A 57671-nucleotide genomic window follows, 5' to 3' on the forward strand; every position below is an offset into this window, starting at 1 on the left:
GAAAGTGTTACCTATGTTCCCGGTCTGAAGTGTTACCTATGTATCCGGTCGTACATGCGTTCGCCCGGGCTACAGACGGTGATAATGAAACCGTAGCCCGGACGAGGCGTTTACGCCGACTCCGGGGCCATGCACACCGCCAGATGTATACCCACTCCTTTCGTTTCTCCCTTCAAACGAACCTCACCACTGAAGTTACTCCTAAATCGTGATCTTGCTAATGAAAAACGTGACAGTGGTCACTAATTTACATATAACAATTATATAACATTTCATTTACTAAAATATCTGCCTGCGTGACGTGTTACGCCCGGTTAAGGCAGGAGATCGCTTTTGGCAGGAGTTAACAAATGGCTGTAACCAGTGTGACCCCAGAAGGGACGCTTACCGGCAGCGATACTCGCCGTCGTATCATGGCAATTGTCGGGGCATCATCGGGGAATCTCGTTGAATGGTTTGACTTTTATGTCTACTCGTTCTGTTCTCTGTATTTTGCCCATATTTTCTTTCCATCCGGAAATACCACCACCCAGCTCCTGCAAACCGCAGGCGTCTTTGCCGCCGGTTTTCTGATGCGCCCTATCGGCGGATGGCTGTTTGGCCGCATCGCCGACCGCCGCGGACGCAAAGTTTCAATGCTTATCTCCGTCTGTATGATGTGCTTTGGCTCGCTGGTGATCGCCTGCCTGCCGGGCTACAGCGTGATTGGTACCTGGGCTCCGGCGTTGCTGCTGCTGGCGCGTCTGTTCCAGGGACTCTCCGTCGGTGGAGAGTACGGCACAAGTGCAACCTATATGAGTGAAGTCGCGGTTGAAGGGCGCAAAGGCTTCTATGCGTCATTCCAGTACGTCACCTTAATCGGTGGCCAGCTGCTGGCGGTACTGGTCGTTGTTATTCTGCAAAACGTGATGGACAGCGAAAGCCTCCACGCCTGGGGCTGGCGTATACCGTTCGCGATGGGGGCAGTGCTGGCGATTGTTGCGCTGTGGCTGCGTCGTCAACTGGATGAAACATCACAGAAAGAGACACGTACGCTAAAAGAGGCGGGCTCCTTCAAAGGGTTATGGCGTAATCGCCGAGCCTTCGTGATGGTGTTAGGCTTTACCGCGGCAGGGTCGCTAAGCTTCTATACCTTCACCACCTATATGCAAAAGTATCTGGTGAACACCGCAGGCATGAGCGCAAACCTCGCCAGCGTGATTATGACGGCAGCGCTGTTTGTTTACATGCTGGTACAGCCGTTCTTTGGCCTGCTTTCGGACAGAGTCGGTCGCCGAACCTCGATGCTCTGCTTTGGCGCGCTGGCGACGTTGTTTACCGTGCCCATTCTCTCGGCATTGCAAAACGTCACTTCGCCTTATGCTGCATTTGGTTTGGTGATGTGCGCACTGTTGATTACCAGCTTCTATACCTCAATCAGCGGGATTCTGAAGGCTGAAATGTTCCCGGCACAGGTTCGTGCTCTGGGTGTCGGGCTCTCTTATGCGGTAGCGAATGCGCTGTTTGGTGGTTCGGCTGAGTACGTTGCGCTGTCGCTGAAGTCGTCCGGGATTGAGACGGCCTTCTTCTGGTATGTCACGGTGATGGCGGCGCTGGCATTCCTGGTATCGCTGAAGCTGCACCGCAAAGGGAAGGGGTTACGCCTGTAGCACGCTAATGCTGCGCCAGCTGCCACACCGCATAGCCGGTTGTGGCACCGGCGACATCCCACGCAAAGTCTTTCCAGCTCCAGCCGCTCCCCGCCGGGCGGCTATCCCACAGCTCTTTTGATGCCCCCAGACTGACGGAAAACATAAAGCCAATGGCGGCGCTGCGGTCGCGGCTGATGCCCTGGTGCTGCGCATATTCGTTACCGGCGGCAGAGAGCATGGCGGAGGCAATAAAGTGCTGGGCTTTATCCTGCCCGCTCCAGCTGTCGTTTGCCATATGGCTACAGCCGCTTAATACGAGCGCGCTACAAAGAACGAGGATGCGGGTCATTATAGCTCCTTGAAAAAAAGCCCCGTCGAAACGGGGCTACAATTTAAAGGATACGACTGATCAGTCGGTCGATACGAATACGTCGCAGACGACGAATCAGCTTACGCACCTTAACGGGGTATTCTGCGATGCTTTGTAGATCGCGGAAATCATTCACCACCGTTGTGTTTTTGCGGATCAGATCCAGCTCTTTCTGGCGCATAGAAGCCAGCTGCTTTTTCGGGTCGTGGATCAGCACGGCGTTTTCCAGATCCAGGCGCCAGGCGCGGGGGTTAAGGTTGTTGCCGGTCAGCAGGATCCACTCGTTATCCACCCACATCCCTTTCAGGTGATAGGTATTATCCTCGTCTTTCCACAGACGCACGGTCAGCTGATCGGTATTGATGTAATACTGCAAGCGGCTAAGGAAGCGGCGCAGGTTAATCTCATACAGATAAGGCAGCGCACCGATAATTTTAAACGGCTCGTTTTCAGGAATATAAAAGTCGTTTGCCGTCTTATCACCGACGATGATCTCGACTTTTTTCCCATCCCGCAGCAAGCGAATAATATTCCGCACCAGCAGCGCAGGCAGGTTGAAGTATGGCGTGCAGATGGTGAGCTTTTCTTCAGTGCACGGCATCAGGTGGAAAATCGTTTTATTCAGTACGCTGGTTTTGCCCAGACCAACCAGCGGCGTGACGGTGAGCTCGTCATCGCTGGCGTTACCCTCAAAATGGTAGCTGGTATCGCGCAGCTCCTGACGATAAAGACGAATATCGTTTTTAATTTCCGGGCTTTTCGGACGCTCGGTATTATCGAGACGGTTAACGCCGCGACCTTCAACCAGATTCTCCGATACCCAATTAAACATGATGTCAGCCATCTGCGGGTTACGGATGCACTGATAGCGGTCATAGCGGTATTTATCGTGCTGATGCAGATAAACATCGTTGATACTCGCGCCGCTGTACAGCACGCAGTCATCAATAATGAAGCCCTTAAAGTGCAGCACGCCGAGCGCTTCACGGGTGTTGATAGGCACGCCGTAAACGGGAACCTCTACGCCCGGATTCTCTTTCGCAGTACGGCAGTACCAGTCCGCATTGGTATTAGAAGCGGCAGCGCCAATACGCCCACGTTGTGCGCGATGCCAGTCAACCAGCACGCGGATTTCAAGCTCCGGACGTTGACGCTTGGCTTCATACAAGGCTTGCAGAATCGTCTTTCCGGCGTCGTCCTGTTCGAGGTACAACGCGACGATGCAAATTCGGCGCGTGGCGCTAGCGATTTTTGCGAGCAGAGCTTCACGAAAATCTGCTGGAGCATAGAAAAACTCAATATCATCAACAGACTGTGAAAGCTTGGGTAGTTGGGCAAGGTGTTGTTGATGTTTATTACGCTTAAATTTTGACAACATCACAGTGCGTTTCTTCTCTGGTTTAGTGAAGGGTCCTCTGTACCTGGCAGACGACGTAAGCGGTCAATGATACCATCTCTGTCGGGTAAGGGCAGCATTTCCAGCAACTTAGTCATCACTCAGCCTTAGGGATAGCCCGACGATGCCATCTTCCAGCTGAATATCAACGCCAAAACCGAGCTTCCTCGCGAGCGCTATCATTCCGCGATTATTGGGCATGGTAATGCCGTTCAGGCGCAGTAAACCGTGAGCGCGAGTGTAGCCGATAAGCTTATCCAGCAACTTCCCGCCGAGCCCAAGGCCTTTTAGATCGGAACGTACCAGTACGGCAAATTCCGCGTCGATATTATCCGGATCGGAAATCGCGCGGGTCACGCCGAGGATCTCGGTATCATCGCCAGAACCGTGAACCGCCACAAAGGCCATTTCTCGATCGTAGTCGATCTGCGTCATGTTGGCTAAATCGTCATGGGTAAATTCGTTAATCTCGCTAAAGTAGCGGTAGTAGAGATCCTCTTTTGTGACCCGGGCGATAAACTGCTGCAATAGCGGCTCATCTTCCGGCAGGATAGGGCGAAACAGGCAGCGTTCGCCGTTTTTCATGGTGACCCACTCTTCCAGATGCTGAGGATACGGACGAATGGCGAGCCGACTCTCGCTCGAACCACTAAACGGGGCGATATCCAGCGTCACATCCAGCGCGGTAAATTCGTTACCGGAGACCAGCAGCGGGTGAATATCCAGACGCTGGATCTCCGGGCAGTCAACAATCAGGTTAGAAACCTGCACCAACAGCTGGCTTAAACCCGGGATATCTAACGGGCGGAGCGCGCTGCGGCCGCGGATTTTCTTACCCTTAATGGCCTGAATCACCAGATAGCGCGCCAGCGTCATATTCAGCGGTGGCAGCGCTACGGCGGCCTGATCTTCCGCACGCCACTCTACGCCGCCTTCGCCTAGCATAATCAGCGGGCCGAAAACTGGGTCGTGCTCAACCACTACGCGTAGCTCCTGTGCGCCAGCACGGTTGGCCATACTCTGCACCAGTAGGCCGTGAATGCGCGCCTGTGGCCAGGCCATTTTGACGCGGTCAAGAATGGCGTCGGCAGCCTGCTGTACCTCGGTGGCGGTACGTAAGTAGAGCATGACGCCCTGAACTTCCGATTTGTGCGGAATGTCCGGCGAGCGCAGTTTCAACGCCACCGGATAACCAATTTGCTCGGCGATATGCACCGCCTCGGCGCTGTCTGAGGCAATCCAGGTTGGCAGCGTATTCAACCCATAGGCTTCCAGGATCGGACGCACTTCGTGGGTGTCCAGCGCGCGGATGCCGCTGTCTATTGCCTGCTGTAATAGCTCGTGCGCCTGGCTGGTATTGGCCGTCAGGCTATGCGGCAGCGCCGGTGTTTCCCGCAGCTGCTTCTGGTTACGCCGGTATTCCACCATATGCATAAAGGCGGTAATCGTCCCTTCCGGCGTACGGTAGGTTGGGATGCCCGCATCGCTGAACATGCGGCGCGCTTCCCGTGAGGAATATTCGCCGCACCAGTTGGTCAGCACGCTAATGTAGTTCCCACGCGGGTGCTTCTTGATAAGGTCAATCAGCGCGGTGGCGCTTTCGCTGCCCGGCGCCGTAGCGCTAGGAGAGTGGATTACCATCAGGGCATCCAGGTCTGGGCTATTGAGCAGCACATTCACCGCTGCTAAATAGTGTTCGATGCTGGCGTCGTCGCGTAGATCCAGCGGGTTATTGGCCTCAACGGTGTCCGGCAACCGTTGTTGTAACTGTTGGCGCGTTTCGTCGCTGAGGGTGGCAAGCTTCCCGTTGCGCGCCCAGTGCTCGTCCAACGCCAGCGCGGCGGGTGCCGCGCCGTTGCTGATAATCATCAGCCGCTCGCCGCGAAGCGGGCGCATATGGCTGAGGGTTTCAACGGCGGAGAAAAGCTCGTGGGTATCCTGCACGCGCAGCAGACCCGCACGTTGAATGGCCGCATCCCAGGCCGGATCCATCCCGGAGTTCACGTGCAGCAGACGCTGAGCGGCTGGGCTGCGCCCGCTTTTAATCACCAGAATCGGCTTATTGCGTGAGGCGCTACGGGCGGCGGAGACGAAGCGCCGTGCATCGCTGAGTTGCTCCAGATAGAGCAGAATAGCGCTGGTTTTGCTGTCACGCGCCAGATAGTCGAGCAGGTCGTCGACATCAATATCCAGGCTGTCACCCAGCGCGATAAAGTAAGAAAACCCCATCTCCCGCTGCTGAGCCCAGTCGAGGATGGTATTGGAAACGGCAGCCGACTGAGAAATAAAAGCCAGCTTGCCTTTGCGAATGGGTACCGGGGAAAAGCTGGCGTTCAGGCCCTGCCATGGCGCCAGTAGCCCGAGGCTGTTTGGCCCCAGCAGACGCATCTGATAGCGGGCGGCGCAGGCTTTTAGCGCGCTGAACTGATCGGGAGTAGAAGAGAGAATAATGCAGGTTTTGCAACCCTTTTCCCCTAGCGCTTCCAGTAGCTCAAGGTTGCGCCGAGCGTGGGTGCAAAGCACCGCGAGATCTGGCGAAAAGGGGAGGCTGTCAATCGTCGGCCAGGCGAGAACGCCAAGCACCGCTTTCCAGGCTGGAGTTACGGGCAGAACGGGGCCGGCAAAGCCGCCGGCCAGTAGATTCTGCATCATCAAAAAACCGGCCCGTTGTGGTTTCATTGAGGCACCAATCACCGCAATGGATTTTGGCCTCAGAAGTGCTTCCAGCCCACGTTGACTCATAGCCGTCTTCCTTACGCGACAGTAATTTAATGAGTTTAACCGTTTTCCGCTTCGGCTGTTGTGATGTTCCCCTGATGATGAGCTTTTCCTGCAAGGTAGTGCTCACGAAAGCGGGTGAAGTGCCCGCTGAGCGCAGAGGCGGCACCGGTGTCGTTGGCTAAATCCAATAGCGCAATGGCGACTTCGGCGGTGCAGTACTGACCTTCGACATGGGCTTCGCGTAGGCTGTATGCCGACACCCGCGACAGGTCGACGGAGATAAGCGGCAGATTGTCCAGCCACGGGCTTTTACGGAACATTTTCCGCGCTTCTGGCCAGGTTCCGTCTAACATAATAAACAGCGGCGGTTTTCCGGCGGGTGGCGTAGTGAGCACCTGACGGTCTGGGTCTGCGTAGGACGAGGGGAAAACCACCATCGGCTGATAGTCCGGGTTTTTAACCAGCTCGAGCAGCGCCTGCGGCGGCTCGGTACGTGACCATTGAAAAGCCTCGGTTTGCGGCAAAATGTCGGCAATCAGGCGGCCTGTGTTGCTGGGCTTCATTGGTTCGGTATCGAACATCACCAGGCAAAAACGGCTCTTTGCTGGATGCGGGGCGATGGTGTCGCACAGACAGTAGCGTTGCACCAGCAGACAGCGCTGGCAGCGGCGAACCCGATTACCACGGGCAAGAAAAGGGCGAGTCGCGCGGGCAAGTCGCTCGGCGCGCAACCGAAGAACGGCGTTATCAATCATGGGAATCGTACGGCAAAAACGCTATTGTCGCAGAGGTGAATACGGGGCACAAGATGTGCCCCGATGGGATTATGCCTGCAGGGCTTCGTTCAGCCAGCTTTCAAACGGCGCTTTCGGTACCGCGCCGTTAAGCATATCGACAACTTCACCATTTTTAAAAATCATAATGGTCGGGATGCTACGGATGCGAAAACGGGCGCTGAGCTCGCGTTCCGCTTCGGTGTTCACTTTCACAAAACGAATTTTGCCGCTTTGCTCTTCGGCGACATCTTCGAAGATGGGGGCGAAGTTACGGCATGGGCCGCACCACGGCGCCCAGAAATCAACAACAACGGGGAGATCGTCCTTCAGCAGTTTATCCAGCGTGCTGTCCGTAGCGTTAATCACTTCGCCATAGAACAGGTCTTCACCACAGCGTCCACATTTTGCCGCTTCGTTAATACGCGCTTCTGGAATGCGATTAAGCGCCTGGCAGTGGGCACAAACGGTATTCATAACTCACCTCTGGGTCATCGTGTTGCAGAACGGCAATGTTGCCGGGTGTTTCTATAATGTTACACATTATCAACAAGACTGTATTAATCAACAAGGCGTTTTATCCGATGGATATAATAGTCGTGGTCTTTTTTATGAAGTAATGGCTAAGCGCTAACACATCAGGTAATCTGCGCGCTTCGCGCAGCGCAGGTGGAGAAAAACATGAGCGACGAACTGAAAAACAAAAACGGCAAGGTCAAAGTGATGTACGTCCGCAGTGACGATGACTCGGACAAACGCACCCAAAATCCTCGTACTGGTAAAGGCGGAGGCCGTCCTGGCACATCCCGTGCTGGTGCTTCCCGTGCCGAAGGCGGTCGTCGCCCTGCCCGTGATGAGAGAAAGGGTCCTAACAGCGAACGCGGCCGTGAACGTGGCCGTGACCGCGATGTAGAACGCGATCGCGAGCGTGGTGAAGGCTCCCCATGGCGTACGGTTTCCCGTGCTCCTGGTGATGACGCTCCGGCGAAAGCCGATCACGGCGGGATCAGCGGTAAAAGCTTTATCGATCCAGAAGTCCTGCGTCGTCAGCGCGCAGAAGAGACCCGTGTTTACGGTGAAAACGCCTGTCAGGCGCTGTTCCAGAGCCGCCCGGACGCTATCGTTCGTGCATGGTTCGTACAGAGTGTGACCCCACGCTTTAAAGAAGCGCTGCGCTGGATGGCGGCGAACCGTAAAGCCTATCACGTGGTTGACGAAGAAGAGCTGGCGAAAGCGTCCGGCACTGAGCACCACGGCGGCGTGTGCTTCCTGATCAAAAAGCGTAACGGAACGTCCGTACAGCAGTGGGTTGCGAAAAGCGGTGAAGAAGATTGCGTACTGGCGCTGGAAGATGCGGGTAACCCGCACAACCTTGGCGCGATGATCCGTAGCTGCGCGCACTTCGGTGTGAAAGGCGTGGTACTGCAGGATGCCGCGTTGCTGGAATCCGGTGCCGCTATCCGTACCGCAGAAGGTGGTGCTGAACACGTTGAGCCAATTACCGGCGACGGCTTCATCGAGGCGCTGGAGCAGTTCCGCGACGCGGGCTACACCATTGTAACGACCAGCGGCAACGGCCGTGGCATGCCACTGTTCCAATCCGAGCTGCCTAAGAAGATGGTTCTGGCGCTGGGCCAGGATCGCGATGGCGTTTCCGAAGCAGCTGCCGCTATCGCTGACATGAGCGTTTCTATCGACGGGACGCGTGCCGTTGAAGGCCTGAACGTCTCCGTGGCGACGGGTGTGCTGTTAGCCGAATGGTGGCGTCAGCATAAAGCGTAAGCAAACGCGATGTTGAAAAAAAACCGGAAGAGGTGACTCGACCGGTTTTTTTGTATCTGTACTGCTCCCCGGCGTCACTGCGTTCGGCCGGGCTACATTTGAATCGTAGCCCGGCCGAGCAACGCGACGCCGGGAAAACCTCCGAACTATTCCGGCAGCACCGGCATCCAGTCAATCGGCGCTTCCCCGCGCTGCTGCAACCACTCATTCGCCTTCACAAAATGGTTGCTGCCAAAGAACCCACGATGCGCGGAGAGCGGCGAGGGGTGCGGTGCTTTCAGCACGCAGTGGCGGTGAGTATCGATAATGGCGCCTTTTTTCTGCGCGTGCGATCCCCATAATAAGAACACCACGCCTTCGCGATGCTCGTTAATCAGCGCGATCACTTTATCAGTAAAGGTTTCCCAGCCAAGGCTGGCATGCGAGTGCGCCTGTCCTGCGCGAACGGTCAGCACGGTGTTGAGCAGCAGCACGCCCTGGCGCGCCCAGCTCTCAAGATAGCCGTGGTTCGGGCGGGTAAAACCGGGGATGGTTCCCTCAAGCTCTTTGTACATATTCAATAGTGAAGGCGGCGTTGCGATACCTGGCTGCACGGAGAAGGCCAGACCGTGTGCCTGATTAGGGCCGTGATACGGATCCTGCCCGAGGATCACCACCTTCACATCGTTTAACTCGGTAAAGCGAAAGGCGTTAAAGACATCTTTTTGCGGCGGATAGATAGTCTGGCCGGACTGACGCTCGCTGGCGACGGTGGCAAGGGTGTTCACAAAATAAGGCTGCGCTTTTTCAGCGGCCAGCACGTCGTGCCAGATTAAAGGGGTGGTCATCTCGCTCTCCTGCGAATTGCTATCGGTATAGCTTAACTGCTTCTTTCGACATCACAAAATCGGAAGGCAGCGCTCGCTGCTGGTGGGCTAAAAAAAGTTGAAGATTTACAAAAATTTTTACGTAAGCGGTAGGGCGTAACTTGATGCAAAACAAGTATTTTCCTATATGACCTTTTTTGTGGTGTGGTTTTTGTTGATTTAAATCAAAGAATCAGGGGTGTTTGAGGGGTATATATACACTCAAGCAACAATGGTTTTACCAATTGGCCGCGGTCAGGCCGGTTAAAAACGAATATAACGAGCCTTAGGGAGGCATCAAATGATTACAGGTATCCAAATCACTAAAGCTGCAAACAACGATCTGCTGAACTCATTCTGGCTGCTCGACAGCGAGAAAGGCGAAGCACGCTGCCTGTGTGCAAAAGGCGGTTACGCAGAAGATGACGTTGTTGCCGTTAGTGCGCTGGGCGACATCGAATATCGTGAAATCCCGGTTGAAGCAAAACCAGAAGTCCGCGTTGAAGGCGGTCAGCACCTGAACGTGAACGTGCTGCGTCGTGAAACCCTGATGGACGCGGTTGAGCATCCGGAAAAATACCCACAGCTGACCATTCGTGTGTCTGGTTATGCGGTGCGCTTTAACTCTCTGACCCCAGAACAGCAGCGCGACGTTATTGCGCGTACTTTTACTGAGAGCCTGTAATTTCTCAGGGGTGGGAAAGTGGCGTGTCGGGCTAGCCCGACATCAGTAGATGAATCCCCCCGCAGGGTGCCTGCGGGGGGATTTTTTTATTTTGCTTCTTCGCGACCTACCAGAACGGTGGTGAGCGTAAAGGAGAGGATCAGTGCGATGGCCATGCCGGAAAGCGCAAAGACAAAGTAGGGGCCGATATAGGCGGGCAGGCTAAAGATGCTCGACAAAATATAGCCATATAGCCGCACGCCAAAGAAGGCGATAAACGCGGAGGCCAGGGAGCTGGCTATCGTCGCTGCGATAAATGCTTTTTTGTAGCGGGTAAGCACGCCAAACAGCGCGGGTTCGGTAATGCCCAGCAGCGCGGAAATTGCGGCAGAAAGCGTAACGGTCCGGTTCTCTTTGCTGACCCGCCAGATGGCAAACGTGGATCCTGCGATGGCCATGTTAGCCATAAACATCATCGGCATTAGCATGTCATAGCCACGATCGCTAAAGTTCTGTAGCGCAATCGGCGTCATGGCGTGGTGCATACCGGTCAGGATCGCGACCGGGCGAATGGCCCCAACAACCAGCCCGGCAAAGCTTGCCGATACGCCAAATAGCCCTTCGATAAACCACGCCAGCATTTTACCCAGCCAGATACCAATCGGGCCAATCACCACCAGGGCCGCTAGCGCGCCGAGGAACAGCGTCAGCGTCGGGGTAAAGACCGTTTTCAGCACCTCTGGCATTATTCTGTCGACCGCCTGATGAATATATTTCAGCGCCAGAATCGAGAAGATAACGGGTATCACGCTGGAGGCGTAGTTAAAGACCGATACCGGAATAGCGTTGAGTAGCCAGAGCGCAGAGACGGCATCGGCCTGATGGGTTGCCAGCGCTTTGGCGGCGTCAATCAGCGTTGGATACATCAGACAAGCCGCCACCGCCGCTGCCAGATATTCATTAGTTTTAAAGATTTTCGCCGCCGAAACGGCGAGGAAGAACGGCAGAAAGTAGAAAACGCCGCTCGCTATCAGGTCGATAATCATCACGGTATCGCTTTTCGGCGATACCAGCTTCAGCGCGATAAGACCCGCCAGCAGACCTTTAATCATCCCGGCGCCCGCAATGGCGGGGACGATAGGGCCAAAGACGCCAGACACCGTATCCATAAACAACGAGACCAGGCTTTTCCGCGCTTTGGGCGTGCTGTGAGACACGTGCTGTTCACCGTTGCCTAAGCTCTCCTGCAGTAGTTCATACCAGCTGTTGACCTTTGGCCCGATGATTATCTGAAACTGATCGCTTTGCAGTTGCGCACCCAGCACGCCGGGCAGTTTTTTAATTTCTTCCTGCGCGACTTTATTGTCATCAATTAAATCAAAGCGTAGCCGGGTCATACAGTGCCAGACTTTATTGATATTTTCCTGACCACCCACCAGACCAATAATTCGGCTGATAGCCTCTTGCGTCCCCATAGCGGCTCCTGCGGTATGTTTGTTGTTTTATTTGTCTGCGGAAATGGTAAATAAGCTATTCAATAAAAACAAACCAATAAAAGATGATGACAATCACATTTTGCGCTGTATTTGGCTATTAATGGTAGCGATTGGATTAATTGGTACGTTTTTTAAATATAAATCCATGGGTTTTTGAACCAAAATATTTATTCAATAAAAAGGTTTACCCCATGCTAAAAATAGGGTGAAGATAATAGGAATCCATTATTAATTCTCCCTGGGAGCTTTCGGTGAAACCTACGCTGATTACTGCGATTGAGTGCTTTATCACCCGTCCAGACCGCCATAATCTGGTGACGGTTCGGGTGACAACGGATAACGGAACGGTGGGGCTGGGCTGTGCGACGTTCCAGCAGCGCCCGCTGGCGGTGAAAACGCTGGTGGATGAATATCTACAGCCGCTGCTGCTGGGCCGTGATGCCAATAATATCGAAGACCTCTGGCAGATGATGAACGTTAACGCTTACTGGCGTAACGGCCCGGTGATGAATAACGCCATTTCCGGCGTTGATATGGCACTGTGGGATATCAAAGCGCAGCTTGCCTGCATGCCGCTGTATCAACTGCTCGGCGGAAAATCGCGTGACGCGATTTCTGCTTATACGCATGCCAGCGGTGAAACGCCGGATGAGCTATTCGTGTCCGTGGATAATCTGCTGGAGCAGGGGTACCGCTACATTCGCTGCCAGCTCGGATTTTACGGCGGAACGTCGCGAGAAATGCAGACTCCAGAGAACCCAACGCCGGGCGCATGGTTCGATCAGGACGAATACGTGCGCAATACGGTCGAGATGTTCCGGCTACTCCGCGCACGCTACGGCTACCGTTTCCATATCCTACATGATGTTCACGAACGCCTCTTCCCGCAGCAGGCATTGCAGCTGGCAAAGCAGCTTGAACCTTACCAGCCGTGGTTTATTGAAGATATTTTACCGCCACAGCAGAGCCCGTGGTTGGCACAGATTCGCCAGCAGAGCAGCGTGCCGTTAGCGATGGGAGAGTTGTTTAATAACCCTGCAGAGTGGCATGACCTTATCGTCAACCGACAGATCGATTTTATCCGCTGTCATATTTCGCAGATTGGCGGTATCACTCCGGCGTTGAAGCTGGCGGTGCTGTGCCAGGCCTTTGGCGTGCGGCTGGCGTGGCATGGGCCTGGCGACATGACGCCGATTGGCGTCGCGGTGAATACCCACCTGAATATCCATCTGCACAATGCCGCCATTCAGGAATTTATTCCGCGCTCCGCGATGACGGATGCGGTATTCCCCGGCGCACCTGAAGTGAAAAACGGCTTTATCTATCCGCCGACGGCGCCAGGTATTGGCGTTGGTTTTGATGAGACGCTGGCGCTGAAGTACCCGGTGATGTACCGCCCGCATGAGTGGACGCAGAGCCGCCTTCCTGACGGCACTATTCACACGCCGTAAATCAACTCTGCGGCTGCTGGCGGAAGGTGAGGTTGTCGCGGTTATGGGGGATCACGTAGGTGCAGCTGTAGTTGATATCGATAATGTCGCTTATCTCGTACACGCGTCCGCCGTCGAGGATCCCACGGTTGTTGATGTGCATGGCCGGGCTGCCTTTTTTGCAGCCCAACAGCACCGACTGCTCGCGGCTGACGCTGACGGCCCGATAGCTGGTCAGCAGATGGGAAATCTGCAGCCCTTTGCTCAGCACGTACTGCTGTAACGAGCGTTCAATCACTTCCTGATTGAGGTCGCTGAACAGGGCGGCGGGCATGCGGGATATTTCAATTTGGGTCGCGACGTCATCGACAAAGCGTAACCGGCAGAACTGCCAGATAAAGTCATCGTCGGTGAGGCCGAAAATTTGCTGGTCTTCCCGCTCGGGTCGCTTCTTGTGCAGGCTTACCATACGATAGCGCATCTGATCGAAACGCTTTTCGGTGATTGAGTTATAGACCAGCGGATTGCTGCGCGTTTGCTCGTTAATCCAGATACCGGAACCCTGAACGATGCGAACCACCCCGATGCTGGCAAGCTTCTCCAGCGCCTGACGAATGGTAAAGCGTGATACGCCGTACTCCTCTGCCAGCTGGCGTTCCGGCGGGAGCTTGCGCGGCCCTTCGCTGTGCTGCTGGTAGATTTTGCTGAGGAGATCCTGAGTCACAAACTCTTTTTTCTTCATGGTCAGCTTCCGTTACCTTCCAATATGAAAACGCCGGGAGGTTATCCCGGCGTTTGCTTTACTCTTCGTTAGTCTGCTCTGGCGCAGCGCTGCCGCTTGGTTTACGGCGTTTGCCAACGTTCTTGGCATCGCGGTGACGAACCTTCACACGCGGTTTTTCTTTGTCTTTCTCTTTCTTCTTCTCGGCGCGTTTGGCGAGCACTTTCTTCGACGGTTTGCCGGTCATTTTTTCGCTCGGCGCGCGCGTTGTCGGACGCAGCTCGTCAATGACGCGAGATTTCAGCGGCTCTTCGACATAGCGGCCGATTTTCAGCAGCAGCAGGTGATCGTGCGTTTCCACCAGAGAAATCGCCGTCCCTTTACGACCGGCACGGCCGGTACGGCCGATACGGTGCAGGTAGGTATCTGCGCCGCGCGGCATATCGAAGTTGATGACGTGGCTGACGTCGGGGATATCGATCCCGCGCGCGGCAACGTCGGTCGCAACCAGCACGTTGACGCGGCCGTCGGTCAGACGCTTAATGCCTTCGGTACGCTTAATCTGCGGCATCTCGCCTTCGAGATAGCAGTTGTTGATACCGGCCTGACGCAGGATTTCCGCCAGCTCGTGCACACGCTCGCGCTTACGCACAAACACGATGGTACGGGTGGCATCTTCCTGCTTCAGCAGGTGTTTCAGCAGCTCAACCTTGTGCTCGAAGTTATCAGCGCGATAGTACCACTGATGAATTTTTTTACGCTCGCGGGTCGACGGCGTCGCAGACACTTCTACCGGATCTTCCAGCAGACGCTCGGCAAAGTCTTTAATCGCTTCACCTTCGAGGGTCGCGGAGAACAGCAGCGTCTGTTTACGCCAGCGGGTCTCACCGGCGATATGCTCGATATCCTGGGCAAAGCCCATGTCCAGCATACGGTCTGCTTCGTCGAGGATCAGTGTCTCAACGGCGCGGCAGTCGAAGTTTTCTTCTTTAATGTACTGCAGCAGACGACCGGTCGTCGCCACCACGATATCCTGGTTTTCGCTGAACACTTCGGCGTGGTTCATATACGCAACGCCACCGGTGATGGTCGCAATATCCAGGTGCGTGTTTTTTGCCAGCTCGCGAGCATGATCGGCGACCTGCATCGCCAGTTCACGCGTAGGCGTGAGGATCAGGATGCGCGGCGGGCCAGATTTTTTGCGCGGAAAGTCGAGCAGGTGCTGCAACGCAGGCAGCAAATACGCCGCTGTTTTACCGGTGCCGGTTGGCGCAGAACCGAGAACATCACGTCCATCGAGCGCAGGCGGAATGGCGGCAGCCTGAATGGCAGTCGGGCGTGTAAAGCCTTTATCCTGGAGGGCTTCCAGAAGGCTTTCGTCAAGTTCAAGTTCGGAAAAAGTCGTTACAGTCATGATTACCTCTGTGTGAGGCGCTGATTATAGACGTTACGGCTCTAATCTTCATCTGTTTGTATGGCTATCTGTTCTCGGGTATTGTGCATAGCTATAAAAGCTTATGCAGTTCCCCTGGCAAGGTTGACCATGATCTCTGATTCTAAATCCGCGCTTCGCCGCAACGGATTTACCTTTAAGCAGTTTTTTGTCGCTCACGATCGTTGTGCCATGAAAGTCGGTACGGACGGTATTTTGCTTGGCGCCTGGTCGCCTATCGCACGGGTAACCCGGATCCTCGATATTGGCGCTGGCAGCGGTTTACTCGCGCTGATGCTGGCGCAGCGTACGGATGATAGCGTGGCGATCGATGCCGTTGAGCTTGATGAAGACGCCGCGGAGCAGGCGCGTGAAAACGTGGCTGAATCCCCATGGGCGGAACGTATTCAGGTACATACGGCAGATATTCAGCAGTGGGTTGCGGGGCTGACTACGCGCTATAACCTGATTGTCAGCAACCCGCCTTATTATGAGCAGGGGGTGGAGTGCGCAACGCCGCAGCGTGAGCAGGCTCGTTACACCACCTCGCTCGACCATGAAGCGCTGCTGGCCTGCGCGGCGAACGCCATTACCGAAGATGGTTTCTTCTGCGTGGTGCTGCCGGAAAATATCGGCCAGACGTTTACCCAGCAGGCGTTATCCATGGGCTGGCATTTACGCCTGCGCACCGACGTGGCGGAAACGGAGATGCGCCTGCCGCATCGAGTATTACTCGCGTTTTCACCGAAGGGCGGCGAGTGCTTTAGCGACAGGCTGGTGATCCGTGGGCCAGAGCAGCAGTATTCGGAAGGCTACACTGCGCTGACCCAGGCGTTCTATCTATTTATGTGAACCAGCGGAGAGAGTACCGACGGGCCCGATTCGGCTAACAGCTCCGGGTAGTCCAGCGTGTAATGCAGGCCACGGCTCTCTTTGCGCATCATCGCGCAGCGCACGATAAGCTCGGCTACCTGCACCAGGTTACGCAGCTCCAGCAGGTTATTCGACACGCGGAAGCGGGAATAGTACTCGTCCAATTCCTGCTGCAGCATGGTAATACGGCGCAGCGCGCGCTCCAGCCGTTTGGTGGTGCGCACAATGCCGACGTAGTCCCACATAAAGAGGCGCAGCTCGTGCCAGTTATGTTGAATAACCACCAGTTCGTCAGAGTTTTCCACGCGGCTCTCATCCCACGCAGGCAGTTTTTCTGCCTGACGCGCATACGGCATGCGTTTATGAATATCTTCCGCCGCCGACCAGCCGTATACCAGACACTCCAGCAGCGAGTTGGATGCCATGCGGTTGGCGCCGTGCAGCCCGGTATAGCTCACTTCGCCAATGGCATAGAGCCCATCCACGTCGGTACGACCGTAATCGTCAACCATTACGCCGCCGCAGGTATAGTGCGCCGCTGGCACAATCGGCACTGGCTCTTTGGTCAGGTCGATTCCCAGGCCCAGTAACTTGTCATAAATCATCGGGAAGTGCTGGCGTACAAAATCTTCCGGTTTATGGCTGATGTCGAGGTACATGCAGTCAACGCCGAGGCGCTTCATCTCATGGTCGATGGCGCGTGCGACGATATCACGCGGCGCCAGCTCGGCGCGTTCGTCAAAGTCCAGCATAAAGCGGCTGCCGTCCGGGCGCTTCAGGTGTGCGCCTTCGCCGCGTAACGCTTCGGTCAGCAGGAAGTTACGCGCCTGAGGATGGTACAGCGCGGTAGGGTGAAACTGATTGAATTCGAGGTTTGCCACGCGGCAGCCCGCCCGCCAGGCCATGGCGATACCGTCACCGGAGGAGATATCTGGATTGGTGGTGTACTGATAGACCTTTGAAGCACCGCCGGTCGCCAGCACGACGGATTTCGCCGCGCAGGTTTCAACCTTCTCTTTATTACGATCCCAAATCCAGGCGCCAACCACACGGCGGGTGCCGGGCAGGCCGACTTTATCAGAGATGATTAAGTCAACGGCGTTGCTGCGTTCCAGAATGCGGATGTTGGGGTGGTTAATGGCTTTGCTGACCAGGGTGTTTTCGACTTCGCGCCCGGTGGCATCGGCGGCATGCAGAATACGGCGATGGCTGTGTCCGCCTTCGCGCGTCAGATGATAACTTTCTTCCCCGTTTGCCTGCACCTGGGTGTCAAACAGCACGCCCTGATCGATAAGCCACTGCACGCAGTGTTTGGCGTTGCTGGCAACAAACGACACGGCCTGGCGATCGCAAATGCCGGCACCGGCAATCAACGTATCATCGATATGCGATTCAATGCTGTCCGTCTCATCGAAGACGGCGGCAATACCGCCCTGGGCATAGAAGGTGGAACCTTCGCTGATCGGCCCTTTGCTCAGCACGATAACCGAACTGTGCTCTGCCAGACGGAGTGCCAACGACAAGCCTGCTGCGCCGCTACCGATAATCAGTACATCACAAGAAAGTTCTGGAAGTGAGTTCATCATCTTTGTTTAATTTACTAAACACGGTAAGCGGAGAGTAGCACTATAAAAGCGACATGGGCAGGGTTTTTTTGAGCTATGGTTGTAATGACTAAACATTTGATGGGGAAATGGAGGGGATGGGAGAATGAAAAATAAGAGGAACGCTATGAGTTTTAAGACGTATTTATGATGAAATAAAAGCCGGGTTACGTTACTCTTCTCGGGATTTGCGTTTTTATTTCGCAACTTACGTATTGGTAGGCATCAGCAGACTTATAATGATAGACAATGAACGGTCTGAGCTAAACAAAAAACAAAGCGTAACGGAACTTTACGAAATTCGAACACTCTAAGTCTCTGCTTGCTCATAATGCAGTGGTGGAGTGGCATTCTGATTACGCATGGGAATAAGGTTTGGGGAGACATTACCTCGGATGAGCGAGCAGTTAACGGACCAGGTCCTGGTTGAACGGGTCCAGAAAGGAGATCAGAAAGCTTTTAACCTACTGGTAGTGCGCTATCAGCATAAGGTTGCGAGCCTGGTTTCCCGCTATGTACCCTCTGGCGACGTGCCGGATGTGGTCCAAGAGTCTTTTATTAAGGCCTATCGCGCGCTGGATTCTTTCCGGGGAGATAGTGCTTTCTATACGTGGCTGTACCGCATTGCGGTCAACACGGCTAAAAATTATCTGGTTGCTCAGGGTCGTCGCCCGCCGTCCAGTGATGTTGACGCGAACGATGCCGAAAACTTTGAAAGCGGTGGCGCTTTGAAAGAAATTTCGAACCCTGAGAACTTAATGTTGTCAGAAGAACTGAGACAGATAGTTTTTCGTACCATTGATGCGCTTCCGGAAGATTTACGCATGGCAATTACCTTGCGGGAGCTCGATGGCCTAAGCTATGAAGAGATAGCGGCCATCATGGATTGCCCGGTTGGTACGGTACGTTCACGTATCTTCCGTGCGCGAGAAGCTATCGATAATAAAGTTCAACCGCTTATCAGGCGTTGATGGAAGCGGGATACTGGAAAAGGTATTAGGCATGCAGAAAGAAAAACTTTCCGCCTTAATGGATGGTGAAACGCTGGATAACGAGCTGCTGACAGAGTTGACGCGCTCGGCAGAGTTACAGGAAACCTGGTCAAGCTATCACCTTATCCGCGATTCGCTTCGCGGCGACACGGGTGACGTGCTTCACTTCGATATTTCCTCTCGCGTAATGGCCGCCATCGAAAATGAGCCGGTTCGTCTTAAGACAGCACCGCTTATTCCTGAAGCCCAGCCAGCACCGCACCAATGGCAGAAGATGCCGTTCTGGAGCAAAGTTCGTCCGTGGGCCAGTTCGCTTACCCAGATGGGCGTGGCAGCTTGCGTATCGCTTGCTGTTATTGTCGGCGTTCAGCACTATAATGGGCAACCGGAATCCTCCCAACCTGAATCACCGGTATTCAATACGTTGCCGATGATGGGTAAAGCCAGTCCGGTTAGCCTGGGGGTTCCTTCGGACGCGTCGGCAGGCAGCACTGGGCCGCAACAGGTTCAGGAACAGCGCCGTCGCATTAACGCTATGCTGCAGGACTACGAATTGCAGCGTCGCTTGCATTCAGAACAGCTTCAGTTTGAGCAGGCACAAACCCAGCAAGCGGCTGTTCAAGTGCCAGGCTATCAAACTCTAGGAACGCAATCGCAGTAATGAAGCAACTTTGGTGTGCCATGTCCCTTGTGGCTGGTAGCCTGTTCTTCACCGCCAACGCCTCGGCTGATGTATCGTCCGGGGCGTTGTTGCAGGAGATGAATCTGGCCAGTCAGTCACTCAACTACGAGCTGTCGTTCGTCAGCATTAATAAATCAGGCGTCGAATCACTGCGCTATCGTCACGTGCGCCTTAACGGCCAACCGCTGGCGGAGCTGCTGCAGATGGACGGCCCGCGCCGCGAAGTTGTCCAGCGCGGCAGTGAAATCAGCTACTTTGAGCCGGGGCTCGATCCCTTCACGCTGAACGGCGACTACATCGTCGACTCGCTGCCTTCCCTGGTTTATACCGATTTCAAACGCCTTGCGCCTTACTACGACTTTATCTCCGTAGGCCGTACGCGTATTGCCGACCGCATGTGCGATGTGATTCGCGTCGTGGCGCGTGACGGTACGCGCTATAGCTATATCGTGTGGATGGATTCTGAAAGCAAGCTGCCAATGCGCGTTGACCTCCTTGACCGCGACGGTGAAACCCTTGAGCAGTTCCGGGTGGTTTCCTTCTCGACGGGCGATCAGGTCAGCACCAGCATGCAGGGGCTGGCGAAAGCCACTTTGCCGCCGCAGCTCTCTTTGCCAACGGGCACCAGCGCTACCTTTAACTGGTCAGCAAGCTGGTTGCCGCAGGGCTTTAAAGAGATCTCCAGCAGCCGTCGTACGCTGCCGAGCGTCGATAGCCCGGTTGAATCACGTCTCTATTCCGACGGCCTGTTTAGCTTCTCCGTGAACATCAGTCGCGCGACGGCTAACAGCAGCGAGCAGATGCTGCGTACCGGTCGCCGTACGGTCACCACGACCATCCGTAACCAAGTCGAGATCACGATTGTTGGTGAACTGCCGCCGCCAACGGCGAAGCGGGTTGCTGACGGTATTCAATTCAAGGGTGCGCAATGATTAAAGAGTGGGCCACCGTTATTGCCTGGCATAACGGTGTTGCGCAGGTTAGCTGCGACGTAAAAGCCTCCTGTAATAGCTGTGCATCACGCGCGGGCTGCGGTAGCCGCGTGCTGAACAAGCTGGGGCCGCAGACGACCCACACGATTTCCGTTCCCAGCGCCGAACCACTGGTGGCCGGGCAAAAGGTTGAACTGGGGATCACCGAAGGCAGCCTGCTCGGTTCCGCGATGCTGGTCTACATGTCACCGCTGCTGGGGCTGTTTGTGGTCGCGGCGCTGTTTCAGGTGCTGTTCGGCACTGACATTGCGGCGCTATGCGGCGCGGTGCTCGGTGGCGTTGGCGGGTTCCTGATTGCCAAAGGCCTCTCGCCTCGGCTTGCCGCCAGGGAAACCTGGCAGCCCATCATCATCAGCGTGGGGCTTCCGCCTGACCTGATTCGCACCGCATCTTCAACCGAAATGAGCCAGTGATTACGCTGGCTTTATTATTTTTGGAACGCTTCTCGCAGGAAGCGCTATGCTTGCGGGAAGAGCATTTCCTGGTTACGCGGTTGTAGTGTAGAATGCGGCGTTTTCGAACGACAACAATGTCAGGCTCCGTACCGCGGCCTCAAAGTATCCGTAAGGCATAAATATTTTAATATATGAAGAATATACGTAACTTCTCCATCATTGCACATATCGACCACGGTAAATCGACGCTGTCTGACCGCATTATTCAGATTTGTGGTGGCCTTTCCGACCGCGAAATGGAAGCCCAGGTTCTGGATTCGATGGATCTGGAACGCGAACGTGGTATTACCATCAAAGCGCAGAGCGTGACGCTGGACTTTAAATCAGCCGACGGGGAAACCTATCAGCTGAACTTTATCGACACCCCAGGCCACGTCGACTTTTCTTATGAAGTTTCCCGTTCTCTCGCCGCTTGCGAAGGCGCTCTGCTGGTGGTTGACGCCGGGCAGGGCGTAGAAGCGCAGACGCTGGCGAACTGCTACACCGCCATGGAAATGGATCTGGAAGTGGTGCCGGTTCTGAATAAAATCGACCTGCCAGCGGCTGACCCAGAGCGCGTAGCGGAAGAGATTGAAGATATCGTCGGCATCGACGCCACCGACGCGGTACGCTGCTCGGCGAAAACCGGCGTGGGCGTGACCGACGTGCTGGAACGTCTGGTGCGCGACATTCCGCCGCCGGAAGGCGATCCGGAAGGCCCGCTGCAGGCGCTGATTATCGACTCCTGGTTCGATAACTACCTGGGCGTGGTATCGCTGGTGCGTATTAAAAACGGCACCATGCGTAAAGGCGACAAAATTAAGGTGATGAGTACCGGCCAGGTCTACAACGCAGACCGTCTGGGCATCTTCACGCCGAAACAGGTTGACCGTACCGAGCTGAAATGCGGCGAGGTAGGCTGGCTGGTTTGCGCCATTAAAGACATCCTCGGCGCACCGGTGGGCGATACCCTGACCCAGTCCCGTAACCCGGCTGACAAACCGCTGCCAGGCTTTAAAAAGGTAAAACCTCAGGTTTATGCGGGCCTGTTCCCGGTAAGCTCTGATGACTACGAAAACTTCCGTGATGCGCTCGGCAAGCTGAGCCTGAACGATGCTTCCCTGTTCTATGAGCCAGAAAGCTCCACGGCGCTGGGCTTCGGCTTCCGCTGCGGCTTCCTTGGCTTGTTGCACATGGAGATCATCCAGGAACGTCTGGAACGTGAATACGATCTGGATCTGATCACCACCGCGCCAACCGTAGTGTATGAAGTGGAAACCACGGCGAAAGAGACTATCTACGTTGATAGTCCGTCCAAGCTGCCGCCGCTGAACAACATCTACGAACTGCGTGAGCCAATCGCGGAATGCCACATGCTGCTGCCGCAGGCTTACCTCGGTAACGTGATCACCCTGTGTATCGAGAAGCGTGGCGTGCAGACCAACATGGTTTACCACGGTAACCAGGTGGCGCTGACCTATGAAATCCCGATGGCGGAAGTGGTGCTCGACTTCTTCGACCGTCTGAAGTCGACCTCCCGCGGCTATGCGTCGCTGGACTACAACTTCAAACGTTTCCAGGCCTCTGACATGGTTCGCGTTGATGTCCTCATCAACAACGAACGCGTCGATGCTTTGGCGCTGATCACGCACCGTGATAACTCGCAGAGCCGCGGCCGTGACCTGGTTGAGAAGATGAAAGAGCTGATCCCTCGTCAGCAGTTTGATATCGCGATTCAGGCGGCCATCGGCACGCACATTATCGCGCGTTCAACCGTCAAGCAGCTGCGTAAAAACGTTCTGGCGAAATGCTACGGCGGCGATATCAGCCGTAAGAAAAAGCTGCTGCAAAAACAGAAAGAGGGTAAAAAGCGAATGAAGCAGATCGGTAACGTCGAACTGCCGCAGGAAGCCTTCCTCGCCATTCTGCATGTCGGTAAAGACAATAAATAATCTCTAAGGAGTTGGCATGGCGAACATGTTTGCCCTGATTCTAGTGATTGCCACACTGGTCACGGGCCTGTTGTGGTGCGTTGATAAGTTTATCTTCGCACCCAAGCGGCGGGAACGCCAGGCGGCAGCGCAGGTTGCCACCGGCGAAACGCTGGATAAAAAGACGCTGAAGAAAGTGGGCCCGAAACCGGGCTGGCTGGAAACCGGCGCGTCGGTTTTCCCGGTGCTCGCCATCGTGCTGATCGTGCGTTCATTTATCTATGAACCGTTCCAGATCCCGTCTGGCTCGATGATGCCAACGCTGCTGATCGGCGACTTTATCCTGGTGGAGAAATTTGCCTACGGGATTAAAGATCCGATCTACCAGAAAACGCTGATTGAAACCGGTCATCCGAAACGTGGCGACATCGTGGTGTTCAAATACCCGGAAGATCCGCGCCTTGATTACATCAAGCGTGCCGTGGGTCTGCCAGGGGATAAAGTCACTTACGATCCGATTGCCAAGCAGGTGACCATTCAGCCAGGATGCAGCTCCGGTCAGGCGTGCGGTAGCGCACTGCCGGTGACCTACTCTAACGTTGAACCAAGCGATTTCGTCCAGACCTTCTCCCGCAGCAACGGCGGCGAAGCGACCAGCGGCTTCTTTGAGATGCCACAGGGCGAAAGCAAAGCGGATGGCGTACGCCTGACGCAGCGCCAGGAGACGCTGGGTGACGTTAACCACCGTATCCTGACCGTGCCAATCGCGCAGGATCAGGTCGGCATGTATTACCACCAGTCTGGTTTGCCGCTGGCAACCTGGATCGTACCGCCGGGCCACTACTTCATGATGGGCGATAACCGCGATAACAGCGCGGACAGCCGTTATTGGGGCTTCGTGCCGGAAGCGAACCTGGTCGGTAAAGCTACCGCCATCTGGATGAGCTTCGAAAAACAAGAGGGTCAATGGCCAACTGGTGTGCGTTTAAGCCGCATCGGTGGGATCCATTAATTCTTAGTCTGACTTCACGCGGTGGTTGAATAGCCGCCGCGTGAATTATTTCGCGTTTTAATCCATTCAAACTAACGACATCCCTTGTCGTTGCGTATAGAATAGCCCCCCGAAGTTTCGGATGTCTCTTATCTGGGACACGGCACACGAAACCGCATTGGTTTCCTTCAGGTCTGTTTCGTGTGCTGCATTTTTGACGCATTTATTTATTTGGTATCGCATGAACCCCATCGTAATTAATCGGCTTCAACGGAAGCTGGGCTACACTTTTGTTCATCAGGAACTGTTGCAACAGGCATTAACGCACCGCAGTGCCAGCAGCAAGCACAACGAACGCTTAGAATTTCTGGGCGATTCAATTTTAAGCTATGTGATCGCGAACGCGCTCTATCACCGCTTCCCACGTGTGGATGAAGGCGATATGAGTCGTATGCGCGCAACGCTGGTGCGCGGCAATACGCTGGCGGAAATCGCCCGCGAATTTGAGCTGGGCGAATGCCTGCGCTTAGGGCCTGGCGAACTGAAAAGCGGCGGTTTCCGCCGGGAATCTATTCTCGCGGATACGGTTGAGGCGCTGATTGGCGGGGTGTTCCTCGACAGCGACATTCAGAACGTTGAGAAGCTGATCCTCTCCTGGTACCAGACGCGTCTGGACGAAATCAGCCCAGGCGATAAGCAAAAAGATCCGAAAACGCGTCTGCAGGAATATCTGCAGGGCCGTCATCTGCCGCTGCCGTCTTATCTGGTGGTTCAGGTACGCGGAGAAGCACACGATCAAGAATTTACTATCCACTGCCAGGTTAGCGGCCTGAGTGAACCGGTGGTCGGCACAGGTTCCAGTCGTCGCAAGGCGGAACAGGCTGCCGCCGAACAGGCGCTGAAAAAGCTGGAGCTGGAATGAGCGAAGAAAAAACTTACTGCGGATTTGTTGCCATCGTCGGTCGTCCGAACGTTGGTAAATCCACACTGCTGAACGAACTGCTGGGGCAGAAGATCTCCATCACTTCCCGTAAAGCGCAGACTACGCGTCACCGTATCGTCGGTATTCATACCGAAGGGGCGTACCAGGCTATCTACGTTGATACCCCGGGCCTGCACATGGAAGAGAAGCGCGCGATCAACCGCCTGATGAACAAAGCGGCGAGCAGCTCCATCGGTGACGTTGAACTGATCATTTTCGTGGTCGAAGGCACCCGCTGGACGCCTGACGACGAGATGGTGCTGAATAAACTGCGCGGTGGTAAAGCGCCGGTGATTCTGGCCGTGAACAAAGTGGATAACGTGCAGGAAAAGGCGGATTTGCTGCCACACCTGCAGTTCCTCGGCAGCCAGATGGACTTCCTTGATATCGTGCCGATGTCTGCAGAGACCGGCCTGAACGTGGATACCATTGCTAGCATCGTGCGTAAGCACCTGCCTGAGGCGATTCACCACTTCCCGGAAGACTACATCACCGACCGTTCACAGCGCTTTATGGCCTCTGAAATCATCCGTGAAAAACTGATGCGTTTCCTTGGTGCAGAGCTGCCGTACTCGGTCACCGTTGAAATCGAACGCTTCGTCTCTAACGAACGCGGCGGTTATGACGTCAACGGCCTGATTCTGGTTGAGCGTGAAGGGCAGAAGAAGATGGTTATTGGTAACAAAGGTTCCAAGATTAAAACCATCGGTATCGAAGCCCGTAAAGACATGCAGGAGATGTTCGAAGCGCCTGTTCACCTGGAACTGTGGGTGAAAGTGAAATCAGGCTGGGCCGATGACGAACGCGCACTGCGCAGTCTCGGTTATACCGACGATCTCTGAGAATAATCCCCGATGGAGGGCTGGCAGCGCGCATTTGTCCTGCATAGTCGTCCCTGGAGCGAAACCAGTTTAATACTGGACGTCTTCACGGAAGAGTCGGGTCGCGTGCGCCTTGTCGCTAAAGGCGCACGTTCCAAACGCTCCAACCTCAAAGGTGCGCTTCAGCCCTTTACCCCCTTATTAGTTCGCTTTGGCGGGCGTGGCGAAGTCAAAACGCTGCGCAGCGCGGAAGCCGTCTCGCTGGCACTCCCTTTAAGCGGTATTACGCTCTACAGCGGCCTGTACGTTAATGAACTGCTCTCTCGCGTACTCGAGCACGAAACCCGCTTCTCTGAACTGTTCTTCGATTACCTGCACTGCATCCAGGCGCTGGCCGGTGCAACGGGCTCCCCTGAACCTGCGCTGCGCCGCTTTGAGCTGGCGCTGCTGGGACACCTGGGCTACGGCGTGGATTTTCTCCACTGCGCCGGTAGCGGCGACGAGGTCGATGACACCATGACCTACCGCTATCGTGAAGAGAAAGGGTTTATTGCAAGCGTCGTGATTGATAACTACACCTTCACCGGGCACCACCTGAAAGCGCTGGCGAGCCGGGAATTTCCCGATGTTGACTCGCTGCGCGCCGCCAAACGCTTTACCCGCATGGCGTTGAAGCCGTATCTTGGTGGCAAACCGTTGAAGAGCCGCGAGCTGTTTCGTCAGTTTGTACCGAAGCGGTAACTCCTATTGCACTTATCCCGCTTTTCCCCTCGTCACTTAGGGGAGAGAGGGGCGGGGTGAGGGGAAACGAAAGTTAAAAATAAAGACACGAGGATTGTCATGGCTGAATTACTGTTAGGCGTCAATATTGACCACATTGCCACCCTGCGTAACGCGCGCGGCACCGCTTACCCCGATCCGGTTCAGGCGGCATTTATCGCCGAGCAGGCCGGTGCAGATGGCATCACCGTGCATTTACGCGAAGACCGTCGCCACATCACCGACCGCGACGTGCGCATTCTGCGTCAGACGCTGGACACCCGCATGAACCTGGAGATGGCCGTCACCGAAGAGATGCTGGCTATCGCCTGCGAAACCAAGCCGCATTTCTGCTGCCTGGTGCCGGAAAAACGCCAGGAAGTGACCACCGAAGGCGGCCTGGACGTCGCCGGCCAGCTCGACAAAATGCGCGATGCCTGCAAACGCCTGGCCGACGCAGGCATTCTGGTGTCGCTGTTTATTGATGCTGATAACGCGCAAATTAAGGCCGCAGCTGACGTTGGTGCACCGTATATCGAAATCCACACCGGCTGCTATGCTGATGCCACCACCGATGCTGAACAGGCGAAAGAACTTGAGCGTATCGCGAAAGCCGCGACCTATGCCGCCAGCCTGGGGCTGAAAGTGAATGCCGGTCACGGTCTGACCTACCACAACGTCAAAGCCATTGCGGCACTGCCGGAAATGCATGAGCTGAATATCGGCCACGCGATTATTGGCCGTGCGGTGATGACCGGCCTGAAAGAGGCGGTGGCTGAGATGAAACGCCTGATGCTGGAAGCGCGCGGGTAATGGCGATTCTGGGGCTCGGGACCGACATCGTCGAGATCGCCCGCATTGAAGGGGTGATCGCCCGTAGCGGCGATCGTCTCGCGCGACGCGTGCTCAGCGACAACGAGTGGGCTATCTGGGAGACGCACCAGCAGCCGGTGCGTTTTCTGGCGAAGCGCTTTGCGGTGAAAGAGGCCGCTTCAAAAGCGTTGGGCACCGGCATTCGCAATGGCCTGGCGTTCAACCAGTTCGAAGTCTACAACGATGAGATGGGTAAACCGAAGCTGAGGCTCTGGGGTGAAGCGAAGCTGTTGGCGGAACGAATGGGCGTGGCGCATATGCATGTGACGCTCGCCGATGAACGCCACTACGCCTGTGCAACGGTGATTATGGAAAGCTAGATTTTGTCTGCGTGATGCATCTGGACGAATTTATCCCACAGTTGCTCTTCGCTTTCTGAATGTGCCGGATCCTTGAGAATGGTATTCGGGATCGGGCACACCTTCTGGCAGGTCGGGGTGTCGTAGTGGCCAATGCACTCGGTGCAGCGATCGCTGTTGATCTCATAAATGCTATCACCCATCGAAATAGCCTCGTTCGGGCATTCCGGCTCGCACATATCGCAGTTGATACATTTTTTGGTGATTAACAGCGCCATCAGGACATTCTCAGAAACGAAATAAACAGGGCGCGCATTATACGCTCATTTTCCCGCCAGGCCATACCTTTTCTGTGGTATTAGCGCTGTCGATCAAACCAGCTTTTTCACCAGCGCTTCGCTATGACGAATACGTTCCGGCGCATTTTCCAGATCCTGCTGTACCAACCCCATAAACAACAGATCCGTCAGCATCATCTGCGCGCTGGTTGAAGAGATAGCCGCGCTGCGCGTCGCCTGCTCTTCGGCGATGGTGTACAGGCAGTGCGTCGCCCGTTGCTGAAGCGCATTGGGGGAAAAGCCGGTGATTGCCACCACTTTACCGCCTACGCGCAGCATCTCATCGGCGGCGAGGTTAATCTCCCGGCGCGCCCCGGAGTAAGAAATAGCCAGCATCACATCGTCCTGAGTCATGGCCTGTACGGTGGCCAGCAGGGCGTGCATGTCCTGCTCGGAAACGGCGTTCAGACCGATTTTCATCAACTTCCAGCTAAAGTTGCGGGCCACCAACCCCGAGGCGCCAATGCCTGTCAGCACGATACGGCGCGCGCTACGTAGCATGTTCACCGTTTCCAGCAGTTTGTCTTCGGTGTTTACGTCGAGCGAAGCGTGCATCGCCGCGACGTTATCCTTAATCAGCTTTTCGCCCACCAGGCGCAGCGGGTCGTCGCCGCAAATCCGGTTATGTACCGGGACGGAGTGCGGGTTGGCGTTACTGGCAAGCGCTTCACTGAGCGCCAGTTTAAGCGCCGGGAAGCCTTTAAAACCGAGCTTCTGGGCGAACTTCACCACGCTGGATTGGCTCACGCCCGCCTGACTTGCGAGCTGCTGGGAGCTTAAATGACGGGCTAAATCCGGCTGTGCCAGGATGAAATCGGCCAGCTTTCTGTCGCTTTGCGCCAGCTGCGGGTAACGCTGACGAATACTGAGTAAACAATTCATAATAACCTCACGGGCACAATGACCACGATGTGCCAGGCCACCATTCTGCTCGTTTACAAGAATTTTGTATTCTATTATAACGGAATATATCGAATTAAATGTGCTATGTGATTGTAAAATCGCAGCTATTCTTTCAGTTTAACGCTATCGGGCGAAACGTGAGGGGCGATCTGCTAGTCTGGTCTTTGAACTGATTGACGATAACGGGAGCTGCATTTGGTAAGTCACTGTCGCCGCGTGGTGTTTTTCGACCTCGACGGTACGCTACATCAGCAGGACCTCTTCGGTGCGTTTTTGCGCTACCTGCTGCGCCGATTACCGCTTAACGCGCTACTGGTGGTGCCCCTGCTGCCGATCGTTGGCGCGGCAATGCTGGTGAAGGGGCGTGCGGCGCGCTGGCCGGTAAGCGTGCTGCTGTGGGGAAGCACCTTTGGCCGACGCGAGGCAACGCTAAAGGCGCTGGAGGCGAGCTTCATTCTCTGGTTTCGTGCGACCGTCACGCCGTTTCCCGTCGTGCAGCAGCGGCTGGACGACTATCTCCAGCATCAGGATGCCGACGTCTGGCTTATCACCGGATCGCCGCAAACGCTGGTGGAGCGTGCCTATACGGACGCGCCCTGGATGGCGCATGTCAACCTGATTGGCAGTCAGATGCAGCGCGCGTTTGGCGGTCGGGTACTGTCGGTTCGCTGTCTGGGCCATGAAAAAGTGGCTCAGCTTGAACAGCGTCTCGGCGCACCGCTGCGCTTGTACAGCGGTTATAGCGACAGTAAGCAGGATAACCCGCTCCTCTTTTTCTGTGAGCATCGCTGGCGGGTGACCGCACGCGGCGAACTGGAGCAACTGGAATAGTCGGCGCTGCGCTTTGATGGATATTGTGTATAATGCGCGGCGTTTTATTATCTGGAGTCCCCACGTTGTCCGACACTGAACTGAACCACGAATACTGGATGCGCCACGCGCTTGTACTTGCCCGACGAGCCTGGGATGAAGGCGAAGTGCCGGTAGGTGCCGTACTGGTTCACAATAATCAGGTGATAGGCGAGGGCTGGAACCGCCCGATTGGCCGCCACGATCCGACTGCGCACGCGGAGATCATGGCGCTGCGTCAAGGCGGCCTGGTGCTGCAAAACTACCGGTTGATTGATACCACGCTGTACGTGACCCTGGAGCCCTGCGTGATGTGCGCTGGCGCAATGGTGCACGGGCGTATCGGCAATCTGGTTTTCGGTGCTCGTGATGCTAAAACCGGTGCGGCAGGGTCGCTGATTGACGTGCTGCATCACCCAGGAATGAACCACCGCGTTGAGATTACCGAAGGGGTGCTGGCTGAGGCGTGCGCGGGGATGCTGAGTGATTTCTTCCGCGAACGGCGGCAGCAGAAAAAAGCGCTAAGACAGGCGGAAAGGGGCTGCTAGTTTTTCGAAGTGAAGCGCAGCAGGGGCGTATCGCTGTCGTCGCGATCGCCTCGACGCAGGAAGGAAAATATCCCCGTATCATTTTCACCGTGCTGTAGCTCATTGGGCGAAACGGCCGGATAGGCTTGCGCAATCGCCATCTCTTCCGCCGCCTTTTTCTCTTTTTCCTGCAAATACCCCACCAGGCTTATCTGATATTTACGGATATTTTCGACGTAGGCATAGGCTTCATGTCCGCGGGCATAACCGTAGGTCAGTTTGTTGTACCACGGTTTTTGGCTCAGCAGCGGCAGGCGCTGCTTCACGTCGGCCCAGCTGTCCGGGTTGCCCTTCTGTTTCGCAGTGAGCGCGCGAGCATCCAGCATATGGGCATAGCCCATGTTATAGGCTGCCAGCGCAAACCAGATTCGCTCCTCTTGCGGCACGCTGTCCGGCACTTTGCTCATCATGTCCTGTAGGTAGCGCATCCCGCCGCTGATGCTCTGCTCGGCGTCGGTACGGTCGGTTAACCCCAGGCTCTGGGCGGTATTTTTGGTAAGCATCATCAGGCCACGCACCCCGGTAGGGGAGGTGGCCAGCGGGTCCCAGTGAGATTCCTGATAAGAGATGGCCGCCAGCAGCTTCCAGTCAATTTCGCTGGCGTACTTCTCAAACAACGGCTGCAGGTCAGGCAGCACGCTATCCACCGCGCGCAGGAAGGTACGGGTATCGACATAGTCGAAGTCGTCACCGTGGCCGAGATATTTCTCTTCCAGGCGCGCAAGGGTGCCGTCTTCATTTATATTGTCGAAGAAGTCGAGCATCGCGGCGGAAAGCGTGTTGTCGTCGTCCTGCAGGCTAAACCAGGTCACCGGTTGTTCGTCGGTCACGTCGAGGGCAACGGTCAACTCTGGATGAACGCGCTGGAACAGGCCAATCGCCACGGAATCAGCAATGGTGTAATCAAGCTTACCGTCGATCACCGCCTGCATCAGGTCTGCCGAGCTGCGCTTCTCGTCGACGGTCCATGAAAGGTCTGGGTATTTGTGTGCCTGTAGATTTTGCAGATCGCTAATGACCACCTGGCCTGGAGCAATGGTGAGCTGGTCGGCGGAGACGCTGCTGAGGCTCCGCGGGCGCGTATTGCCAACGCGGTACACCAGCTGTTGCGATACGGAATAATAGGTCGGCCCCGCCTGGTAGCTTTTCACGCGCTCGCTGTTGTAGACCAGACCGGCGGCCAGCATATCGGCATTGCCGTTATCGAGATCGTCAAACAGCTGGCTGATGTTCTGGCGCACCGTGACTTTTAGCTTTACGCCAAGATAGTCGGCAAACTGCTGGGCGAGCTCATAATCGAGCCCGTAGTCTTTATTATTAACGACGGTATAGGTGAGTGGAGATTGCACGGTACTGATGCGCAGCTCCCCCCGCTCTTTGATAGCGGCGATACGATTCTCTGGTTTGCCAAACCAGGGAAGAGAGGGCCAAAGCGCCGCTGCGAGCAGCAACGTCACAAAGCCAATAAGCAGGTAATTAATCTTTAACTTTTTCAAATAGTTAATTCACTGCGTTGCCAGAGGTTGTTCCAGATAAACTAAAGCGTTATGACAGAATGAGCGGCATTTTGCTTAACATTGCGCCAGTTGGCAACTTATTCGAGATATCTGTCACATCTATTGATAAAGAAAAGAGATGTGTTTATTTCGACGCAAACGGTTTCGTCGGGGCGCAGGATTCTCTATAATAGCGCCCGTTCTCCCCCATTGCGCACACTGAAAGCTGAGAAGACGAGAGACTTATGATGGAAATTCTGCGTGGTTCGCCTGCACTGTCTGCATTTCGTATTAACAAACTGCTGACGCGGTTTCAGGCAGCCAACCTCCCGGTAAGCAACATTTACGCCGAGTATGTCCATTTTGCCGATCTGGACGCGCCGCTTGATAAAGAAGAGCGAGCCCGACTTGAGCGACTGTTGCAGTATGGCCCAAGCCTCAACAGCCATAACCCTACCGGTAAACTGCTGCTCGTCACCCCTCGCCCTGGCACCATCTCCCCCTGGTCTTCAAAAGCTACCGACATCGCCCACAACTGCGGCCTTTCGCAGGTTCTGCGCCTTGAGCGCGGCGTGGCGTACTACGTTGATGCCGCTAGCCTGACCGCCGAACAGCTGAGCGCCGTGGCGGCTGAACTGCATGACCGCATGATGGAGAGCGTATTTGACTCGCTGCAGGACGCTGAGAAGCTGTTTGCCCATCACCAACCAGCACCGGTTGCCAGCGTGGACCTGCTGGGGCAGGGCCGTCAGGCGCTGATCGACGCCAACATCCGTCTTGGCCTGGCGCTGGCGGATGACGAAATTGACTACCTGCAGGATGCGTTCACTACGTTGGGTCGCAACCCGAACGACATCGAACTCTATATGTTCGCGCAGGCCAACTCTGAGCACTGCCGTCACAAGATTTTTAACGCCGATTGGATTATCGACGGTAAACAGCAGCCGAAGTCGCTGTTTAAGATGATCAAAAACACCTTCGAAACCACGCCGGATCACGTGCTGTCTGCCTATAAAGACAACGCCGCGGTGATGGAAGGCTCTGAAGTGGGCCGTTACTTCGCCGACCACAAAACCGGTCGCTACGATTTCCATCAGGAGCCTGCGCATATCCTGATGAAGGTGGAAACCCATAACCACCCGACGGCTATCTCTCCATGGCCGGGCGCCGCAACCGGCTCCGGCGGTGAAATTCGCGACGAAGGGGCAACCGGTCGCGGTGCCAAACCAAAAGCGGGGCTGGTGGGCTTCTCCGTGTCTAACCTGCGTATTCCTGGCTTTGAGCAGCCGTGGGAAGAGGATTTCGGCAAACCGGATCGTATTGTTACCGCGCTGGATATCATGACCGACGGCCCGCTGGGTGGCGCGGCGTTCAACAACGAATTCGGTCGCCCGGCGCTGACCGGCTACTTCCGTACCTACGAAGAGAAAGTGAACAGCCACAACGGCGAAGAGCTGCGTGGTTATCATAAACCGATCATGCTGGCAGGCGGGATCGGCAACATCCGCGCCGATCACGTACAGAAAGGTGAGATCGTGGTGGGCGCGAAGCTGATCGTCCTCGGCGGCCCGGCGATGAACATTGGTCTGGGCGGCGGTGCAGCCTCTTCAATGGCGTCCGGCCAGTCTGACGCAGACCTCGACTTCGCTTCCGTACAGCGCGACAACCCGGAAATGGAACGCCGCTGCCAGGAAGTTATCGACCGCTGCTGGCAGTTGGGCGATGCCAACCCAATTCTGTTTATCCACGACGTGGGCGCGGGCGGTCTGTCTAACGCCATGCCGGAACTGGTCAGCGACGGCGGACGCGGCGGTAAATTCCAGCTGCGCGACATCCTCAGCGATGAGCCGGGCATGAGCCCGCTGGAGATCTGGTGTAACGAATCTCAGGAACGCTACGTACTGGCGGTCGCCGCCGATCAACTGCCGCTGTTCGACGAGCTGTGCAAACGTGAACGCGCGCCGTACGCGGTGATTGGCGAAGCCACCGAAGAGAAGCATCTGACGCTCGGCGACAGCCACTTCGACAACCAGCCGATCGACATGCCGCTGGACGTGCTGCTCGGCAAAACGCCGAAGATGACCCGCGACGTGCAGACGCTGAAAGCAAAAGGTGAAGTGCTTGCCCGTGAACAGATCACGCTGGCCGATGCGGTGAACCGTGTACTGCATCTGCCAACCGTGGCGGAGAAAACCTTCCTCGTGACCATCGGTGACCGTACGGTGACCGGCATGGTTGCGCGCGACCAGATGGTCGGTCCGTGGCAGATCCCGGTAGCGAACTGCGCGGTGACCACCGCCAGCCTCGACAGCTACTACGGCGAAGCGATGTCTATCGGCGAACGTGCGCCGGTTGCGCTTCTGGACTTTGCCGCCTCCGCCCGTCTGGCGGTAGGCGAAGCGCTGACTAACATTGCCGCAACCCAGATTGGCAACATCAAACACATTAAGCTCTCGGCAAACTGGATGTCAGCCGCAGGTCATCCTGGTGAAGACGCGGGTCTGTACGAAGCGGTGAAAGCGATTGGCGAAGAGATGTGCCCACAGCTGGGTCTGACTATTCCGGTGGGCAAAGACTCCATGTCGATGAAAACCCGCTGGCAGGAAGGCAACGAGCAGCGTGAAATGACCTCGCCGCTGTCGCTGGTGATTTCCGCCTTTGCTCGCGTTGAAGACGTGCGCCATACCATCACGCCGCAGCTGGTGACCGAAGATAACGCCCTGCTGCTGATTGACCTCGGTAAGGGCCATAACGCGCTGGGTGCCACCGCACTGGCGCAGGTTTATCGTCAGCTGGGTGATAAGCCAGCCGACGTTCGCGACGTCGCACAGCTGAAAGGCTTCTACGAGGCGATTCAGGCACTGGTCGCGCAGCGTAAGCTGCTGGCCTACCACGACCGCTCCGACGGCGGCCTGCTGGTCACGCTGGCGGAGATGGCCTTTGCCGGTCACTGCGGCGTGGAAGCCGATGTTGCCACCCTTGGTGACGATCGTCTGGCGGCGCTGTTCAACGAAGAGCTGGGCGCGGTGATTCAGGTTCGTGCCGCAGACCGTGAAGCAGTAGAGGCGATTCTGGCGGCGAATGGCCTGGCTGATTGCGTGCACTTCCTCGGTAAAGCCGTTGAAGGTGACCGCTTCACCCTGACCGCTAACGGTCAGCCGGTATTTAGCGAAAGCCGCACGACGCTGCGTATGTGGTGGGCCGAAACCACCTGGCAGATGCAGCGTCTGCGCGATAACCCAGAGTGTGCCGATCAGGAACACGACGCGAAAGCCAACGATAACGACCCAGGCCTCAATGTGAAGCTCACCTTCGATATCGCCGCCGACGTCGCAGCACCTTACATCTCCACCGGGGCGCGTCCGAAAGTGGCTGTACTGCGCGAGCAGGGCGTGAACTCCCACGTTGAGATGGCGGCGGCCTTCCACCGTGCGGGCTTTGACGCCATCGATGTGCACATGAGCGACCTGCTGGCAGGGCGTACCGGTCTGGCGGACTTCCAGGCGCTGGTGGCCTGCGGCGGCTTCTCCTACGGTGACGTACTGGGCGCGGGTGAAGGCTGGGCGAAATCCATTCTGTTCAACAACCGCGTGCGCGATGAGTTTGCGACCTTCTTCCATCGTCCACAGACTTTGGCGCTGGGTGTCTGCAACGGCTGTCAGATGATGTCTAACCTGCATGAGCTGATCCCAGGCAGCGACCTGTGGCCGCGCTTTGTGCGTAACCACTCCGACCGTTTTGAAGCGCGCTTCAGCCTGGTCGAAGTGGCCAGCAGCCCATCACTGCTGCTCGCCGGAATGGAAGGTTCACGTATGCCAATCGCCGTCTCTCACGGTGAAGGCCATGTGGAAGTACGCGACGGTGCGCATCTGGCACAGCTGGAAAGCAAAGGGCTGGTGGCGCTGCGCTTCGTGGATAACTTCGGTAAAGTGACCGAAGCCTATCCGGCGAACCCGAACGGTTCTCCTAATGGGATCACCGCCGTGACCAACGAAAGCGGTCGCGTCACCATTATGATGCCGCACCCGGAGCGTGTGTTCCGTACGGTTTCTAACTCCTGGCACCCGGAGAACTGGGGCGAGGACAGCCCGTGGATGCGTATCTTCCGCAATGCGCGTAAGCAGCTTGGCTAAGGCTGACGCTTAATGAATCGAGCCCCTCTTCGTGAGGGGCTTTTTTGTTTCTGCGCCTTCCCGGCGTCGCGTTGGGTGTCGGGAACCCGCGATATTGGCGGTATCGCACTGTCGCCAAATGGAGACATTTAATTTAATGATTTATAATGAATTTATATTTGTTGTCAATAAGTGTTGCTAATTGGCGACACTATGCCCAAAAAACGTTCTCATCACGCCATGATGATGTTTTATATATTTTCTATATTTATCATTATGTTAATTTATTGTTTTGTATTGTGGCACGTATCATGCATAATATTAGTCAGTGGCTCATTCACCTTCTTATGTCAGCCCCTTCGGGACGTGCTACATAAACTTCGAATGACGCACAACAAGGTGCCTGCCGTCCAACAAATGATAATAGCTTTGCTTTATCAACCATCGGGCGAAACGTTGAGTTAGGCACCGCCTTATTCCATAGCAAAGCCGGGCTTCTGCCCGGCTTTGTTATTTCTGGCCTTTCCCTCATCGATATCCTCAGTTAGCATTCCACTACGTTGATTTACTGAGATACCTCTTTTGAAACGCCCCTCGCTCTCTCCACGATCGCTTCGCCAACTGGTGACGCTGGCTTTCTTGCTGATTCTGCTGCCGCTACTGGTGCTTGCCTGGCAGGCATGGCAGAGCCTCAACATGCTCAGCGCTCAGGCCGAACAGACTAACCGCACCACGCTGATGGATGCCCGGCGCAGCGAAGCGATGGCGAACGTCGCGCTGGATATGGAACGCAGCTACCGCCAGTACTGCGTGCTGGATGACCCGACGCTGGCGAAGGTGTATCAGAGCCAACGTAAGCGCTACAGCGATATGCTGGAGGCGCACGCGGGCGTGCTGCCGGACGATACGCTCTACCAGCGGCTGCGGCAGAATCTTCACGACCTGACCACGCTCCAGTGCACCAATAGTGGCCCGGAAAAGCAGGCGGTGGCGAAGCTCGAAGCCTTCTCCAGCGCCAACAGCGAACTGGTGCAGGCCACCCGCACTGTCGTCTTCTCTCGTGGGCAGCAGCTCCAGCAGGCGATTGCCGAACGCGGCCAGTTCTTTGGCTGGCAGGCATTGGTGCTGTTCCTGGTCAGCCTGGCGATGGTGCTGCTGTTTACCCGTATGATCATCGGCCCGGTGAAGGGCATTGAGAGCATGATTAACCGGCTGGGTGAAGGACAGTCGCTGGACGGTGAGGTGATGTTCCGCGGCCCGCGTGAACTTCGCTCCGTCGGGCAGCGAATTATCTGGCTCAGCGACCGGCTCTCCTGGCTGGAGTCGCAACGTCACCAGTTCCTGCGTCATCTCTCTCATGAGCTGAAAACGCCGCTTGCCAGTATGCGAGAGGGCACCGAGCTGTTAGCCGACCAGGTGGTGGGGCCCCTGACGGTGGAGCAAAAAGAGGTGGTGGCTATTCTCGATAGCAGCAGTCGCAATCTACAAACCCTGATTGAACAACTGCTGGACTACAACCGAAAACTCACTGAAACCGCCGTGCGCATGGAGTACGTCGCGCTGGCACCGCTGGTCGAGCTGGTGGTTTCTGCGCACAGTTTGCCAGCAAGGGCTAAACTGATGCACACGCAGGTCGACCTGCAGGCCCCGGCTTGCCTGGCAGAACCGACTCTTCTACTGAATGCGTTGGATAATCTCTACTCGAATGCGGTGCACTACGGCACTGAATCCGGTAACATTTATCTCCGTAGCCATCGGGTCGGTTCGCGGATAGCCATCGACGTTATCAATACCGGAACGCCGATCCCGGATAGCGAAAAATTAATGATTTTCGAGCCTTTCTTTCAGGGTAGCCATCAGCGCAAAGGTGCGGTGAAGGGAAGCGGCCTGGGATTGAGCCTTGCACGCGACTCCGTTCGGAAAATGCACGGCGAACTACAGCTTCTCGACACCCAGGACGGCAACGTCTGTTTTCGCATCCAACTCCCGGTACCTGGGCTGGAAAAAACAACTACATGAATCGAAATCGAGTCACTATGCCCCAATTCTTAGCACGGACGAGTCGGATACCACGGCGGTGGTGCGGCGGGCTATTTGGGCTCGCCTGCCTGATGCTTTCCGGGTGTAATAGCCCGTTGACGCCGCACAGCCTCGACAGCAGCGCCGAAGGCAGCGAACCGCGTCAGCAGGTGGCGGATTATTTGTCGACTAACTGCGACGATATCTGGTCGCTGGACGGCGACACCGCAGAGAACAACCCCCTTTATTGGCTGCGTAGCGTGGACTGCGCCAACCGCCTGTCGGCAGCGCGCGCACGTGCTGAAGCCAGCCCGTTGACAGCGGATACCTGGCAGGGGGCGTTTAAACGCGGCATTCTGCTGGCTACTGCCAAAATCACCCCGACCGAGCGTCGGCAGGTGGTCACGGCGATTGATACCCTTAGCCCACAAATTCCTGTCCGCATTCGCCCGCTTTACCAGCTCTGGCGCGATGGGCAGGTATTGCAGCTATCGCTATCTGAAGAACGTCAACGTTATAGCAAACTGCAGGAGACCAGCGACGGCCAACTGGATGCGCTGCGCCTGCAGCAGCAACAGCTGCAGGGCGAACTGGATTTAACGACCCGCAAGCTGCAAAACCTGACGGATATCGAACGCCAGCTCTCCACCCGCAAACCGGGCGCCGATATGTCTCACGGCGCGGCATCTGACGAGGATAAACATGACTAACCGCAAACCTGCGCATCTGCTGCTGGTGGATGACGACCCCGGCTTGCTGAAGCTTCTTGGGATGCGTCTAACCAGCGAAGGCTATCGGGTCGTTACGGCAGAGAGCGGTCAGCAGGGGCTTCGTGTGCTGGCGAAAGAGCGTATCGACCTGGTGATTAGCGACCTGCGGATGGACGAGATGGACGGCCTGCAGCTGTTCAGCGAAATTCAGAAAGTGCAGCCAGGGATGCCGGTGATTATCCTGACCGCCCACGGCTCAATTCCTGAAGCGGTGTCGGCGACCCAGCAGGGTGTGTTCAGCTTCTTAACCAAACCGGTGGATAAAGACGCGCTGTATAAAGCTATCGACGAAGCGCTGGAGCGCACCTCACCGGCAAACGATGAACAGTGGCGGGAAGCGATTGTCACCCGCAGCCCGCTGATGTTGCGTCTGCTGGAGCAGGCGCAGATGGTGGCGCAGTCAGACGTCAGCGTGCTGATTAACGGCCAGAGCGGTACCGGGAAAGAGATTCTGGCGCAGGCCATTCATAACGCCAGCCCGCGCCACGCCAAGCCGTTTGTGGCGATCAACTGCGGGGCGCTGCCGGAGCAATTGCTGGAGTCTGAACTGTTCGGCCATGCGCGCGGCGCGTTTACCGGTGCGGTCAGTCACCGGGAAGGTCTGTTCCAGGCGGCGGAAGGCGGCACGCTGTTTCTTGATGAAATTGGCGATATGCCCGCACCGCTGCAGGTGAAACTGCTGCGTGTGCTACAGGAGCGCAAGGTGCGCCCGCTGGGCAGCAACCGCGATCTCGATATCAACGTACGTATCATCTCCGCTACCCACCGGGATCTGCCAAAGGCGATGGCCCGCGGCGAGTTTCGTGAAGATCTCTTCTACCGCCTGAACGTGGTGAACCTCAAGATCCCAACGCTTGCCGAACGTACCGAAGATATTCCGCTGCTGGCAAACTACCTGTTGCGTCAGGCGGCGGATCGCCATAAGCCGTTCGTGCGTGCTTTTTCCACCGACGCCATGAAGCGCCTGATGGCGGCCAACTGGCCGGGTAACGTGCGCCAGCTGGTCAACGTGATTGAGCAGTGCGTGGCGTTGACCTCATCGCCGGTCATTAGCGACGCGCTGGTCGATCAGGCGCTGGAAGGGGAGAACACTGCGCTACCGACCTTCGTGGAAGCGCGCAATCAGTTTGAGCTCAACTACCTGCGTAAGCTGCTGCAAATCACCAAAGGCAACGTCACTCATGCGGCGCGTATGGCCGGACGTAACCGCACCGAGTTCTACAAATTGCTCTCCCGCCATGAACTGGATGCGAACGATTTTAAAGAGTAGCACCCGAAATACGACTGATTTATGATACGGTGAGCAACCGGTTACGCGATAAAAACGACAGGAACACCATGAAAAAGATTGATGCGATTATTAAACCCTTCAAACTGGATGACGTACGTGAAGCGCTGGCGGAAGTTGGCATCACCGGGATGACGGTAACGGAAGTGAAAGGCTTTGGCCGTCAGAAGGGCCACACCGAGCTGTACCGCGGTGCGGAGTACATGGTGGACTTTCTGCCGAAGGTGAAAATTGAGATCGTGGTGACCGACGATATCGTCGATACCTGTGTGGATACCATTATCCGTACCGCGCAGACCGGTAAAATCGGCGACGGCAAAATCTTTGTCTTCGACGTGGCGCGTGTGATTCGTATCCGTACCGGTGAAGAAGACGACGCAGCAATCTAATTGATGTAGGCCGGATAAGCGAAGCGCCATCCGGCTGACACCACGCAGGATGCCGGATGGCGGCGCAAACGCCTTATCCGGCCTACGGTATTACTCGTCGGTTTGTGCTAAAGCTACGCTGGACGAACCTAGCAGACGTTTCAGTGCGACCAGCACCACAATCAGCGCCACCGCGCCCAGCGTCCATTCCCCCATTTGCGAGAAAAAGTGCCCATAGGCATCGATAGCCGTATCGCTAATTTGTGATTCGGTGGTTTTCTGCGCCACCACGCCCGCCAGCCAGTTAGCGACCGAGCCGGTTGCCAGCATGTAGATGCCAGTCAGTACGCCGGTCACCCCAGGCAAGTTCAGACGCGTAATCTGCGCCATCGCCACCGGGTCAATAAACAACTCGGCGAAGCCCATCAGCGCCAGCCCGGCGACCATCATGCCCATTGAGGCCTGACCATGCAGCTGCGCGCCGTGCGCGTTCAACGCCAGCAGCATAAAGCCTGCTCCCATCAGCACCAGCCCGAATGCAAACTTCAGCCACACCCGCAGGGCAGAACTCACGCTGCTTTCCGGACGCGCCAGCCAGGCCAGCACCACGCCTGCCGTCATCACGGCAATCGCGTTGACTGACTGGAAGAGCGCGGTTGGTACTTCAACGTTCAGCCAGCGACGATTTACGAAGTGGTCGATAAACAGGCTGATAGAGCTGCCGCCCTGCTGGGCCAGCACCCAAAACAGCGTGCCGGTCAACATCAGCAAAATGATTTGCCCCAGGGCACGGCGCTGTGCCGGGAAGCGTAGCATAATGCGCGCAACGATAACGGCGGCGGCCGCGCAGACGATCGCCAGCAGATAGCCTGACCAGTCGTTTTGCAGCAGCAGGGTGAAGAACAGCGGCGCGATGCATAGCATCAGCGCCAGCCAGCCCCAGGTCGGCAGGATAAACTTCACTGCCCGCAGCGCCGGTTTGTTTATCCCTTGCGTATGACGGAAATGGCGATGGCCGCTTAAGAAGACGATCAGGCCAATAAACATGCCGATGCCTGCCAGCGCGAAGCCAACGTGCCAGCCGTACCACTGCGCCGCCAACCCGCAGGCGATAGGCGCCGCAATGGAGCCGATGTTGCCCGCCGCATACAGCAGCGAAAAACCGCCGTCGCGACGGTTGTCGTCGGGGGCGTACATCTCGCCTAATAGACAGCTGATATTGGATTTAAACAGGCCGTAGCCGCAGATGATAATCCCCAATGCGAGGTACAGGCTCCACGTGGAATCCGATTCCACGCCAAGCACAATATGCCCAAGCGTCATCAGCAGCGCGCCTGATATGACGGCGGTTCGGTTACCGAGCAAGCGGTCGGCGAGCCAGCCGCCCAGAATAGGGGTGACATAGACCAGCGACGCGTAGGCGCTGAACAGGTCGATAGCGTGGCTGTCGTTGAAGCCAAGCTGGTGGGTAAGGTAAAGGATGAGCAGGGCACGCATGCCATAGAAGCTGAAATATTCCCAGATTTGAATCGCCACGATGTAATAGATCGCGCGCGGTTGTGAGGGTGTTTTCATGTCGATTCCTTGCTGTGTGAATGCACGAAAAAGGGAAGCGGCAAGCCGCTTCCCTCTGTTTTTTAATTATTTTTTAGCGTCTTTCAGCACTTTAACCGTGTAACGACCATCCGCCTGACGGTAGGCGCCGTGGATGTCGGTTTCGAAGCCTGGGTAATGTGCGCCGATTTCGCACAGCATCTGCAGGAACTCCAGCACCGGGCGGCTCTCTTCGGTGATCATCTCACCCGGCATGACCAGCGGCACGCCTGGAGGATACGGCAGGATCATGTTGGCGTTGATACGGCCAACGACTTCATCCAGATAGACCTCTTCCGTTTCACCATGCAGCTCTTTCTGGAACGCCTCGAACGGGGTGATTTCCATGGCTGGCAGCACTTCAAACGCGCGGAACATCAGGTCCGGCAGGTTGTGGTGCTCAACCAGTTTATGGATGCTCTGCGCCAGTTCCTGAATACGCATGTTTTCATAGAATTCAGGCGCTTCCTGGTACAGCGAAGGCAGAATATTTTTCACCCGCAGGTTCAGGTCAAAGGCGCGTTTGAACTCGGTCAGCGCGCGCAGCAGGCTCAGCGCCTTGGTTTTATCGATCCCGATGCTGAACAGGAACAGCAGGTTGTACGGGCCGGTTTTCTCAACGATGATGCCGCGCTCGTCGAGGTATTTGGCGACCAGACTGGCCGGAATACCGAAGTCGTCCATGGTACCGTCTTTTTTCATGCCCGGAGTCAGGATGGTGACTTTGATCGGGTCGAGGTACATGTGCTCGTTGTCGATATTTTTGAAACCGTGCCATGCGCTGTCAGAACGCAGCGGCCAGCAGTCAGGGCCGTCGATGTGCTCCGGCTGCCAGACGTCGAAGAACCAGCCCTCGGATTCGCCTTTCAGTCGTTTGATCTCTTTACGGAACTTGATTGCCCGCTCGATAGAGCCGTTAATCAGACGCTTACCGGCATTGCCTTTCATCATCGCCGCGGCGGTTTCAGTGGAGGCCACGATGCCGTAATGCGGAGAGGTGGTGGTGTGCATCATGTAGGCTTCGTTGAAGGTCTCTTCGTTGATGTCGCCCTTCACGTGAATCATCGATGCCTGAGAGAACGCCGCCAGCAGTTTGTGCGTGGACTGGGTCTCATAAATCACTTTGCCTTCAACACGGTCGCCGCTCATCCCACATTTACCCGCATAGATTGGCGAGAAGTTGGTGTAAGGCACCCAGGCGGAGTCGAAGTGAATGGATTTCACATCCAGCGTCTTCTTAATGTAGTCGGTGTTGTACAGCAGACCGTCATAGGTAGAGTTGGTGATAACCGCATGCACCGGCCAGGTCGCGTTAGGCGTGGCTTTCACGCGTTTTTCAATGGTTGCGCGCTGGAATTCGCTCTGCGGAATACCGCCGAGGATACCGTACGCGTTACGGGTTGGGCGGAAGTAGATCGGCGTAATATTGCTCATCATCATCAGATGCGTCAGCGATTTATGGCAGTTACGGTCGATAAGTACGGTGCTGCCCGCCGGTGCGGAATACATGCCAACGATTTTGTTCGCGGTAGAGGTACCGTTGGTCACCATGTAGCTGCGCTCGGCGTTAAAGACGCGGGCGATATACTCTTCGGCTTCTTTGTGCGGGCCGGAGTGGTCCAGCAGAGAACCCAGCTCGGAAACAGAAATAGAGATGTCAGACTTCATGGCGTTAGAGCCGAAGAAGTCATGGAAAATGCTGCCGACCGGGCTTTTCTGGAAAGCGGTACCGCCCATGTGGCCTGGGGTACAGAAGGTATATTTGCCTTCACGCACGTATTTGAACAGCGCTTTGGTCAGCGGTGGCAGAATGGCGTCGATGTATTCGTCGGTGCTCTGGCGGATTTTCGCCGCAATGTCAGCCGCGGCGCCCAGTGCGTATTCGAAGAAACGAACCTGCATGCGCAGATCGTTCAGGCTGACGTCCAACGTGGAGTAGCTGTTGGCAAAAGCGTAAACCGGCATGTACTCGTTCAGTGCGCTGATCTCTTCGCACAGCTCAAGGTTGTACTTGTCCCAGTCAAAGATCACGCCGCAGAGATTGGCATTATTTTCAATCAGCTTCAGCAGGTCTTCACGGTCATTCGGGTAAACGATGCGGAAGTTCAGGCCTTCCAGCGCGCGGTGAAGCTCACGAATAGGCTCTTCTTTAAAATAGACGCCCATGTGGTTCATGATAGCAATAACGTTCATAGTCATAGTCATGTTTCCGGATAAAGAAGGCCCCTCCCGCCACGATGTGGCAGGTGAAGGAGGAGCCTTTAGAGAAATTAGGGGGAGCGATTACAGCGCTTGAGCCGTGTTGTTTTCGTCGTCGTTATGCTGACGCTGGTGCATTTTGCGACCGTAGAACATCAGGATAACGAGGCTGACGATGAAGGTACCGGACAGTTCGAAGGAGCTTGCACCCATCAGCGCGATGAAGCAGAACGCGCAGCCCAGCACGGAGCAGATAAGGCTGACGAAGTTACGAACGTTGATACCTTCGAAGCGAATCAGGTCAACGCAGGAGTAGAAGTACGGCAGCATGGTCAGCAGTACGGCGATACCGGTCAGTTCACCGAACAGGTCAGAGGCTTTGCCGCCGTTGGAGTTCATCACGGTGATGATGATCATCAGACCGGTCATTTTCAGGCCAGCCAGCAGCAGGCCTTTCTTAGGAATACCGTTTTTATCGAGCTCACCGTATACTTTCGGGAAGTTACCGTCGTTGGCGGCACGTACGCCTGCCTGACCAACCAGCATCATCCAGGAGCCCAGAGAAGTCAGGCACGCAAAGGCGGTGAAGGCGGAAACCAGTGGCGCAGCCCAGCTACCCAGAATGGTAGAGGCGCTGACGGCAAACGGCGCACCGGAAGAGGCCATCACGGAAGCCGGATACATACCGGAGATAACCTGAGTGGCGGCGATATAAACGATACCGGCCAGCGCGGTACCCAGCATGGTTGCCATGGGTACGGTACGTTTCGGGTTTTTCACCATGCCGGTACTCACCGCGGCAGATTCCACGCCGACGAACGCCCACAGGCACAGCAGAATACTTTTAATCACCGCGTGTGGATCGGTTGTGGTAGAGGTGTTCCAGTTGGCGTGGTAGGTCGCAATATCAAACCAATGCCAGCCGACAACGGCGGTCAGCACAACTGGAATCAGTACCAGGAAAAGACCAATAGTTGTTAGACGGCTTACCCAGGTACCGCCCAGCATGTTGATAAAGGTGAACAGCCACACGATGGCGATACACGCGATACCGGCAGGAATCGGGTCGTTTAATACCGGGAAGTAGGTGGATAAATAAGAGACGGCGGTAATACCGATGGCCAGGTTACCGATCCAGTTGGCGTGATAATAAAGGACGCCGGTCTGGAAGCCGAAAGCGGGAGATAATTCACCGGCGTACGCAATGGGGCCACCCTGCTGCGGGTTCTTCGTTGCCAGTCGAGCGTAAACGTAAGCCAGTGACATGGCACCAATAATAGAAATAACCCAGCCCCAAATGGCAATACCACCGATGCTGGCGAGGTTCGCGGGTAATAATGCGATACCGCTCCCCATCATATTCCCGGCAACAACGCCGGTACAGGCAAATAGCCCGATCTTTTTGGCAGAACTCATGTTCGTTTCTCCTGAACAGTATTTTTAGGACCGGATCGCGAGATGAGAAATGACGAATGACCCGACCAACTGACGGCAATTATTACTGAGCAGGCTAAGAGAAGTCCTAAAGTAAAAGTGAAATTAAAACAAACATGAAAAAGATGAGGTCTTTACCTTTTTTATGTAACACATCAGGATAAAAACTTTATATCAAGAAAAGGTAAATGACTTCTAATTACAAGTGGTTAGGTGGGGTGTTTTTACGGGGGTAATGTTGTCACAAGGTAACAAATAACACCTTGTGACAACATCAACATTACATTAAGAAAGCGGTTATTTAACCATGATAATCGAGTTGCTGGGCTAACGATTACTCTTTGGCTAAAAACGACTGCAAATAGGGGACTATTTTTTCTATCGATGTCTGGAATACACCGTTTTGGATCCAGTACAGCGTGTTATCGCCTGGGCGTAAATTAAACGCGGTAATATAAGCATCTGCCGCCAGACGACTCTCACCTTTCATTTCATAAACTTTACCCAACAACACGTAGTTAAGCCATGACATCTCAATTTCAATGCTTTTATTCACGGCATCAAAAGCGTTATCGATACTGCCTTTGCTTAAATAGTCGATAGCTTTAATTCGATACAGTATGGCGCTGTTTTGAATTTCCGGCATTTGCTCCACGCGTGCCAATTCTTCATTCAGCGCGGCCAGTTGCTGAGTATCAAAAGGTTGCTGTGATTGACGTAAGACATCCACCATCGCTTTTTGTGCATAGGCGTAGGCGAAGCTGGGTGAGGATTTCGTGATGTTCTCTAGCAGCGTGCTGGCCTTATTTAATGATGGTGCATCGCCGACAGAAACCAGCTGCAGTGCCTGGTAAAACTGCGCCAAAGACTGTGCTTCCGGCAGTTTCAGCCGGGTTAACTGCTTTTGCATGCCCTCTGGCCACGGCTGTGCCAATGCGCTGGAGAGGCTATCGAACAGATCGCTCTGGATAGAGACCAGGTTGCTATCGGTGACGAAGTAGCGCTTATCGAGCATGGTCGAACCGTCAGCGTTGTCGATAAGCAGCACCGACATAAAGCACTGCTGGGCGCGGTAGTGGCGCTGATTCACAAAGCTGATGGTCAGCGTCTTCCCGGAGCTGCTCGGTTCATTGACGTTATAGTTGGTTTTGTCATGAACCATAAAGGTGGAATAGGTGTTCAGCGAGGTGGTAATCAGCGTGCCGAGGCCGATGGCATACGACTGCTGCGAGACCCAGTTATTACAGGAGGCCCCCGGCTCAAAGCGAACGTCAATATCGCGTGGGTTAAGCAGCAGGTGTGTACGCGTTACCTGCGGATGCGGGCGCACCACGCTCAACAGGACCATGGCAATCAGCACGCCAAGCGATAATAAAAAGGCGCACTGGGTCCAGAAGTTGGCAAACCAGCGGCGTGGTTTTTGCTCGGAAGTGGCCGCAGGCGCAGGGCGCTGCGCGGGAGCTACCGGTAGGCTTTCAAGCGCAGCGGCGGGCTTTATCTCAGTGGTTTCACCTTGTATTTCAGACTCGCTAAGCCAGGTGACGGGCGCCGTAAGCTGGTAGCCGCGTTTGGGCACGGTAATAATGTATTCGGCGTGACTATCGCCACCGTCGCGCAGTGATTTACGCAGTTCAGAAATACTCTGGGTGACCACATGGCTGGTCACAATATTCCGCATCCAGATGTTATCAATAAGCTCGTCGCGGCTGAGCACTTCCCCTGGGTGGTGGGCAAAATACATCAGCAGATCGATTAATCGAGGTTCCAGAGTGAGCTGGCGTCCAGGGCGGCTAATTTGATTCACTGAAGGCGTGACGAGCCATTCCCCAACGCGCACAAACGGTTGTTGCATAAAAATGAGTCACCAAAGGAAAAGAAATAGTTAAGTGAATAATGATAACACAATTCACTACCCTGTTTTTTAACCGGGAAGAGCGCGGAGAGGCGTAAGGGCGGGTAGGATCCTACCCGCCTGGAAAGAAAAGATTACAGGACTTTATGCGGACCGAAGCATTCGTAGTGGATGCTGTCGGCGTTGATGCCCAGCTCAACCAGCTGTTTTGCTGCGTGCTGCATAAAGGCCACCGGGCCGCACAGGTAGAACTGCATCTGTGGATCCTGGAGCTTATCGGCAAGCGCTGAAAGCGCCATCAGCCCTTCGCTGTCGAACGCGCCAGACTGACGGTCCGCATCGGTCGGGGTGCGATACCACAGGTGTGAGGTGAAGTTCGGCAGCGCGCTACCCAGCGTTTTCACTTCATCGGCAAAGGCGTGAACGCTGCCGTTTTCCGCCGCGTGGAACCAGTTTACCTGCGCCGGGTGGCGGTTTTTCGACAGCGTATCCAGCATGGCCAGCATCGGGGTTTGCCCCACGCCGCCGGAGATCAGCGTGACCGGGGTTTGTGGCGTGACGTTAAGGAAGAAATCACCGGCAGGGGCGGCCAGATGGACCACATCGCCTTCTTTTGCCGCGTTATGCAGCCAGCTGGAGACCTGGCCGCCGTTTTCGCGCTTCACGGCAATGCGATAGCCTTTACCGTCTGGCTTGCGGGTCAGCGAGTATTGACGAATTTCCTGATACTCAAAATCTTCCGGTTTCAGCCATACCGCCAGATATTGACCTGGCTGATAATCCGCCACCGGCTGGCCGTCTACTGGCTCCATCTCGAAGCTGGTAATCAGGTCGCTGCGCGGGGTCTTTTTGACGATGCGGAACGCACGCGTGCCTTCCCAACCGCCGGTTTTGTTGGCGTTATCCTGATAAATCTCGGCTTCACGGTTGATAAACACGCCCGCCAGCACGCCATAGGCCTTGCCCCAGGCATCCAATACTTCCTGGCCTGGGCTAAACATCTCATCCAGCGTCGCCAGCAGGTGTGCACCCACAATGTTGTACTGCTCTGGTTTGATCTGGAAGCTGGTGTGCTTCTGAGCGATTTTCTCTACCGCTGGCAGCAGCGCGGGCAGGTTTTCAATATTGCTGGCGTAGGCGGCAATGGCGTTAAACAGCGCTTCACGCTGGTCGCCGTTACGCTGGTTGCTCATATTGAAAATCTCTTTCAGCTCCGGGTTATGGGTAAACATCCGGTCATAAAAGTGGGCGGTGAGCTTCGGGCCAGTTTCAACTAGCAGGGGGATAGTGGCTTTTACGGTGGCGATGGTTTGAGCGTCAAGCATGGCAGGTCTTCCTTTCAATCAATGTTATTTAATGTTGCATGTTAAATGCATCTTATAAAAATACCCCTGTTTTGTAAATGGTTCTTTGAAAGAATGCACTATTGCGGTTACAACATGAATTATTCACATCACAATCCTGAAAAGAAATCCGTTTCCCTGCCTCAGCCCTTTATTCCTCAATCCCTTGTGTGGCGCAGAGGAAAACGTTTGCGTAATTTCGTTTGTCAAGACCTGTTATCGCAGAACTAATCAGTTATACTGTTGGCCGTTGTCCAATTGGACTGCCTTTTCAGGCCAAAATTTAATTGTTAGCTGAGTCAGGAGATGCGGATGTTAAAGCGTGAAATGAACATTGCCGATTATGATGCCGAACTGTGGCAGGCTATGGAGCAGGAAAAAGTACGTCAGGAAGAGCACATCGAACTGATCGCCTCCGAAAACTACACCAGCCCGCGCGTCATGCAGGCGCAGGGTTCTCAGCTGACCAACAAATACGCTGAAGGTTACCCAGGCAAACGCTACTACGGCGGTTGTGAATACGTTGATATCGTTGAACAGCTGGCGATTGACCGCGCGAAAGAACTGTTCGGCGCAGACTACGCTAACGTACAGCCGCACTCCGGCTCTCAGGCTAACTTCGCGGTCTACACCGCGCTGCTGCAGCCGGGCGATACCGTTCTGGGTATGAACCTGGCGCAGGGCGGCCACCTGACTCACGGCTCCCCGGTTAACTTCTCCGGTAAGCTGTACAACATCATCCCTTACGGTATCGATGAGTCCGGTAAAATTGACTACGACGAGATGGCTAAGCTGGCTCAGACCCACAAACCGAAAATGATCATCGGTGGCTTCTCCGCATACTCCGGCGTTGTAGACTGGGCAAAAATGCGTGAAATCGCAGACAGCATCGGTGCTTATCTGTTCGTCGACATGGCGCACGTTGCCGGTCTGATTGCCGCAGGCGTTTACCCGAACCCAGTTCCACATGCTCACGTTGTGACCACCACCACTCACAAAACCCTGGCGGGTCCACGCGGTGGCCTGATCCTGGCGAAAGACGGTAGCGAAGAGCTGTACAAAAAACTGAACTCCGCCGTGTTCCCAAGCGCGCAGGGTGGCCCTCTGATGCACGTTATCGCCGGTAAAGCGGTGGCGCTGAAAGAAGCGATGGAGCCAGAGTTCAAGGTTTACCAGCAGCAGGTTGCTAAAAACGCTAAAGCGATGGTGGAAGTGTTCCTGAACCGTGGCTACAAAGTGGTTTCTGGCGGTACTGAAAACCACCTGTTCCTGCTGGATCTGGTTGATAAAAACCTGACCGGTAAAGAAGCAGACGCCGCGCTGGGTCGTGCGAACATCACCGTGAACAAAAACAGCGTGCCAAACGATCCGAAGAGCCCGTTCGTGACTTCCGGTATCCGTATCGGTTCCCCGGCTGTCACCCGCCGCGGCTTCAAAGAAGCGGAAGTGAAAGAGCTGGCTGGCTGGATGTGTGACGTGCTGGACAACATCAACGATGAGTCCGTTATCGAAAGCGTCAAAGCGAAAGTGCTGGATATCTGCGCTCGCTTCCCGGTTTACGCGTAATCGCTAACCGTAAAATGCAAAAAAGGCCGCGTATGCGGCCTTTTTTATGCCCGATGGCGCTGCGCTTATTGGGCCTACAACGTTTTCGTAGGCCTGATAAGGCGAAGCCACCATCAGGCAAACCCTCAATGCCTATCTAACGAAATTTTCCCCGGCCCGACAATCGCCAGCAGCAGGAACGCACCTGAAATGCTGATATTCTTGTAGAAGTTAATCATGTTCGGCATCACCGCATCGCCGGTCATGTTCCAGAAGTGGTGACCAATCACCGCGGTCCCCAGAGTGTAGAAAATAAAAATCACCGCCAGTGGACGAGTAAAGAAGCCCAGAATCACCAGAATAACGGCCGGCACTTCCATCAGAATGGCAATGATGGCCGCCAGCGCAGGCATTGGCGTGTCGATGGATGCCATATACTGCACCGTTCCATCGTAGTGGAGCATTTTGGGATAGCCGGAGAGAATAAACAGCAGCACGATAGCGATACGCGCAATCAGCAACAGCAGGTCGCGCGATGCGCCAAAGTCGAGATAACGGAGAGCGTTCATGGTCATTCCATTGTGTCAGTACGTGTGAGTTAAACGTAATACACAATGTTGCTCCCTGCCACCGTGCGCACATAAATCAGTCTTATGGCTGGAGCGAATAAACCGCGTTACGGCTGGAGAATAACCCCGCTTTGATGCCCGGTTATATGAATATTTCTAATACGAAGTTCGTCGCTTTTCTGCTCGCCCTGATGACGAACTCAGCGAGACGCTTTCAGAACCTTGCCGCATTTTTCATCGCTCGCCTGACCGTTACCGCTCATTGCGGCCTGAATGCACGCCTGATAATCCAGCGAGGAAATGGTTTCGTTACTGCTGTGCGTTTGCGGCTTTGACGCGGTGCTGGCGCAGCCCATCAATAGAAGTGCAGCGATTGCGGGAAGAAGCGTTTTCATGGTGCCATCCTGGGTTATTGGTGTCCTGATGACAGTGTGCACCGCGGTGAAAGCGAGCGCTGTAACCGTTTGTGCGGACGGATGACTGGCGCAAAAATAGCTAAAGGTGATATCCATCACAATTATCTCGTTAACGTGAGGAGTAGTGCTCTTCAGAATGTGGGTTGAGTCATTAGACTAGGGGCTCCAAAACGGGAGGACCCATGGTTTTGCACTCCACGCGCTGGCTGGCGCTCAGTTATTTCACCTACTTTTTTAGCTACGGTATTTTTCTTCCTTTCTGGAGCGTCTGGCTCAAAGGTGCTGGGCTGTCGCCGGAAACCATCGGTCTGCTGTTAGGGGCGGGGCTGGTCGCCCGGTTTCTCGGTAGCCTGCTGATTGCGCCGCGAGTGAGCGATCCGTCCCGGTTAATCCGCGTACTGCGCATTCTGGCGCTGATGACGCTGCTGTTCGCCGCCGCGTTCTGGGCAGGAACGCAGGTCGCCTGGCTGATGGTGGTGATGATCGGTTTCAACCTGTTCTTCTCACCGCTGGTGCCGCTGACCGATGCGCTGGCGAACACCTGGCAAAAACAGATAACCATGGACTACGGCCGAGTGCGGCTGTGGGGCTCGATTGCCTTCGTGATTGGTTCCGCGCTGACCGGTAAGCTGGTGAGCCTGTTCGATTACCACGTCATCCTGGTGATGCTGAGTCTTGGCGTCGCGTCAATGCTGCTGGGGATGTTGCTGAAACCGTCGGTGATGCCACTCGGTGAATCCCGCCATCAGGAGAGCGTTGGCTGGCCGGCCTGGCGTTCCTTAATAACGCAAAACTGGCGCTTTCTTGCCTGCGTGAGTCTGCTTCAGGGGGCTCACGCGGCCTATTACGGCTTCAGCGCCATCTTCTGGGAAGGGGCGGGATATTCGGCGTCGGCTATCGGCTACCTGTGGTCGTTGGGCGTGGTGGCTGAAGTGATCACCTTTGCGCTGAGCAAAAAGGTATTCCGCCGCTTTAGCGCCCGGGATTTGCTGCTGCTATCGGCCATTTGTGGCGTTATCCGCTGGGGATTGATGGGCTGGACGACCAGCCTGCCGTGGCTGATTTTGATTCAGATCCTACATTGTGGCACCTTCACCGTCTGCCATCTGGCGGCGATGCGCTATATTGCCGCCCGTCAGGGGAGCGAAGTTATCCGCCTGCAGGCGGTCTACTCGGCGGTGGCGATGGGCGGCAGCATTGCGGTGATGACCATGTTCTCTGGATTCCTGTATCAGCATCTCCATCAGGGACTGTTCTGGGTGATGGCGCTGGTGGCACTGCCTGCGCTGGTGCTGCGACCAAAAACCGTCGCCCGCTAGGTCTCCAGAATCTTGCAGATATGCTGCTGCTGATGCTCGCTGAGCGGTTGCTCGGCGTGGATCAGCGGCGGTGAAAACAGGGGCAGGGCAATCGCGTAAGGCGAAATCACGAGCGTGCTGTTTTTCGGCGCGCCCTCTTTCTGGAAGACGTTGACCGTCAGGTACTTCACGGTGAGCGGCAGCAGCGTCAGCTCCCGTAGTTGCTGTTCAATCTCCTGCTCCAGAGCCGGATTGTCGCCGGTTAACAGCACCACCTGCTTCTCGTGCAGCTCGCTCTCCTGCATTAATCCGGCGCCAAAAATCACCGCAATCAGCGCCGCTTCATCATCGCTGAAGTGCAGGGTATAGCGCGTTTCAAAATCACTCAGCGCCGCACGCGTCGTGCGAATTAACCGCGGGTAGAGGCGGTGGATCTCTTCCGGTAAGTGATGATCGATGCCGATCTCAAATACGCAGCGGTTCAGCGCCTGCGCGACGTGAACGTAAAGCTGATCGTGCAGGCTGCGTTCATCGGTGAAATGGCAGTGCGCCTCATGCTGAAAACGGTCGACCAGTCGGGCAATCGCCAGATGTAGCTGCTGGTCCTGCTCGCGTCCATCAAACTGGGGATTTGGCACCTTCAGCAACATAAATAGCAGTGCCAGGAAGTGCTGCTCGTTGCGGTTTGGCGTTTGCATCACCCGTCTCTGCCAGTGGTGGACAATATCCGCCGCCATCTGATATTCCAGCGTGGACTGCGTCCAGGCGCTTTGCAGCGTGCTAAAAATCGGGCTTTCTCCCTGATGATGCTGTAATAAACAGTACTGGAGATAGAGGCGTAAAAACTGCACGTCGCGACATTCAAAATCGCGCTGCAGGCTGCGGGCGCAGCGGTTCACCAGCGCCTGCAGGTTGGTTTCATCATACAGCGTACGCGGGATCTTCAGCTGTTTGAGCTGCGTTTTCAGCGCCGGTGTAAAATGGTGCGTCACAAAGTGCGGACACAGACGCAATGCGCGGCGAAGCCAGTGCAGCAAGCACAGGCGCAGGTCGAGGGTTGTGCCTTCAATCCGATAGCAGCCATCCGCCTGAGTGGCGATCGCCAGACGATGGTAACGCTCAACCTCCTCTCCGGCTTCAATGACATCTTGCCGGGCGGTGGAAACATCGACATTATTCACCATGCCAATGTATTCCGCCGTGATGGAATGACCAGGGAGATAGAGCATCAGCAGCGCCTGGCAGCGGCGCTGCGGACTGGAAAGCACAGATGGCGGTTCGAGTACGGTCATCATCTGTTGGGATCCAGCAGCAGGTTATGAGCATAAGAATAGACAAAAGATAACGGCAGCTAATGGGCTTTAGCTAAGGAATGCGGGTGACGGTCACAGAATTTTTCACTGAGGAACCGATGAAGAGAGTGAAACAATGCGCGGTTCTGATGTTTCTTACGGTTTTATCGTTAAACGTCAGCGCACATCCGCACAGCTTTATTACCATCACGAACCAACTGGTGGTGGCTGACGGCAAGCTGACGGGCATGAAAATGCGCTGGGTAATGGATGAACTCACCTCGGCGGATCTGCTCTACGACGCGGGCAACGCGAAGCCGGGCGATGAGGTCTGGAAAAAACTGGCCGCTGAGGTAATGGCGAACGTACTGGGGCAGCACTACTTCACCGAATTCTGGCACGATGGCAAAAAGGTGAAGTTTGAGAACCTGCCAACCGCCTACGGCCTGGCGCGTCAGGGGCATCAGGCGGTGCTGACCTTTACCTTACCGCTGGCGACGCCGCAAACGCTCGCCGGGCAGACTTACACCTTTTCCACCTTCGACCCGACCTATTATGTTGATATGAGTTACGAAAAGGACAGCGATGTGGCGTTTGCCCCAGATTTTAAAGGTGCATGCAAAGTCAGCGTCCACACTCCGCATCCCAACGAGGAGATGCTTTCCTACGCGCAATCGCTCGATAAAGCGGATGCGCCGCCGGAAGATATGGACCTTGGAAAACAGTTTGCACAGAAGGTCACCATCGCATGTCAGTAATTTCTGTTAATCGTCGCGCCTCGCGTCGCTGGCTGTCGCTCTGGCCGCTGTTGTTGTTTTTCGCGGTAGCGGTTATCGGCATACTATGGCTCTGGCAGGCCTGGCCGCAGGTCATGCTGCAAAGCATGGTCTGGCAGCGCGATGTGAACCAGAAGATGAGCGGTTTGCTACAGGCCGTGGCGGAAAACCCGGCTCAGGCGGGTGGGGCGCTGCTGCTGTTCAGCTTTGTCTACGGCGTGCTGCATGCGCTGGGCCCTGGGCACGGAAAGGTGGTGATCACCACGTGGTTGGCCACCCATCCGTCAAAATTAAAATCCAGTATTGGCCTCACGCTTGCGGCTTCTTTATTACAGGGGTTGGTGGCTATTGGCCTGGTGGTCGTGGTGCTGACGCTGTTACGGCTTCCGGCGCGCCAGCTGCACCTCAGCAGTTTCTGGCTGGAGAAGGGCAGCTATGCGCTGGTGGGCGTGCTGGGACTATTACTGTGCTGGCGGGCGCTAAAAAAGCTGCGCACGCTGCTGCGTAAACCGAAGTTCACTGCTTTTACGCCACACCACGTTCATGACCAGCACTGCGGCTGTGGTCATCAACATATGCCGGACCCCAAACAGCTTGAGCGTGATGAAGACTGGCGCGCGAGGCTGATGATTGTGCTGTCGATGGGCATGCGCCCCTGTTCCGGGGCCATAATGGTGCTGCTGTTCAGCAAAGTGATTGGCGTTTTTGGCTGGGGCATTGCTTCTGCACTGGCGATGGCAGCAGGAACGTCGCTCACCATCTCTTCGCTGGCGCTGTTGGTTCACGGTTTTCGCACCCTGGCGGTGAAGCTCAGCGGCACTAAAACGCCGGTACTCTGGCGGCAGGTGGGCTGGACAACGTTGGCGTTAGCGGGTGGGGTGATTCTGCTTGCGGTGGCGGTGGTGATGTGGGTAAGTGCAGTGCCGGTAGGCAGAGGCCTGAGGCCGTTTTAAAAAGCCGGATGGCGGCTACGCCTTATCCGGCCTACACATCATGTAGGCCCGGTAAGCGAAGCGCCACCGGGCTGTACTGACTTAGCGCTTCAGCGCTTCGCTCAGCTCATCACGCATGTTTGCCAGCATGGCTTTCACGATACGTGGGTTACCCGCAACGATGTTGCCGGTCATCATGTAATTATGGCCGCCGGTGAAGTCACAAACGATAGAACCTGCTTCACGAGCGATCAGTTCGCCAGCGGCGAAGTCCCAAGGTTTCAGGCCGATTTCGAAGAAACCGTCAACGCGAGCAGCGGCAACGTAGGCCAGATCCAGCGCAGCGGAACCGGAACGACGGAAGTCCGCACATTCGGTAAACATTTTGCCGAGGATGTTCATATAAGCAGGCGCGTGCTGTTTCACTTTGAACGGGAAACCGGTCGCGATGATGGTGCCATCCAGGTCACGGGCGGTGCTGCCGCGCAGACGGTAACCGTTGAGCTGTGCGCCCTGGCCGCGGGTAGCGGTGAACAGTTCGTTGCGCATTGGATCGTAAACCACAGCCACTTCAGTACGGCCTTTAATGCGTACGGCGATGGAAACGGAGAAGTGTGGAAGACGTTTGATAAAGTTGGTGGTGCCATCCAGTGGATCGATAACCCATTGAACATCCAGATCTTCGCCAACATGTTCACCGCTTTCTTCGGTGATAATGGTGTGTTGCGGGTAAGATTTGCGAATGGTGTCGATAATCATCGCTTCAGCGGCTTTATCAACGTTAGTCACGAAATCGTTGCTGCCTTTCTGGCTCGCTTCAACAGCTTCTGGTGTTTCGTAGTTTTTGGCAATCAGGTTACCCGCCTTGCGCGCTGCGCGCACGGCGATGTTCAGCATCGGATGCATCAGGTTACTCTCACTGGATGTTAAAGAACGGGGAAAACGGCGCATATCATAGCAGCGAATTCGGAATCTGTCTCAGGTTTATGGTAATATGGTCGAATAATCTTTAGACGAAGAATGACAATGCTGCAAAATATCCGAATCGTGCTGGTCGAAACCTCTCACACCGGCAACATGGGCTCCGTGGCCCGCGCTATGAAAACCATGGGCTTAACCAACCTGTGGCTGGTCAATCCGCTGGTGAAACCGGATTCCCAGGCCATCGCCCTGGCGGCCGGTGCCAGCGATGTGATTGGTAACGCGCAGATCGTCGATACCCTTGACGAAGCGCTGGCTGGTTGCAGTCTGGTGGTCGGCACCAGCGCGCGTTCCCGTACGCTGCCATGGCCAATGCTTGACCCGCGCGAGTGTGGTCTGAAAAGCGTCTCTGAAGCCGAACACGCGCCGGTGGCGCTGGTCTTTGGCCGCGAGCGCGTGGGCCTAACCAATGACGAACTGCAGAAATGTCATTACCACGTGGCGATTGCCGCTAACCCGGAATACAGCTCGCTGAACCTGGCGATGGCCGTGCAGGTTATCTCATACGAAGTGCGCATGGCCTGGCTGGCGGCGCAGGAAAGCACGGAACCGAAGGTTGAGCACGACGAGACGCCGTACCCGCTGGTGGACGATCTTGAGCGTTTCTATGGCCACCTGGAGCAGACGCTGCTCGCTACCGGTTTCATTCGAGAAAACCATCCGGGGCAGGTGATGAGCCGTTTACGTCGTCTGTTTACCCGTGCGCGCCCGGAAAGCCAGGAACTGAACATCCTACGTGGGATTCTGGCGTCTATTGAGCAGAAAAACAAAGAGTAAGGTGCATGCCCGGCGGCGCTCCGCTTGGCCGGGCTACACGGCTCTTGTATCCCGGGCGAGGCCTCTGGCCGACCCCGGGAACGGCTCAGAATCAATACCGCACGGAACGCCAAATACCTGACTAAATTACTCAAGTAAATAGTTGACTGTTTTAGTCGGGAATGTCAGACTTGGCCCTGCTATGCAATACCCACAATATTATTAAAAACCCCGGGCAGGGGCGAGTTTGAGGTTAAGTAAGACATGAGACTGACATCTAAAGGGCGTTATGCCGTAACCGCGATGCTGGACGTTGCACTCAACTCCGAAGCGGGCCCGGTGCCGTTGGCTGATATTTCTGAACGTCAGGGAATTTCACTCTCCTATCTGGAGCAGCTGTTCTCCCGTCTGCGTAAAAATGGCTTAGTATCCAGCGTACGCGGACCTGGCGGTGGTTATCT

General features: G+C 55.5%; 51 protein-coding genes (1 of these 51 running past the window's edge). 29 read left to right on the plus strand and 22 right to left on the minus strand.

Annotated elements, in window-relative coordinates:
* Window positions 1–350 precede the first annotated feature (350 nt).
* A complete protein-coding gene (locus V6944_RS14715) occupies window positions 351–1649 on the plus strand; it encodes an MFS family transporter (RefSeq protein ID WP_185670071.1) in 1299 nt (432 codons plus the stop codon).
* Between the two features lie 4 nt (window positions 1650–1653).
* Here the strand turns inward: V6944_RS14715 and V6944_RS14720 are convergent, their stop codons facing one another.
* The 5 genes from V6944_RS14720 to trxC form a co-directional block, all read right to left on the minus strand.
* Complete coding sequence (locus V6944_RS14720; protein WP_220438339.1) at window positions 1654–1980, minus strand: YfiM family lipoprotein; 327 nt, start codon at window positions 1978–1980, stop codon at window positions 1654–1656.
* Between the two features lie 43 nt (window positions 1981–2023).
* Window positions 2024–3379 (minus strand): CDP-diacylglycerol--serine O-phosphatidyltransferase, encoded by a 1356-nt coding sequence (pssA, locus tag V6944_RS14725; RefSeq protein ID WP_333499606.1) that lies wholly within the window; start codon window positions 3377–3379, stop codon window positions 2024–2026.
* Window positions 3380–3487: 108 nt separating this feature from the next.
* Window positions 3488–6139: a bifunctional acetate--CoA ligase family protein/GNAT family N-acetyltransferase gene (locus V6944_RS14730; RefSeq protein ID WP_333499499.1), complete on the minus strand. Its 2652-nt coding sequence runs from the start codon at window positions 6137–6139 to the stop codon at window positions 3488–3490.
* A gap of 35 nt (window positions 6140–6174) precedes the next feature.
* The gene (locus V6944_RS14735; RefSeq protein WP_185670074.1) at window positions 6175–6873 is read right to left on the minus strand and encodes a tRNA-uridine aminocarboxypropyltransferase; all 699 of its coding nucleotides are present in this window, start codon (window positions 6871–6873) and stop codon (window positions 6175–6177) included.
* A gap of 69 nt (window positions 6874–6942) precedes the next feature.
* Window positions 6943–7368: a thioredoxin TrxC gene (gene trxC, locus V6944_RS14740; protein ID WP_333499500.1), complete on the minus strand. Its 426-nt coding sequence runs from the start codon at window positions 7366–7368 to the stop codon at window positions 6943–6945.
* Between the two features lie 204 nt (window positions 7369–7572).
* On the opposite strand from trxC, the gene V6944_RS14745 reads away from it, so the two are divergent.
* Window positions 7573–8673: a tRNA/rRNA methyltransferase gene (locus V6944_RS14745; RefSeq protein ID WP_333499501.1), complete on the plus strand. Its 1101-nt coding sequence runs from the start codon at window positions 7573–7575 to the stop codon at window positions 8671–8673.
* A gap of 146 nt (window positions 8674–8819) precedes the next feature.
* Here the strand turns inward: V6944_RS14745 and ung are convergent, their stop codons facing one another.
* Window positions 8820–9500: a uracil-DNA glycosylase gene (gene ung, locus V6944_RS14750; RefSeq protein WP_333499502.1), complete on the minus strand. Its 681-nt coding sequence runs from the start codon at window positions 9498–9500 to the stop codon at window positions 8820–8822.
* A 319-nt stretch (window positions 9501–9819) separates the two neighbouring features.
* Here ung and grcA point away from each other — a divergent pair, with 319 nt between their 5' ends.
* Window positions 9820–10203 (plus strand): autonomous glycyl radical cofactor GrcA, encoded by a 384-nt coding sequence (gene grcA / locus V6944_RS14755; RefSeq protein WP_185670077.1) that lies wholly within the window; start codon window positions 9820–9822, stop codon window positions 10201–10203.
* 86 nt (window positions 10204–10289) lie between these two features.
* Here the strand turns inward: grcA and V6944_RS14760 are convergent, their stop codons facing one another.
* Window positions 10290–11657, minus strand: coding sequence for a PTS transporter subunit EIIC (locus V6944_RS14760; protein WP_333499503.1), 1368 nt, complete (start codon window positions 11655–11657; stop codon window positions 10290–10292).
* Window positions 11658–11929: 272 nt separating this feature from the next.
* Between V6944_RS14760 and V6944_RS14765 the strand changes: the two genes are divergently transcribed.
* Window positions 11930–13129, plus strand: coding sequence for an enolase C-terminal domain-like protein (locus tag V6944_RS14765; protein ID WP_333499504.1), 1200 nt, complete (start codon window positions 11930–11932; stop codon window positions 13127–13129).
* 1 nt (window position 13130) lies between these two features.
* Here the strand turns inward: V6944_RS14765 and V6944_RS14770 are convergent, their stop codons facing one another.
* A complete protein-coding gene (locus V6944_RS14770; RefSeq protein WP_333499505.1) occupies window positions 13131–13850 on the minus strand; it encodes a GntR family transcriptional regulator in 720 nt (239 codons plus the stop codon).
* A 58-nt stretch (window positions 13851–13908) separates the two neighbouring features.
* Window positions 13909–15243 (minus strand): ATP-dependent RNA helicase SrmB, encoded by a 1335-nt coding sequence (gene srmB / locus V6944_RS14775; protein WP_185670079.1) that lies wholly within the window; start codon window positions 15241–15243, stop codon window positions 13909–13911.
* A gap of 132 nt (window positions 15244–15375) precedes the next feature.
* On the opposite strand from srmB, the gene trmN reads away from it, so the two are divergent.
* Window positions 15376–16113 (plus strand): tRNA(1)(Val) (adenine(37)-N(6))-methyltransferase TrmN, encoded by a 738-nt coding sequence (trmN, locus tag V6944_RS14780; RefSeq protein ID WP_220438347.1) that lies wholly within the window; start codon window positions 15376–15378, stop codon window positions 16111–16113.
* On the opposite strand, the gene nadB is transcribed toward trmN, so the two are convergent.
* A complete protein-coding gene (gene nadB, locus V6944_RS14785; protein WP_333499607.1) occupies window positions 16098–17717 on the minus strand; it encodes an L-aspartate oxidase in 1620 nt (539 codons plus the stop codon). The two genes, trmN and nadB, sit on opposite strands and share 16 nt — an antisense overlap.
* A gap of 416 nt (window positions 17718–18133) precedes the next feature.
* Here nadB and rpoE point away from each other — a divergent pair, with 416 nt between their 5' ends.
* The 11 genes from rpoE to acpS all read left to right on the plus strand — a co-directional run bounded on the left by rpoE (window position 18134) and on the right by acpS (window position 27515).
* Window positions 18134–18709 (plus strand): RNA polymerase sigma factor RpoE, encoded by a 576-nt coding sequence (rpoE, locus tag V6944_RS14790; RefSeq protein WP_035893821.1) that lies wholly within the window; start codon window positions 18134–18136, stop codon window positions 18707–18709.
* Between the two features lie 31 nt (window positions 18710–18740).
* Window positions 18741–19391 carry an anti-sigma-E factor RseA gene (gene rseA / locus V6944_RS14795; RefSeq protein WP_333496856.1) on the plus strand — a complete coding sequence of 217 codons (651 nt, stop codon included), beginning with the start codon at window positions 18741–18743 and terminating at the stop codon, window positions 19389–19391.
* On the plus strand, window positions 19391–20344 hold the full coding sequence (gene rseB, locus V6944_RS14800; RefSeq protein ID WP_333499506.1) for a sigma-E factor regulatory protein RseB: 954 nt from the start codon (window positions 19391–19393) through the stop codon (window positions 20342–20344). The genes rseA and rseB overlap by 1 nt, the downstream gene beginning before the upstream one ends.
* Window positions 20341–20817, plus strand: coding sequence for a SoxR-reducing system protein RseC (rseC, locus tag V6944_RS14805; RefSeq protein WP_333496854.1), 477 nt, complete (start codon window positions 20341–20343; stop codon window positions 20815–20817). The genes rseB and rseC overlap by 4 nt, the downstream gene beginning before the upstream one ends.
* 173 nt (window positions 20818–20990) lie before the next feature.
* Window positions 20991–22790, plus strand: a complete 1800-nt coding sequence (gene lepA, locus V6944_RS14810; RefSeq protein ID WP_333499507.1) for a translation elongation factor 4 — start codon at window positions 20991–20993, stop codon at window positions 22788–22790.
* A gap of 16 nt (window positions 22791–22806) precedes the next feature.
* The gene (lepB, locus tag V6944_RS14815; protein WP_333496852.1) at window positions 22807–23781 is read left to right on the plus strand and encodes a signal peptidase I; all 975 of its coding nucleotides are present in this window, start codon (window positions 22807–22809) and stop codon (window positions 23779–23781) included.
* A 220-nt stretch (window positions 23782–24001) separates the two neighbouring features.
* A complete protein-coding gene (gene rnc, locus V6944_RS14820) occupies window positions 24002–24682 on the plus strand; it encodes a ribonuclease III (protein WP_015963393.1) in 681 nt (226 codons plus the stop codon).
* Entirely contained in the window at window positions 24679–25584 is a 906-nt protein-coding gene (gene era / locus V6944_RS14825; RefSeq protein WP_220438331.1) for a GTPase Era, read from the plus strand. Before rnc ends, era begins: the two co-directional genes overlap by 4 nt.
* 12 nt (window positions 25585–25596) lie before the next feature.
* Window positions 25597–26304 carry a DNA repair protein RecO gene (gene recO, locus V6944_RS14830; protein ID WP_333499508.1) on the plus strand — a complete coding sequence of 236 codons (708 nt, stop codon included), beginning with the start codon at window positions 25597–25599 and terminating at the stop codon, window positions 26302–26304.
* A 99-nt stretch (window positions 26305–26403) separates the two neighbouring features.
* Entirely contained in the window at window positions 26404–27135 is a 732-nt protein-coding gene (gene pdxJ, locus V6944_RS14835; protein ID WP_333499509.1) for a pyridoxine 5'-phosphate synthase, read from the plus strand.
* Window positions 27135–27515 (plus strand): holo-ACP synthase, encoded by a 381-nt coding sequence (gene acpS / locus V6944_RS14840; RefSeq protein ID WP_333499510.1) that lies wholly within the window; start codon window positions 27135–27137, stop codon window positions 27513–27515. The genes pdxJ and acpS overlap by 1 nt, the downstream gene beginning before the upstream one ends.
* Here the strand turns inward: acpS and V6944_RS14845 are convergent.
* Window positions 27512–27772, minus strand: coding sequence for a YfhL family 4Fe-4S dicluster ferredoxin (locus V6944_RS14845; RefSeq protein WP_220438321.1), 261 nt, complete (start codon window positions 27770–27772; stop codon window positions 27512–27514). The genes acpS and V6944_RS14845 overlap by 4 nt on opposite strands.
* A gap of 93 nt (window positions 27773–27865) precedes the next feature.
* Window positions 27866–28714 carry a MurR/RpiR family transcriptional regulator gene (locus V6944_RS14850; protein ID WP_333499511.1) on the minus strand — a complete coding sequence of 283 codons (849 nt, stop codon included), beginning with the start codon at window positions 28712–28714 and terminating at the stop codon, window positions 27866–27868.
* 216 nt (window positions 28715–28930) lie between these two features.
* Here V6944_RS14850 and yfhb point away from each other — a divergent pair, with 216 nt between their 5' ends.
* Both yfhb and tadA read left to right on the plus strand, forming a co-directional pair.
* Window positions 28931–29566, plus strand: a complete 636-nt coding sequence (gene yfhb / locus V6944_RS14855) for a phosphatidylglycerophosphatase C (RefSeq protein WP_333499512.1) — start codon at window positions 28931–28933, stop codon at window positions 29564–29566.
* Between the two features lie 32 nt (window positions 29567–29598).
* Window positions 29599–30132: a tRNA adenosine(34) deaminase TadA gene (tadA, locus tag V6944_RS14860; RefSeq protein ID WP_333499513.1), complete on the plus strand. Its 534-nt coding sequence runs from the start codon at window positions 29599–29601 to the stop codon at window positions 30130–30132.
* Here tadA and mltF read toward each other — a convergent pair.
* Window positions 30129–31667 (minus strand): membrane-bound lytic murein transglycosylase MltF, encoded by a 1539-nt coding sequence (gene mltF, locus V6944_RS14865; protein WP_333499514.1) that lies wholly within the window; start codon window positions 31665–31667, stop codon window positions 30129–30131. The genes tadA and mltF overlap by 4 nt on opposite strands.
* Before the next feature lie 245 nt (window positions 31668–31912).
* Here mltF and purL point away from each other — a divergent pair, with 245 nt between their 5' ends.
* The 5 genes from purL to glnB all read left to right on the plus strand — a co-directional run bounded on the left by purL (window position 31913) and on the right by glnB (window position 40245).
* Window positions 31913–35800, plus strand: a complete 3888-nt coding sequence (gene purL, locus V6944_RS14870) for a phosphoribosylformylglycinamidine synthase (RefSeq protein WP_333499515.1) — start codon at window positions 31913–31915, stop codon at window positions 35798–35800.
* 561 nt (window positions 35801–36361) lie between these two features.
* The gene (locus V6944_RS14875) at window positions 36362–37798 is read left to right on the plus strand and encodes a sensor histidine kinase (RefSeq protein ID WP_333499516.1); all 1437 of its coding nucleotides are present in this window, start codon (window positions 36362–36364) and stop codon (window positions 37796–37798) included.
* Between the two features lie 17 nt (window positions 37799–37815).
* A complete protein-coding gene (gene qseG, locus V6944_RS14880) occupies window positions 37816–38508 on the plus strand; it encodes a two-component system QseEF-associated lipoprotein QseG (protein ID WP_442910746.1) in 693 nt (230 codons plus the stop codon).
* The gene (gene glrR, locus V6944_RS14885) at window positions 38501–39838 is read left to right on the plus strand and encodes a two-component system response regulator GlrR (protein ID WP_333499518.1); all 1338 of its coding nucleotides are present in this window, start codon (window positions 38501–38503) and stop codon (window positions 39836–39838) included. Before qseG ends, glrR begins: the two co-directional genes overlap by 8 nt.
* A 68-nt stretch (window positions 39839–39906) precedes the next feature.
* Window positions 39907–40245 (plus strand): nitrogen regulatory protein P-II, encoded by a 339-nt coding sequence (glnB, locus tag V6944_RS14890; protein WP_002914032.1) that lies wholly within the window; start codon window positions 39907–39909, stop codon window positions 40243–40245.
* Between the two features lie 90 nt (window positions 40246–40335).
* On the opposite strand, the gene dtpD is transcribed toward glnB, so the two are convergent.
* The 5 genes from dtpD to hmpA form a co-directional block, all read right to left on the minus strand.
* Window positions 40336–41799 (minus strand): dipeptide permease DtpD, encoded by a 1464-nt coding sequence (dtpD, locus tag V6944_RS14895; RefSeq protein WP_333499519.1) that lies wholly within the window; start codon window positions 41797–41799, stop codon window positions 40336–40338.
* A 66-nt stretch (window positions 41800–41865) separates the two neighbouring features.
* The gene (cadA, locus tag V6944_RS14900) at window positions 41866–44010 is read right to left on the minus strand and encodes a lysine decarboxylase CadA (protein ID WP_333499608.1); all 2145 of its coding nucleotides are present in this window, start codon (window positions 44008–44010) and stop codon (window positions 41866–41868) included.
* A gap of 90 nt (window positions 44011–44100) precedes the next feature.
* The gene (gene cadB / locus V6944_RS14905; RefSeq protein WP_333499520.1) at window positions 44101–45432 is read right to left on the minus strand and encodes a cadaverine/lysine antiporter; all 1332 of its coding nucleotides are present in this window, start codon (window positions 45430–45432) and stop codon (window positions 44101–44103) included.
* Between the two features lie 352 nt (window positions 45433–45784).
* Window positions 45785–47302, minus strand: coding sequence for a lysine decarboxylation/transport transcriptional activator CadC (gene cadC / locus V6944_RS14910; RefSeq protein ID WP_333499521.1), 1518 nt, complete (start codon window positions 47300–47302; stop codon window positions 45785–45787).
* Window positions 47303–47436: 134 nt separating this feature from the next.
* Complete coding sequence (hmpA, locus tag V6944_RS14915) at window positions 47437–48627, minus strand: NO-inducible flavohemoprotein (RefSeq protein ID WP_333499522.1); 1191 nt, start codon at window positions 48625–48627, stop codon at window positions 47437–47439.
* Between the two features lie 330 nt (window positions 48628–48957).
* On the opposite strand from hmpA, the gene glyA reads away from it, so the two are divergent.
* Window positions 48958–50211 carry a serine hydroxymethyltransferase gene (gene glyA / locus V6944_RS14920; protein ID WP_035891344.1) on the plus strand — a complete coding sequence of 418 codons (1254 nt, stop codon included), beginning with the start codon at window positions 48958–48960 and terminating at the stop codon, window positions 50209–50211.
* A 125-nt stretch (window positions 50212–50336) separates the two neighbouring features.
* Here glyA and V6944_RS14925 read toward each other — a convergent pair whose 3' ends face one another.
* Both V6944_RS14925 and V6944_RS14930 read right to left on the minus strand, forming a co-directional pair.
* Window positions 50337–50759 carry a DoxX family protein gene (locus V6944_RS14925; protein WP_333499523.1) on the minus strand — a complete coding sequence of 141 codons (423 nt, stop codon included), beginning with the start codon at window positions 50757–50759 and terminating at the stop codon, window positions 50337–50339.
* Window positions 50760–50959: 200 nt separating this feature from the next.
* Window positions 50960–51154: a ChiQ/YbfN family lipoprotein gene (locus tag V6944_RS14930; RefSeq protein WP_333499524.1), complete on the minus strand. Its 195-nt coding sequence runs from the start codon at window positions 51152–51154 to the stop codon at window positions 50960–50962.
* Window positions 51155–51357: 203 nt separating this feature from the next.
* Between V6944_RS14930 and V6944_RS14935 the strand changes: the two genes are divergently transcribed.
* Window positions 51358–52494, plus strand: coding sequence for a 3-phenylpropionate MFS transporter (locus tag V6944_RS14935; protein WP_333499525.1), 1137 nt, complete (start codon window positions 51358–51360; stop codon window positions 52492–52494).
* Here the strand turns inward: V6944_RS14935 and csiE are convergent.
* Window positions 52491–53768 (minus strand): stationary phase inducible protein CsiE, encoded by a 1278-nt coding sequence (gene csiE / locus V6944_RS14940; protein ID WP_333499526.1) that lies wholly within the window; start codon window positions 53766–53768, stop codon window positions 52491–52493. The two genes, V6944_RS14935 and csiE, sit on opposite strands and share 4 nt — an antisense overlap.
* A gap of 116 nt (window positions 53769–53884) precedes the next feature.
* On the opposite strand from csiE, the gene V6944_RS14945 reads away from it, so the two are divergent.
* Window positions 53885–54523: a DUF1007 family protein gene (locus V6944_RS14945; RefSeq protein ID WP_333499527.1), complete on the plus strand. Its 639-nt coding sequence runs from the start codon at window positions 53885–53887 to the stop codon at window positions 54521–54523.
* Window positions 54514–55494, plus strand: a complete 981-nt coding sequence (locus V6944_RS14950) for a nickel/cobalt transporter (RefSeq protein WP_333499528.1) — start codon at window positions 54514–54516, stop codon at window positions 55492–55494. The genes V6944_RS14945 and V6944_RS14950 overlap by 10 nt, the downstream gene beginning before the upstream one ends.
* Before the next feature lie 81 nt (window positions 55495–55575).
* On the opposite strand, the gene suhB is transcribed toward V6944_RS14950, so the two are convergent.
* Window positions 55576–56379 (minus strand): inositol-1-monophosphatase, encoded by an 804-nt coding sequence (gene suhB, locus V6944_RS14955; RefSeq protein ID WP_333499529.1) that lies wholly within the window; start codon window positions 56377–56379, stop codon window positions 55576–55578.
* 120 nt (window positions 56380–56499) lie between these two features.
* Here suhB and trmJ point away from each other — a divergent pair, with 120 nt between their 5' ends.
* Window positions 56500–57231 (plus strand): tRNA (cytosine(32)/uridine(32)-2'-O)-methyltransferase TrmJ, encoded by a 732-nt coding sequence (gene trmJ, locus V6944_RS14960; RefSeq protein WP_333499530.1) that lies wholly within the window; start codon window positions 56500–56502, stop codon window positions 57229–57231.
* Window positions 57232–57474: 243 nt separating this feature from the next.
* Window positions 57475–57671, plus strand: partial view of a Fe-S cluster assembly transcriptional regulator IscR gene (gene iscR / locus V6944_RS14965; RefSeq protein ID WP_035891361.1) — the beginning only. The gene runs 295 nt beyond the window's last position; 197 of the gene's 492 nt are visible here — the first part of the coding sequence; the start codon lies at window positions 57475–57477; the stop codon falls past the right edge of the window.

The sequence above is a fragment of the Kluyvera sp. CHPC 1.2972 genome (genome assembly GCF_036759925.1).
Taxonomy (GTDB): domain Bacteria; phylum Pseudomonadota; class Gammaproteobacteria; order Enterobacterales; family Enterobacteriaceae; genus Kluyvera.

Bases quoted from the DNA above. Each gene is read 5' to 3' on its own strand.
- lepA (WP_333499507.1), top strand. From the start codon at position 20,991: ATGAAGAATATACGTAACTTCTCCATCATTGCACATATCGACCACGGT.
- pssA (WP_333499606.1), bottom strand. From the start codon at position 3,379: ATGTTGTCAAAATTTAAGCGTAATAAACATCAACAACACCTTGCCCAA.
- cadB (WP_333499520.1), bottom strand. From the start codon at position 45,432: ATGAGTTCTGCCAAAAAGATCGGGCTATTTGCCTGTACCGGCGTTGTT.
- pdxJ (WP_333499509.1), top strand. From the start codon at position 26,404: ATGGCTGAATTACTGTTAGGCGTCAATATTGACCACATTGCCACCCTG.
- rpoE (WP_035893821.1), top strand. From the start codon at position 18,134: ATGAGCGAGCAGTTAACGGACCAGGTCCTGGTTGAACGGGTCCAGAAA.
- recO (WP_333499508.1), top strand. From the start codon at position 25,597: ATGGAGGGCTGGCAGCGCGCATTTGTCCTGCATAGTCGTCCCTGGAGC.
- V6944_RS14850 (WP_333499511.1), bottom strand. From the start codon at position 28,714: ATGAATTGTTTACTCAGTATTCGTCAGCGTTACCCGCAGCTGGCGCAA.
- V6944_RS14950 (WP_333499528.1), top strand. From the start codon at position 54,514: ATGTCAGTAATTTCTGTTAATCGTCGCGCCTCGCGTCGCTGGCTGTCG.
- glnB (WP_002914032.1), top strand. From the start codon at position 39,907: ATGAAAAAGATTGATGCGATTATTAAACCCTTCAAACTGGATGACGTA.
- rseB (WP_333499506.1), top strand. From the start codon at position 19,391: ATGAAGCAACTTTGGTGTGCCATGTCCCTTGTGGCTGGTAGCCTGTTC.
- glrR (WP_333499518.1), top strand. From the start codon at position 38,501: ATGACTAACCGCAAACCTGCGCATCTGCTGCTGGTGGATGACGACCCC.
- nadB (WP_333499607.1), bottom strand. From the start codon at position 17,717: ATGAACTCACTTCCAGAACTTTCTTGTGATGTACTGATTATCGGTAGC.
- V6944_RS14935 (WP_333499525.1), top strand. From the start codon at position 51,358: ATGGTTTTGCACTCCACGCGCTGGCTGGCGCTCAGTTATTTCACCTAC.
- V6944_RS14735 (WP_185670074.1), bottom strand. From the start codon at position 6,873: ATGATTGATAACGCCGTTCTTCGGTTGCGCGCCGAGCGACTTGCCCGC.
- cadA (WP_333499608.1), bottom strand. From the start codon at position 44,010: ATGAACGTTATTGCTATCATGAACCACATGGGCGTCTATTTTAAAGAA.
- ung (WP_333499502.1), bottom strand. From the start codon at position 9,500: ATGACCACCCCTTTAATCTGGCACGACGTGCTGGCCGCTGAAAAAGCG.
- rnc (WP_015963393.1), top strand. From the start codon at position 24,002: ATGAACCCCATCGTAATTAATCGGCTTCAACGGAAGCTGGGCTACACT.
- lepB (WP_333496852.1), top strand. From the start codon at position 22,807: ATGGCGAACATGTTTGCCCTGATTCTAGTGATTGCCACACTGGTCACG.
- cadC (WP_333499521.1), bottom strand. From the start codon at position 47,302: ATGCAACAACCGTTTGTGCGCGTTGGGGAATGGCTCGTCACGCCTTCA.
- trmJ (WP_333499530.1), top strand. From the start codon at position 56,500: ATGCTGCAAAATATCCGAATCGTGCTGGTCGAAACCTCTCACACCGGC.
- glyA (WP_035891344.1), top strand. From the start codon at position 48,958: ATGTTAAAGCGTGAAATGAACATTGCCGATTATGATGCCGAACTGTGG.
- srmB (WP_185670079.1), bottom strand. From the start codon at position 15,243: ATGACTGTAACGACTTTTTCCGAACTTGAACTTGACGAAAGCCTTCTG.
- V6944_RS14745 (WP_333499501.1), top strand. From the start codon at position 7,573: ATGAGCGACGAACTGAAAAACAAAAACGGCAAGGTCAAAGTGATGTAC.
- hmpA (WP_333499522.1), bottom strand. From the start codon at position 48,627: ATGCTTGACGCTCAAACCATCGCCACCGTAAAAGCCACTATCCCCCTG.
- trxC (WP_333499500.1), bottom strand. From the start codon at position 7,368: ATGAATACCGTTTGTGCCCACTGCCAGGCGCTTAATCGCATTCCAGAA.
- V6944_RS14715 (WP_185670071.1), top strand. From the start codon at position 351: ATGGCTGTAACCAGTGTGACCCCAGAAGGGACGCTTACCGGCAGCGAT.
- V6944_RS14770 (WP_333499505.1), bottom strand. From the start codon at position 13,850: ATGAAGAAAAAAGAGTTTGTGACTCAGGATCTCCTCAGCAAAATCTAC.
- acpS (WP_333499510.1), top strand. From the start codon at position 27,135: ATGGCGATTCTGGGGCTCGGGACCGACATCGTCGAGATCGCCCGCATT.
- V6944_RS14720 (WP_220438339.1), bottom strand. From the start codon at position 1,980: ATGACCCGCATCCTCGTTCTTTGTAGCGCGCTCGTATTAAGCGGCTGT.
- rseC (WP_333496854.1), top strand. From the start codon at position 20,341: ATGATTAAAGAGTGGGCCACCGTTATTGCCTGGCATAACGGTGTTGCG.
- grcA (WP_185670077.1), top strand. From the start codon at position 9,820: ATGATTACAGGTATCCAAATCACTAAAGCTGCAAACAACGATCTGCTG.
- V6944_RS14730 (WP_333499499.1), bottom strand. From the start codon at position 6,139: ATGAGTCAACGTGGGCTGGAAGCACTTCTGAGGCCAAAATCCATTGCG.
- V6944_RS14930 (WP_333499524.1), bottom strand. From the start codon at position 51,154: ATGAAAACGCTTCTTCCCGCAATCGCTGCACTTCTATTGATGGGCTGC.
- V6944_RS14760 (WP_333499503.1), bottom strand. From the start codon at position 11,657: ATGGGGACGCAAGAGGCTATCAGCCGAATTATTGGTCTGGTGGGTGGT.
- tadA (WP_333499513.1), top strand. From the start codon at position 29,599: ATGCGCGGCGTTTTATTATCTGGAGTCCCCACGTTGTCCGACACTGAA.
- purL (WP_333499515.1), top strand. From the start codon at position 31,913: ATGATGGAAATTCTGCGTGGTTCGCCTGCACTGTCTGCATTTCGTATT.
- rseA (WP_333496856.1), top strand. From the start codon at position 18,741: ATGCAGAAAGAAAAACTTTCCGCCTTAATGGATGGTGAAACGCTGGAT.
- V6944_RS14945 (WP_333499527.1), top strand. From the start codon at position 53,885: ATGAAGAGAGTGAAACAATGCGCGGTTCTGATGTTTCTTACGGTTTTA.
- qseG (WP_442910746.1), top strand. From the start codon at position 37,816: ATGCCCCAATTCTTAGCACGGACGAGTCGGATACCACGGCGGTGGTGC.
- suhB (WP_333499529.1), bottom strand. From the start codon at position 56,379: ATGCATCCGATGCTGAACATCGCCGTGCGCGCAGCGCGCAAGGCGGGT.
- csiE (WP_333499526.1), bottom strand. From the start codon at position 53,768: ATGATGACCGTACTCGAACCGCCATCTGTGCTTTCCAGTCCGCAGCGC.
- era (WP_220438331.1), top strand. From the start codon at position 24,679: ATGAGCGAAGAAAAAACTTACTGCGGATTTGTTGCCATCGTCGGTCGT.
- V6944_RS14925 (WP_333499523.1), bottom strand. From the start codon at position 50,759: ATGAACGCTCTCCGTTATCTCGACTTTGGCGCATCGCGCGACCTGCTG.
- dtpD (WP_333499519.1), bottom strand. From the start codon at position 41,799: ATGAAAACACCCTCACAACCGCGCGCGATCTATTACATCGTGGCGATT.
- V6944_RS14845 (WP_220438321.1), bottom strand. From the start codon at position 27,772: ATGGCGCTGTTAATCACCAAAAAATGTATCAACTGCGATATGTGCGAG.